Origin of the sequence: Acinetobacter sp. 161(2023) (assembly GCF_037027805.1) — a bacterium.
In the GTDB taxonomy this organism is placed as follows: domain Bacteria; phylum Pseudomonadota; class Gammaproteobacteria; order Pseudomonadales; family Moraxellaceae; genus Acinetobacter.
Genome location: NZ_JAZEYD010000006.1, coordinates 114,138 through 171,808, shown reverse-complemented (window position 1 = coordinate 171,808; position 57,671 = coordinate 114,138). Strand labels below are relative to the sequence as shown.

The 57,671-nt window shown below is 38.2% G+C and carries 52 protein-coding genes and 1 pseudogene (2 of these 53 cut by a window edge); 30 read left to right on the top strand and 23 right to left on the bottom strand.

What is annotated here, in order from left to right:
• Nucleotides 1–775, bottom strand: partial view of a glycerate kinase gene (locus WA249_RS07675; RefSeq protein ID WP_336167584.1) — the 5' portion only. 368 nt of this gene lie to the left of the window's left edge; the window shows 775 of its 1,143 coding nt (coding positions 1–775); the start codon lies at nt 773–775; its stop codon lies beyond the left edge, outside the window.
• 396 nt (nt 776–1,171) lie between these two features.
• On the opposite strand from WA249_RS07675, the gene WA249_RS07670 reads away from it, so the two are divergent.
• From WA249_RS07670 to epmA, 5 genes are all read left to right on the top strand, one after another.
• Nucleotides 1,172–3,580, top strand: a complete 2,409-nt coding sequence (locus WA249_RS07670; RefSeq protein ID WP_336167582.1) for an FdhF/YdeP family oxidoreductase — start codon at nt 1,172–1,174, stop codon at nt 3,578–3,580.
• Between the two features lie 78 nt (nt 3,581–3,658).
• Entirely contained in the window at nt 3,659–4,444 is a 786-nt protein-coding gene (gene fdhD, locus WA249_RS07665; protein WP_336167580.1) for a formate dehydrogenase accessory sulfurtransferase FdhD, read from the top strand.
• 148 nt (nt 4,445–4,592) lie between these two features.
• Nucleotides 4,593–4,985 carry a YkvA family protein gene (locus WA249_RS07660; RefSeq protein WP_336167578.1) on the top strand — a complete coding sequence of 131 codons (393 nt, stop codon included), beginning with the start codon at nt 4,593–4,595 and terminating at the stop codon, nt 4,983–4,985.
• 104 nt (nt 4,986–5,089) lie between these two features.
• A complete protein-coding gene (locus WA249_RS07655; RefSeq protein WP_336167576.1) occupies nt 5,090–6,157 on the top strand; it encodes a 4-phosphoerythronate dehydrogenase in 1,068 nt (355 codons plus the stop codon).
• Nucleotides 6,154–7,128 (top strand): EF-P lysine aminoacylase EpmA, encoded by a 975-nt coding sequence (gene epmA, locus WA249_RS07650; protein ID WP_336167574.1) that lies wholly within the window; start codon nt 6,154–6,156, stop codon nt 7,126–7,128. The genes WA249_RS07655 and epmA overlap by 4 nt, the downstream gene beginning before the upstream one ends.
• 58 nt (nt 7,129–7,186) lie before the next feature.
• Here epmA and WA249_RS07645 read toward each other — a convergent pair whose 3' ends face one another.
• A complete protein-coding gene (locus WA249_RS07645; protein ID WP_336167572.1) occupies nt 7,187–8,188 on the bottom strand; it encodes a Tim44 domain-containing protein in 1,002 nt (333 codons plus the stop codon).
• Between the two features lie 82 nt (nt 8,189–8,270).
• Nucleotides 8,271–9,659: a DNA repair protein RadA gene (gene radA, locus WA249_RS07640; protein ID WP_336167570.1), complete on the bottom strand. Its 1,389-nt coding sequence runs from the start codon at nt 9,657–9,659 to the stop codon at nt 8,271–8,273.
• Nucleotides 9,660–9,836: 177 nt separating this feature from the next.
• Between radA and WA249_RS07635 the strand changes: the two genes are divergently transcribed.
• The 6 genes from WA249_RS07635 to WA249_RS07610 all read left to right on the top strand — a co-directional run bounded on the left by WA249_RS07635 (nt 9,837) and on the right by WA249_RS07610 (nt 16,151).
• A complete protein-coding gene (locus WA249_RS07635; protein ID WP_336167568.1) occupies nt 9,837–11,255 on the top strand; it encodes an amino acid permease in 1,419 nt (472 codons plus the stop codon).
• 296 nt (nt 11,256–11,551) lie between these two features.
• Nucleotides 11,552–12,958: an amino acid permease gene (locus WA249_RS07630; protein WP_336167566.1), complete on the top strand. Its 1,407-nt coding sequence runs from the start codon at nt 11,552–11,554 to the stop codon at nt 12,956–12,958.
• A 140-nt stretch (nt 12,959–13,098) separates the two neighbouring features.
• Complete coding sequence (gene lptM, locus WA249_RS07625; RefSeq protein ID WP_002118887.1) at nt 13,099–13,320, top strand: LPS translocon maturation chaperone LptM; 222 nt, start codon at nt 13,099–13,101, stop codon at nt 13,318–13,320.
• Nucleotides 13,321–13,342: 22 nt separating this feature from the next.
• Complete coding sequence (gene lysA / locus WA249_RS07620; protein WP_336167564.1) at nt 13,343–14,593, top strand: diaminopimelate decarboxylase; 1,251 nt, start codon at nt 13,343–13,345, stop codon at nt 14,591–14,593.
• 5 nt (nt 14,594–14,598) lie between these two features.
• Nucleotides 14,599–15,444 (top strand): diaminopimelate epimerase, encoded by an 846-nt coding sequence (gene dapF / locus WA249_RS07615; protein WP_003650169.1) that lies wholly within the window; start codon nt 14,599–14,601, stop codon nt 15,442–15,444.
• Nucleotides 15,445–15,545: 101 nt separating this feature from the next.
• Nucleotides 15,546–16,151: an alpha/beta fold hydrolase gene (locus WA249_RS07610; RefSeq protein ID WP_336167675.1), complete on the top strand. Its 606-nt coding sequence runs from the start codon at nt 15,546–15,548 to the stop codon at nt 16,149–16,151.
• 48 nt (nt 16,152–16,199) lie between these two features.
• Here the strand turns inward: WA249_RS07610 and WA249_RS07605 are convergent, their stop codons facing one another.
• On the bottom strand, nt 16,200–16,823 hold the full coding sequence (locus WA249_RS07605) for a LysE family translocator (protein WP_336167562.1): 624 nt from the start codon (nt 16,821–16,823) through the stop codon (nt 16,200–16,202).
• 169 nt (nt 16,824–16,992) lie between these two features.
• Here WA249_RS07605 and xerA point away from each other — a divergent pair, with 169 nt between their 5' ends.
• From xerA to gyrA, 7 genes are all read left to right on the top strand, one after another.
• A complete protein-coding gene (xerA, locus tag WA249_RS07600) occupies nt 16,993–17,886 on the top strand; it encodes a site-specific tyrosine recombinase/integron integrase (protein WP_336167674.1) in 894 nt (297 codons plus the stop codon).
• The gene (locus WA249_RS07595; RefSeq protein WP_336167560.1) at nt 17,876–18,457 is read left to right on the top strand and encodes a phosphohydrolase; all 582 of its coding nucleotides are present in this window, start codon (nt 17,876–17,878) and stop codon (nt 18,455–18,457) included. Before xerA ends, WA249_RS07595 begins: the two co-directional genes overlap by 11 nt.
• Nucleotides 18,458–18,906: 449 nt before the next feature.
• Nucleotides 18,907–19,656, top strand: coding sequence for an electron transfer flavoprotein subunit beta/FixA family protein (locus WA249_RS07590; RefSeq protein WP_004643793.1), 750 nt, complete (start codon nt 18,907–18,909; stop codon nt 19,654–19,656).
• A 17-nt stretch (nt 19,657–19,673) separates the two neighbouring features.
• Nucleotides 19,674–20,606: an electron transfer flavoprotein subunit alpha/FixB family protein gene (locus WA249_RS07585; RefSeq protein WP_004790587.1), complete on the top strand. Its 933-nt coding sequence runs from the start codon at nt 19,674–19,676 to the stop codon at nt 20,604–20,606.
• A gap of 75 nt (nt 20,607–20,681) precedes the next feature.
• Nucleotides 20,682–21,524, top strand: a complete 843-nt coding sequence (locus WA249_RS07580) for an AraC family transcriptional regulator (protein ID WP_336167556.1) — start codon at nt 20,682–20,684, stop codon at nt 21,522–21,524.
• Nucleotides 21,525–21,614: 90 nt separating this feature from the next.
• Entirely contained in the window at nt 21,615–22,574 is a 960-nt protein-coding gene (locus WA249_RS07575; protein ID WP_336167554.1) for an MBL fold metallo-hydrolase, read from the top strand.
• Nucleotides 22,575–22,989: 415 nt separating this feature from the next.
• Nucleotides 22,990–25,704, top strand: coding sequence for a DNA gyrase subunit A (gene gyrA / locus WA249_RS07570; RefSeq protein WP_336167552.1), 2,715 nt, complete (start codon nt 22,990–22,992; stop codon nt 25,702–25,704).
• A gap of 55 nt (nt 25,705–25,759) precedes the next feature.
• Here gyrA and WA249_RS07565 read toward each other — a convergent pair whose 3' ends face one another.
• From WA249_RS07565 to WA249_RS07530, 8 genes are all read right to left on the bottom strand, one after another.
• Nucleotides 25,760–27,406, bottom strand: a complete 1,647-nt coding sequence (locus WA249_RS07565; RefSeq protein ID WP_336167550.1) for an ArnT family glycosyltransferase — start codon at nt 27,404–27,406, stop codon at nt 25,760–25,762.
• A gap of 9 nt (nt 27,407–27,415) precedes the next feature.
• Entirely contained in the window at nt 27,416–27,796 is a 381-nt protein-coding gene (locus WA249_RS07560) for a GtrA family protein (protein WP_336167548.1), read from the bottom strand.
• A gap of 1 nt (nt 27,797) precedes the next feature.
• Nucleotides 27,798–28,778 (bottom strand): glycosyltransferase family 2 protein, encoded by a 981-nt coding sequence (locus WA249_RS07555; RefSeq protein WP_336167546.1) that lies wholly within the window; start codon nt 28,776–28,778, stop codon nt 27,798–27,800.
• Nucleotides 28,775–29,569: a ChbG/HpnK family deacetylase gene (locus WA249_RS07550; protein ID WP_336167544.1), complete on the bottom strand. Its 795-nt coding sequence runs from the start codon at nt 29,567–29,569 to the stop codon at nt 28,775–28,777. The genes WA249_RS07555 and WA249_RS07550 overlap by 4 nt, the downstream gene beginning before the upstream one ends.
• Nucleotides 29,570–29,828: 259 nt before the next feature.
• A complete protein-coding gene (locus WA249_RS07545) occupies nt 29,829–30,920 on the bottom strand; it encodes an A1S_2622 family ABC transporter permease subunit (RefSeq protein ID WP_336167542.1) in 1,092 nt (363 codons plus the stop codon).
• Nucleotides 30,920–32,047 (bottom strand): ABC transporter permease, encoded by a 1,128-nt coding sequence (locus tag WA249_RS07540; RefSeq protein ID WP_336167541.1) that lies wholly within the window; start codon nt 32,045–32,047, stop codon nt 30,920–30,922. Before WA249_RS07540 ends, WA249_RS07545 begins: the two co-directional genes overlap by 1 nt.
• Nucleotides 32,048–32,050: 3 nt before the next feature.
• Complete coding sequence (locus WA249_RS07535; RefSeq protein ID WP_336167539.1) at nt 32,051–33,172, bottom strand: HlyD family secretion protein; 1,122 nt, start codon at nt 33,170–33,172, stop codon at nt 32,051–32,053.
• 12 nt (nt 33,173–33,184) lie between these two features.
• On the bottom strand, nt 33,185–34,672 hold the full coding sequence (locus tag WA249_RS07530; RefSeq protein ID WP_336167537.1) for a TolC family protein: 1,488 nt from the start codon (nt 34,670–34,672) through the stop codon (nt 33,185–33,187).
• 386 nt (nt 34,673–35,058) lie between these two features.
• Between WA249_RS07530 and serC the strand changes: the two genes are divergently transcribed.
• Entirely contained in the window at nt 35,059–36,138 is a 1,080-nt protein-coding gene (gene serC, locus WA249_RS07525; protein WP_336167535.1) for a 3-phosphoserine/phosphohydroxythreonine transaminase, read from the top strand.
• A gap of 57 nt (nt 36,139–36,195) precedes the next feature.
• Here the strand turns inward: serC and WA249_RS07520 are convergent, their stop codons facing one another.
• Entirely contained in the window at nt 36,196–36,342 is a 147-nt protein-coding gene (locus tag WA249_RS07520; RefSeq protein WP_171061988.1) for a hypothetical protein, read from the bottom strand.
• A gap of 33 nt (nt 36,343–36,375) precedes the next feature.
• Nucleotides 36,376–37,317, bottom strand: coding sequence for a hypothetical protein (locus tag WA249_RS07515; protein ID WP_336167533.1), 942 nt, complete (start codon nt 37,315–37,317; stop codon nt 36,376–36,378).
• 247 nt (nt 37,318–37,564) lie between these two features.
• On the opposite strand from WA249_RS07515, the gene WA249_RS07510 reads away from it, so the two are divergent.
• Nucleotides 37,565–38,053, top strand: coding sequence for a YaiI/YqxD family protein (locus WA249_RS07510; RefSeq protein ID WP_080645660.1), 489 nt, complete (start codon nt 37,565–37,567; stop codon nt 38,051–38,053).
• A gap of 7 nt (nt 38,054–38,060) precedes the next feature.
• Complete coding sequence (locus WA249_RS07505) at nt 38,061–38,969, top strand: DMT family transporter (protein WP_336167530.1); 909 nt, start codon at nt 38,061–38,063, stop codon at nt 38,967–38,969.
• Nucleotides 38,970–38,998: 29 nt separating this feature from the next.
• Here WA249_RS07505 and WA249_RS07500 read toward each other — a convergent pair.
• Nucleotides 38,999–39,079: pseudogene (locus tag WA249_RS07500) on the bottom strand (PilZ domain-containing protein); the annotation flags it as partial.
• Between the two features lie 149 nt (nt 39,080–39,228).
• Here WA249_RS07500 and WA249_RS07495 point away from each other — a divergent pair.
• The 3 genes from WA249_RS07495 (at nt 39,229) to WA249_RS07485 (ending at nt 43,659) form a co-directional block, all read left to right on the top strand.
• Nucleotides 39,229–40,464 carry a lipoprotein-releasing ABC transporter permease subunit gene (locus WA249_RS07495; RefSeq protein ID WP_199964763.1) on the top strand — a complete coding sequence of 412 codons (1,236 nt, stop codon included), beginning with the start codon at nt 39,229–39,231 and terminating at the stop codon, nt 40,462–40,464.
• Nucleotides 40,457–41,143, top strand: a complete 687-nt coding sequence (gene lolD / locus WA249_RS07490) for a lipoprotein-releasing ABC transporter ATP-binding protein LolD (RefSeq protein WP_336167527.1) — start codon at nt 40,457–40,459, stop codon at nt 41,141–41,143. Before WA249_RS07495 ends, lolD begins: the two co-directional genes overlap by 8 nt.
• A gap of 83 nt (nt 41,144–41,226) precedes the next feature.
• Entirely contained in the window at nt 41,227–43,659 is a 2,433-nt protein-coding gene (locus WA249_RS07485; protein WP_336167525.1) for a DNA internalization-related competence protein ComEC/Rec2, read from the top strand.
• Here WA249_RS07485 and WA249_RS07480 read toward each other — a convergent pair.
• A complete protein-coding gene (locus WA249_RS07480; protein ID WP_336167523.1) occupies nt 43,612–44,595 on the bottom strand; it encodes a lysophospholipid acyltransferase family protein in 984 nt (327 codons plus the stop codon). The two genes, WA249_RS07485 and WA249_RS07480, sit on opposite strands and share 48 nt — an antisense overlap.
• Before the next feature lie 133 nt (nt 44,596–44,728).
• On the opposite strand from WA249_RS07480, the gene sppA reads away from it, so the two are divergent.
• A complete protein-coding gene (gene sppA, locus WA249_RS07475; protein ID WP_336167521.1) occupies nt 44,729–45,745 on the top strand; it encodes a signal peptide peptidase SppA in 1,017 nt (338 codons plus the stop codon).
• 21 nt (nt 45,746–45,766) lie between these two features.
• Nucleotides 45,767–46,576, top strand: coding sequence for an alpha/beta fold hydrolase (locus WA249_RS07470; RefSeq protein WP_336167520.1), 810 nt, complete (start codon nt 45,767–45,769; stop codon nt 46,574–46,576).
• Nucleotides 46,577–46,643: 67 nt separating this feature from the next.
• On the opposite strand, the gene purN is transcribed toward WA249_RS07470, so the two are convergent.
• A complete protein-coding gene (gene purN, locus WA249_RS07465) occupies nt 46,644–47,273 on the bottom strand; it encodes a phosphoribosylglycinamide formyltransferase (RefSeq protein ID WP_336167519.1) in 630 nt (209 codons plus the stop codon).
• Nucleotides 47,270–48,340 carry a phosphoribosylformylglycinamidine cyclo-ligase gene (purM, locus tag WA249_RS07460; protein WP_336167517.1) on the bottom strand — a complete coding sequence of 357 codons (1,071 nt, stop codon included), beginning with the start codon at nt 48,338–48,340 and terminating at the stop codon, nt 47,270–47,272. Before purM ends, purN begins: the two co-directional genes overlap by 4 nt.
• Nucleotides 48,341–48,475: 135 nt before the next feature.
• Between purM and cxpE the strand changes: the two genes are divergently transcribed.
• The 4 genes from cxpE (at nt 48,476) to WA249_RS07440 (ending at nt 55,035) form a co-directional block, all read left to right on the top strand.
• Nucleotides 48,476–49,672 carry a chloramphenicol efflux transporter CxpE gene (cxpE, locus tag WA249_RS07455; RefSeq protein ID WP_336167515.1) on the top strand — a complete coding sequence of 399 codons (1,197 nt, stop codon included), beginning with the start codon at nt 48,476–48,478 and terminating at the stop codon, nt 49,670–49,672.
• A gap of 20 nt (nt 49,673–49,692) precedes the next feature.
• Nucleotides 49,693–50,391, top strand: a complete 699-nt coding sequence (hda, locus tag WA249_RS07450; protein WP_336167514.1) for a DnaA regulatory inactivator Hda — start codon at nt 49,693–49,695, stop codon at nt 50,389–50,391.
• 327 nt (nt 50,392–50,718) lie between these two features.
• A complete protein-coding gene (gene rbtA, locus WA249_RS07445) occupies nt 50,719–52,575 on the top strand; it encodes a rhombotarget A (protein WP_336167513.1) in 1,857 nt (618 codons plus the stop codon).
• Nucleotides 52,576–52,593: 18 nt separating this feature from the next.
• The gene (locus WA249_RS07440; protein ID WP_336167512.1) at nt 52,594–55,035 is read left to right on the top strand and encodes a CSLREA domain-containing protein; all 2,442 of its coding nucleotides are present in this window, start codon (nt 52,594–52,596) and stop codon (nt 55,033–55,035) included.
• Between the two features lie 93 nt (nt 55,036–55,128).
• Here WA249_RS07440 and WA249_RS07435 read toward each other — a convergent pair whose 3' ends face one another.
• From WA249_RS07435 to WA249_RS07415, 5 genes are all read right to left on the bottom strand, one after another.
• Entirely contained in the window at nt 55,129–55,518 is a 390-nt protein-coding gene (locus WA249_RS07435) for a DUF3106 domain-containing protein (RefSeq protein WP_199964752.1), read from the bottom strand.
• The gene (locus WA249_RS07430; RefSeq protein WP_336167511.1) at nt 55,508–55,828 is read right to left on the bottom strand and encodes a hypothetical protein; all 321 of its coding nucleotides are present in this window, start codon (nt 55,826–55,828) and stop codon (nt 55,508–55,510) included. The genes WA249_RS07435 and WA249_RS07430 overlap by 11 nt, the downstream gene beginning before the upstream one ends.
• Complete coding sequence (locus WA249_RS07425) at nt 55,818–56,432, bottom strand: RNA polymerase sigma factor (protein ID WP_336167510.1); 615 nt, start codon at nt 56,430–56,432, stop codon at nt 55,818–55,820. The genes WA249_RS07430 and WA249_RS07425 overlap by 11 nt, the downstream gene beginning before the upstream one ends.
• Before the next feature lie 159 nt (nt 56,433–56,591).
• Nucleotides 56,592–57,368, bottom strand: a complete 777-nt coding sequence (locus tag WA249_RS07420; protein ID WP_336167509.1) for a TrmH family RNA methyltransferase — start codon at nt 57,366–57,368, stop codon at nt 56,592–56,594.
• A gap of 59 nt (nt 57,369–57,427) precedes the next feature.
• A protein-coding gene (locus tag WA249_RS07415) for a class 1 fructose-bisphosphatase (RefSeq protein WP_336167508.1) crosses the window boundary here: on the bottom strand, nt 57,428–57,671 show its 3' end. Its footprint extends 728 nt past the window's final position; only the last 244 of its 972 coding nucleotides appear in the window; its start codon lies beyond the right edge, outside the window; it ends in the stop codon at nt 57,428–57,430.

Below are 57,671 nucleotides of genomic sequence, written 5' to 3'. Positions count from 1 at the left end.
TTTTTGCTGCAAAACCTAAACCGCCCGCAGCACCTGAGCCTGCTTCATCTCGTTTGTCGAAACCTAAAAGCTCCGCAGAGACATCGGCAAAATGGGTAAGAGCTTGGTCAAGTAACTCTACTTGAGCAGGTGAGGCACCTTTTTGTGGACCGAAAATATAAGATGCCCCGTTTGGGCCACAGAGTGGATTGGTCACATCGGCAGCTAGTAAAAACTGTGTGTGCTGAATACGTGAGTCAAAATGTGTTAAATCAATTTTTGATAGGTTTTTGAGAGCAAGTCCGCCTGTGGGTAAAACCTGTTGGTTGGCGTCGAGCAAAACAGCACCCAAAGCACTGAGTAGTCCTGTGCCGCCATCATTGGTTGCACTACCGCCCACAGTTAAAATAATATCTTTTGCACCTGCATCTAAAGCATCTAAAATGAGTTGGCCTGTTCCAAACGTTGTGCTCTGGCAGGCATCACGCTCAGACGTTGGAACTAACTGTATGCCACTCGCTTGAGCCATTTCAATGATGGCTATTTTTTGTTTTTCTAACCAGCCCCATCTTGCTTGAACTGGTTTACCTAATGGTCCCATTACGGTTTTTTCACGCCATTCACCTTCACAGACCTCTAACACAGCTTCTATGGTTCCTTCGCCGCCATCTGCCATTGGACATATCAGCGTTTCAGCATCTGGAAAAACTTTTTGCCATCCTTTGGCAATGGTTTGAGCGACGCCCAAAGCCGATAGGCTGTCTTTAAAAGAGTCTGGCGCAATCACAACCTTCATAAGTTCTCTGATTCTGTTTTTCCAATTAATTTATACTGCTTAAAGCCATAAAAACTTACTTAAAATGATGTAAATTTCAGCTCATTACATCATTTCTATTTTTTTAAAATATAAAGTGAATTATGTTTTTATCTGTAAAAAATAGGTTATTATGTTTTTAAGATATTGTTATTATTTAATTTAAATGATTTTTTAGATTTGGCTAAATGATTGTAATTATAAAAAATATGGCACATATTATAAGAACGATTGAGCCAGCTTTTAAAATATTGGGAATAGCATAAAAAGCGGACTCTACCCATAAGCTAGACAGCAGATAGCGTAGATATAACCATAATTAAGTTGTGAATTTATCGCACCTATAGAATGTGTAAAAAGAAATAAGAGGATGACAAAGTGGATAATTCAGAAGAACAAAAGCATATACAAGAAAATAACGGCTTTGCACGAATTGAACCCTATACTCATCCTGCGGGCGGATGGGGGGCACTACTCAGTGTCGCTCGAAACTTAAAGCGGCAAGATATTTTAAAAAAAGGTTCGATTACCTTACTCAATATTAACCAGCCTACGGGCTTTGACTGTCCCGGTTGTGCATGGCCAGAAAAGAAAAATGCTCATGCCTTTAACTTCTGTGAAAACGGTGCAAAAGCAGTTGCATTTGAAGCAACCAGTAAAACTGTGACTCCCGAATATTTTGCAGGCCATACCGTCAGTTGGTTATCAGAACAAAGTGATTTCTTTCTAGAAGACTTAGGTCGCTTAACTGACCCAGTCCGCTACGATGCTGCAACAGATAAATATGTCGCAATTTCATGGGATGAAGCATTTCAGATTATTGCTAAGCATCTTCATGCGTTAGATCACCCAGACCAAGCTGCGTTTTATACCTCTGGCCGTGCCAGTAATGAAGCAGCATTTTTATATCAATTGTTTGTGCGAAGCTTTGGAACAAATAACTTCCCAGATTGTTCGAACATGTGCCATGAAACCACAAGCGTTGGGTTACTTGATTCGATTGGTTTAGGAAAAGGCACAGTCACCCTAGAAGACTTCGATATAGCCGATGCAATTTTTAGTTTTGGGCATAACCCCGGAACTAACCATCCACGTATGTTAGGTACTTTACGTGAAGTGTCTAAACGTGGCGGTAACATTATTGCGATTAACCCGATTAAAGAGCGAGGGCTAGAGCGCTTCCAAGACCCACAAGCACCACTTGAAATGATGACTAACGGTAGTACCCCAATTAGTCGTTATTATTTCCAACCTAAAATTGGTGGTGACTATGCACTCATGTTAGGAATTTTAAAGCACCTAAATGAATGGGACAAAAAGGCACTCGCCTCAGGTAAACCAAGTGTTTTTGACCGAAACTTTATTGCGGTGAATACAATCGGTTTCGACGAGATGATTGCTGAGGTTGAAAAAACTGAATGGGCAGATGTCTACAAACACTCAGGCCTATCACCAGAACATTTAGAAAAATTAGCCAAGCTCTTTTTAGAGTCTGAGCGCTCAATTTTCTGTTGGGGGATGGGCATCACTCAACACCGCCACGGAACTGCTAATGTCCATATGTTAGCGAATTTACTGTTGGCACGTGGTCAAATTGGCAGGCCGGGTGCAGGGCTTTGTCCAGTTCGTGGACATAGTAATGTGCAAGGTGACCGAACCATGGGCATTAATGAGTTACCTAGCCCTAAATTACTCGACAACATTGACCGCGTGTTTGGAATTAAATCCCCTAGAAAAAATGGACATGGTGTGGTTGAAACTATTAAAGCTATGGCTGAAGGCGAGGTCAAAGTCTTTATTGGTCTAGGCGGAAACTTTGCAGTTGCAACCCCTGATACACCGTATACCCAAGAAGCACTTAGAAAGTGTAATTTAACCGTTCATGTCGCAACTAAGTTAAACCGTAGCCATTTGGTGTGTGGTAAAGAGGCACTCATTTTGCCATGTTTGGGCCGTACCGAAATTGATGAGCAGCTTCATGGCCCACAAGCCATTTCAGTCGAAGATTCGATGAGTAATATTCATTTGTCGGCGGGGCGTAATACCCCAATTTCTGAAAATATTTTATCTGAACCTGACATCGTGGCAAGAATGGCTGAAGCGGTGCTACCAGACAGCCAGATCAAATGGAAATGGTACATTGAAAGTTATGACCGTATTCGTGACTCAATTGCTGAGGTCTTTGATGAGTTCCATGACTTTAATTTGCGTGTCTATAATCCAGGTGGCTTCCATCTAGAGCATCCGGCAAATCAGCACATCTGGAACACAAAAAGTGGTAAAGCGCAGTTTATGATTACACCACTTAATGAAGTCTACGGTGATAAAGAAAATCAATATGCTGCTGCCTATACCGAGAGTAAAGTTTATACCTTAATGACCACTCGTTCTCATGATCAATACAACACGACGCTATATGGTCTCGATGACCGTTACCGTGGGGTCTTTGGTCAACGCCGTGTGTTGTTTATGAATCAAGCGGATATTGATGAAGCTGGCTTTGAAGCAAACCAGTGGGTTGATATTGAAAGTGTTTTCTCAGATGGCGTTAAACGTGTTGTGCATAGTTTCCGTATTGTGCCGTACAACATTCCGCGTGGCAGTTTAGCTGCGTACTATCCAGAGACTAATCCTTTGGTGGCGTTAAGCAGTCATGATAAATACGCCAAGATTCCAGCTTCAAAAAGTGTTCCTGTGATTTTGCATGCTGGTGATGCACCTGCACACTTTAATTTGGCAACAGCAGTTGACCCTGAAGATGCCGATAAGAAAGTAAGCAACCTTTAAATCAACAGCGACATTAAAAATGTAATTCAAACAAATGGCGCTCTAAATAAGCGCCATTTCAAGATAAAGGAAATTATTTTGACACCACATTCTTATGGGGTTGAAACATTACAAGTAAAGCGGTTTAAGAAAACCGAATCTGAAAGTGTTTTAGATAATATTGTTCAAGAGCATCCGATTGCTTTGGTATATAACGGCATTTCTCATGCAGTGATGATGGCAACACCTACTGATGTGAGTGTGTTCGCTAAAGGTTTTAGTTTGTCCGAAGGAATTTTGACGAGCTTAAAAGAGTTGTACGCCATTGAGGTTCATGAAAGTGAATTGGGAATTGAAGTGAATATGACCATTTCATCTAGAGCATTTGCTGCATTAAAAGAAAGACGGCGTATGTTGGTCGGGCGTACAGGCTGTGGTTTGTGTGGCATTGAAAGTTTAGAGCAGCTTCAGCTCGATATTCCTAAAATTACCATCGAACCTTCCAAAGAGTGGCTCGAACAAATTCCAGTCGCGATTTCTCAATTAAAAGATCAACAAAAAATTACTGCCTTAACGGGTGGCGCTCATGCCGCTGCTTGGGTGGTTCAAGGCAAAATCATGGCTTTGTTTGAAGATGTTGGTCGTCACAATGCCTTAGATAAATTGTTAGGTTATTTAGCTCAAGAAAACTACGACACCAGTTTGGGTTTTGTGGTGATGACCAGTCGTGCAAGCTACGAATTAATTCGTAAATGTGCGCAGCTTAATATTGGTTTATTGGCTTCAATTTCTGCCCCAACCAGTATGGCAATTCGACTCGCAAAGACTTCTGGCTTAACTTTGGCAAGTTTTTGTCGTGGAGATGACTTTGTTTTATATACCTAAACATGATGCGTAGAAATATTGAACAGATCAGCTCAAATTAAATAACTTTCAAAATAATCGGAATATACATTTTTATTTTGCCTAATTTTAAGTTAAGCATGAGCTTTATACTTTATGATCAGATTTTTGTAGGTCAGAGTGCGCCCCAATGGCTTGGTTACAGTCTTTAAAAGATTGGGCAAAACGTCTAAAAAAACAAATTATTATGCTTTGGTTTGCATCAAAGCATCCTCAAATGCCATGGTTTCCCAAAGTTATTGCAGTGGTAGCGGTAGCTTATGCTTTTAGTCCCATCGACTTAATTCCAGATTTTATTCCTATTATAGGCTTGGTTGATGATGCCATTATTGTACCGATACTGATTTGGCTAGCACTTCGTTTTACACCTCAACAAGTAATTTTAGATGCTGAACAACAAGCCAAAGAGTGGCTAGATGAACATGAAAAAGGGCCAAAAAATTACTTGGTTGCTGTGCTTATTATTTTAATGTGGCTAACACTTGCGGTGATGGCTTATTTTTATGTTGGTGGTGGTTTTTAAGTAAACTGAGTCTTGAAGCCCTGTACTAATTTAATGCTCTTAACATTGTGCTTTGCTACAACTCAAAGGATAATAACGTTTTTATAAGCTATGGGTTGCAGACAATGAAAATCGTCGCAGATGAAAACTTGGCATTTACCGATTACTTTTTTTCAGAATTTGGCGATATTCAACACCATGCAGGACGCACCTTAACGCACGCAGATGTAAAAGATGCAGAAGCTTTATTGGTTCGTTCAGTCACCGCAGTGAACGAAAGTTTAATTCAAAATACCGCTTTAAAATATGTGGGTAGTGCCACAATCGGAACCGATCATTTAGATATTCAAGCCCTAGAAAAACATGACATTACATGGGCAAATGCAGCAGGTTGCAATGCTCAGGCCGTTGCTGAATATGTCATTACTACTTTACTTCATTTAGATGCCAACCTTTTAGAACAACAAGAAAAATTTACTCTAGGCATTGTGGGGCTTGGAAACGTTGGTAAACGCTTGGCCTATATGGCAGGCTTACTCGGTTGGAAAGTGATTGGCTTTGACCCATTTGTGCAGTTAAATTCAATTAAAAATGTGAGTTTAGAAACGCTTCTGCAACAAGCCAATGCAATTTCAATTCATGTGCCTCTCACCCAAAATGGTGAACATGCGACATATCATCTTTTCAATGAAGAAGCTTTTGCAGCACTTCAACCGAACACGATTTTAATTAATAGTGCGCGTGGTCCAGTCGTTAAAGAAGCTGCTTTAATCGAAGATATTCAGCGTACCCAGCGTAAAGTTGTGCTTGATGTATTTGAGCATGAACCCGTCATATCTGAAGAGCTTATAGACATGTTGGCTTTGGCAACACCGCACATTGCAGGTTATAGCCTTGAAGGGAAGGCCCGCGGTACGCAAATGATTTATGAAGCGTTTTGTGAAAAGTTTGGATTCGATATAAATAAACGTTTCGAGACCCAGTTGCCTGCGGGTGATGACTATTTCTCAGGAAATGATTTAAAAGCGGTGTTAAAGCAAAAAATAACTCAAATTTATGATATTGCTCAAGACGATGCCAACATACGTGCCTGCATTAAAGAGGGCAAAGTAGAGCAAAAAGCATTTGATTTATTACGTAAGAATTATCCGCTGCGCCGTGAATGGGCAGCACATGGAGGGCCGAAGGCATGAGTTTAAGTTATCAACCTACTTGTTCAATTGATGCCTTAAAAGCACGTGCCAAACTCTATAACCAGATTCGTCAGTTTTTTGGTGAACGTGATGTCATGGAAGTGGAAACACCGATTGTTTCACAAGCAGGTGTCACAGATGTGCATTTAGCGTCTGTGCAGGCTTTACGTCATATTAATGGCAAGTTGCAGACTCAGTATTTACAGACCTCGCCTGAGTTTGCCATGAAGCGTTTGTTAGCAAGTGGTAGTGGAGCGATTTATCAGATTTGTAAGGTTTTTCGAGACGATGAACACGGGCGTAAACACAACAGTGAATTTACCATGCTCGAATGGTACCGCCCGGGTCTAGACTTAAAAGCATTAATGCATGAAACTGCCGATTTATTGCAGACCTGTTTGCAGCATCGTTTTGGGGAAGTTCGTCCGTTTATTTTAAGTTATAAACATGCTTTTCAAGACCGCCTCGACATTAATCCATTACAAGCAACGTTGAAGCAACTCAAAGATACGGCAAATCGTGTGGGGTTAAATCTTGATTTGGGCGATGACCGTTTAGCTTATATCGATTTATTATTTTCGCATTTTGTTGAACCAAGTTTAGGGTTTGATGCACCTGTCTTTTTAACCGACTTTCCACCAGAAATGGCATCTTTGGCTAAAGTAAAAGTAGACGAAGATGGTGAAGAAGTTGCCGCTCGTTTTGAGGTTTATATTGAAGGTTTAGAGCTGGCAAATGCCTATGATGAATTGCTTGATGCAGAGGTGTTACGCTCACGCTTTGAAGCAGATAATGCAGAACGGGCTAAGCAAGGCCTTCATGTCATGCCTTTAGATGAACATCTATTAGCAGCTTTGCCTCATATGCCAGAATGCTCAGGAATTGCTTTAGGCGTAGACCGTCTATTAATGGTTGCAATGGATCAGGTCAAAATTGAAAAAGTCATTACATTTCCAGCGGAAATTGCTTAAAAACTGACAAATAAAAAAGCCACAATATTGTGGCTTTTTTATTGAGGATTTATTTAGCTTAAGCTTGTTGAATGCCTGCAACAACCCAGTCTTGCTGAGAGCCAGCAGGCTTAACAAAGTGCCAGATTTCAGTAAATGGTTGTGGCAAACTGTTTAAATCTTCACTAACGTTACCAGTGAAGCGTACGCTTACCACGTATTGACCATTTTCAGTCGCACTGTCTACAACCATTGCATTAAGATTGCTAAATTCAGCAACGTCTTGATCTTGGTTTTCCATGATGTCGTTATACATAGAACTATAAAGTTCTGGTGTTAAGTAACGGCGAATTTCTTCGATATTACTCGCAGTATTCATCGACTGGATGTGATTAAAACGTTGACGTGCAATACGTAAGAAAGAAGCTGGTTCGCTACCATCTGGAAGTTGACTACCACTGTTCATTGTTGCACTACCAAAAGGCGCTTGAGTTGCTGTACCGCCACCCACAGACTGACCAAAGATATTGGTATCTCCACCAGTATTTGTTGGAGCAGCTGAGCGACTAGTCATGTTTTGTCCATTATTGTTTGGAGCATAAGGATTATTCGCTGCTAATTTTTTTTTTGCACCAAATTTGCGGAACAGAAAAAAGGCAAGAGCAGCTGCAAGTAATACCCAAATCCAACCAGGGATACCACCTTTTTTCTCTTGTTGATGTTGAGCTTGAACCGCTTGTTGCTGATCATCTGACTGGTTTGCACCTGCCTGAGTTGCATGTTGTTCAGTTGATGTTGGTTTATCATCAGCTAAAGCGTGTGCTGCAACAGCACCTACGGCAGCACCAGCTACACCAGCAGCAACCATTGAACCAACACCCGGGCCAGATCTCTGAGGTGCTGTAGCAGGTTGTTGAGCGGGAGCCACTTGACGAGGTTGTTGATAAGACTGGCTTGAAGTGGTAGAGCGTGCCATGCCGTGGCTTTTACCACCACCTGCACGTTTTGCTTCAGCAAGCGGAGAAATTGCCAAAGCAGCCATTAAAATACCGGTTATCAAGCCGCGCTGGTGTACTTCCATAGGAAATTCCTGTTTAACATTAATTTGTAATAGTATTTATGCAGTCATTTACACTAAATTTCAACCATAAAAATATGTTTTTTTATGTCAACTCATCACTCAGTTGCATTGCTTCGGTCAATGCTTCATGTAAGCGTGCAACAGCAATGACTTGTACTCCCGGAATTGCTTTTTGCGGGGCATTGCCTCTTGGTAAAATGACATATTTAAAGCCATGTTTTGCAGCTTCTTTTAAACGTTCTTGACCATTCGGCACAGGACGAATTTCACCAGAAAGACCAACTTCTCCAAAAACTGCAAGTTGTTGGGGCAAGGCTTTAGTCCGTAGACTTGAAGCACATGCTAACAAAACTGCTAAATCGGAACCTGTTTCGGTAATTTTTAAACCACCTACAATATTGACATAGACGTCTTGTCCTGTGGTTTGGACACCGCCATGACGATGCATGACAGCAAGAAGCATGTTTAAACGGTTTTGTTCAAGACCTAATGCGACGCGACGTGGTTGCCCTTGAGCATCATCAACTAAGGCTTGGACTTCGACCAAAAGAGGGCGAGTTCCTTCACGGCTAATCATGACAATTGAACCAGGGATTGCTTCATCATAACGACTCAAGAAAATGGCAGAAGGGTTAGCAACTTCACGTAACCCTTTATCTGTCATAGCAAATACACCCAGTTCATTGACAGCACCAAAGCGGTTTTTAACAGCACGAATCATTCGGTAGCGAGAGTCAGATTGACCTTCAAAATAAAGTACACAATCCACCATGTGCTCTAAAACACGAGGACCAGCAAGTGCACCTTCTTTGGTCACATGACCAACAAGAAATAGCGCCGTGCCACTATTTTTTGCATAACGTGTAAGTAGTGCAGCAGATTCACGAATTTGTGAAACACCGCCTGGTGCAGATTGGAGCGTTTCCGTATAAAGCGTTTGGATCGAGTCTAAAATAGCCACTACGGGCTTTTCTTGCTCTAAGACTTCGCAAATTCGTTCCACACAGGTTTCAGCCATGACTTTTAACTGGTCAGTAGGCAAGTCCAGACGTTGAGCACGAAGCGCCACCTGAGATAACGATTCTTCACCTGTAATATAAAGTGCAGAGCTTTTTGCACTTGCCATGTGGGTTGCTGTTTGTAAAAGAATGGTTGATTTACCAATTCCGGGGTCACCACCAATTAATACCACTGAACCCGTAACTAAGCCTCCACCAAGTACGCGGTCAAATTCGCTGATACCTGTCTGTAAGCGGGTTTCATGCGAAAAAGTGACTTTATTTAGCGTTGTAATATTGGCTGCTTGGCCTGCATAGCCTCCAACTTTTGGACGTGCGCGATGTGCAGTAGTCGGCTCAAGTTTGACTTCAGTCAAAGAATTCCATTCACCACACTCTGAACATTGACCTGCCCATTTAAGGTGGTCAGCACCACATTGTTCGCAACGGTAAACAGTTTTGACTTTGCTCATATTCGACTTCAGTTAAAAACTTCTTAATCAATAGTGGAAACAGAGTATAGCAAAACGACAAGGTGAACGTAGGCAGAACCCTATCATTTTTCAAGGGCCTATTTTTTGTGCATTGTTAAAAAACATTGGAATGCATTTTGCTTTAGTAAAGATAGGGAATTTTTAGGATATTTACCTATGTCTAATCTTCAGCATCATGATCATGTTGGCGACTTACAGCGTAAGCTGACCAATCGCCATTTACAATTGATTGCTATCGGAGGGGCCATTGGAACGGGCCTGTTTATGGGGTCAGGAAAAACTATTTCTTTGGCGGGGCCATCAATTTTATTTATCTATTTAATTATTGGCACCATGATTTTTTTTCTTATGCGTGCTTTGGGAGAGGTTCTACTTTCAAATCTAAATTATAAGTCGTTTGTCGATATGGCTTATGATCTGATCGGTCCTTGGGCTGGCTTTTATGTCGGGTGGACCTACTGGGTAAGCTGGGTTCTGGTTGGAATGGCAGATTTAACTGCGGTGACGAGCTATTTAAGTTTTTGGTTACCCAATGGCGTCAGTTTTAGTCCAATTGAACAAGCCATGATTAGTGCTGGCTGTGTTCTTTTTTTATTAATTCTAAATTTATTAACAGTTCGTCTGTTTGGCGAAGTTGAATTTTGGTTTGCAATTATCAAAATTGTTGCGATTGTTGCTTTAGTTCTTGCCGGTATCTATATGGTCGTGGCTAAGTTCCAATCACCATCGGGTTCTGTGGCTGCTATAACTAACATTTGGAATCATGGTGGCATGTTCCCTCATGGGGTAAATGGTTTCCTTGCTGGCTTCCAGATAGCTATCTTTGCTTTTATTGGGGTGGAGTTAGTGGGAACAACAGCCGCTGAAACCAAAGACCCGCATAAACATCTACCTAAAGCAATTAATGCAATTCCGATTCGTGTCATTTTATTTTATGTGTTGGCATTAATGGTAGTGATGTCTGTAACACCTTGGGATCAAGTAAAAGCAGATCGTAGTCCATTTGTTGAATTATTCTTAATGGCAGGTATTCCAACTGCTGCAATTATTATGAATCTAGTAGTGCTATCATCGGTTATGTCTTCTATGAATAGTGGTATTTTTTCGACTAGCCGAATGATGTATGGCTTATCGCGTGATGGCCAGGCGCCTGAAACTTTAGGTCAGTTGACCAAAAGTGCGGTTCCGGCAAATGGTTTAATTTTTTCCTGTGCCTGTATTATGGGTGGTGCTTTATTACAATATTTTGTGCCAAATACGATTGAAGCATTTACCTTGGCAACGACGTTATGCACTATTTTATTTTTGACGGTATGGATTTTGATTTTGGTGTGTTATATCCGCTACCGTAAGTTATCTCCTGAACTGCATGAAAAATCTAATTTTAAAATGCCGGGTGGGGTAGTGATGAGTTATGTCGTTATTATTTTCTTCTTGTTTACCATTGCGATTTTAAGCCTTGAAGCAGACACAGCCAAGTCGCTTATGGTCAGCCCAATATGGTTCATTGTTCTTGCAATTAGTTACTTTGGTTTTTATAAGTCAAAAATAAAACGTAATTTTATCGAAGAATAAATAACTTAAACACGAAATATAAAAAGGCAATCGATCAGATTGCCTTTTTTAATTGAAAAATCAAAGTGGTTCAAGTCTTAATTGTAGACTGGAAGGTGCGTTGTATTGCTATGGGCTTGTGCGTATTATCGGATTTAATTGTATGTAGCTTGAAATCATCAGCAATACAGACAAAAATTGGTTAGCTGAAAAGTTGTCAAAAAATATACATTTAAAAGATACCTGCAAATGGTGCGATATCGTCTTTTTGATTTTAGCTAACGGACTAAAAAAAATTACTGGAGTGTATTGATAAGATGTCGAATCAAAATCTGAATGAGCCTCATGAACAAGGTGAGCTCCATCGTAGCCTTTCAAATCGGCATTTACAGCTGATCGCGATTGGCGGTGCAATTGGTACGGGATTGTTTATGGGATCAGGCAAAACAATTAGTCTTGCTGGCCCATCAATCTTATTCATTTACCTGATCATTGGTGTGATGGTGTTTTTTGTCATGCGTGCGCTTGGCGAATTACTTCTTTCAAATCTTGCCTATAAATCATTTATTGATTTCACAACAGATTTAATTGGCCCATGGGCAGGTTATTTTGTAGGTTGGACCTATTGGCTGTGTTGGATCACCATTGGTATTGCCGATCTGTCTGCAATTATCTATTACTTACAATTCTTTAATAATGGTCTACCTTTTTCGCCTGTTGAAGGTGCCATGATCAGTGTTGCGGCCATCGTATTCATTATGGGCTTGAACTTGTTAACAGTTCGCCTGTTTGGTGAATTGGAGTTTTGGTTTGCGCTCATTAAAATCCTAGCAATCATTATTTTAATTGCTGTGGGTCTATGGATGATTTTTACTGGCTTTACTTCTAGTACAGGTGAAGTCGCATCCTTTACTCATTTGTGGGCAAATGGTGGTTTCTTCCCGACAGGTGTGCACGGTTTCTTGGCTGGCTTCCAGATTGCGATTTTTGCTTTCGTTGGTGTTGAGCTTGTCGGAACAACGGCTGCGGAAACTAAAGATCCAGAACGTAATTTGCCTAAAGCAATTAACTCAATTCCAATTCGTATCATTATTTTCTATGTGCTCGCATTAGTTATTGTAATGTCAGTAACACCATGGAATCGAATTGATCCAGCGATTAGCCCATTTGTAAACTTGTTTAGTCAAGCAGGTGTTGCAGCAGCAGCAATCTTGATGAACTTGGTTGTGTTGTCATCTGTCATGTCATCAATGAACAGTGGCGTGTTTTCAACAAGTCGTATGTTGTTTGGTCTGTCTCGTGAAGATCAGGGACCAAAAGCTTTTGGTAAACTGAACAGACGTGCAGTACCAGCAAATGCATTGTATTTCTCTGCTGCGTGTTTATTGTTAGGTGCTGCTTTACAGTATTTTGTGCCAAATACCGTTGAAGCGTTTACGCTTGCAACAACACTTTCAACGATTCTATTCATTTGTGTGTGGTTACTGATTATCTGGAGTTATATCCGTTATTACACTACACGCCCTGAGCTGCATGCAAAATCAACATTTAAATTGCCGGGTGGGTTATTTACATGTTGGATCACGATCATTTTCTTTATTGGTATGATTTACGTGTTGTCTTTAGAGCCAGATACGTTCAAAGCACTTAAAGTCAGCCCAATCTGGTTTGTTATCTTGATCATTGGCTATTTCTTCTTCTATAAACCACGTCATAAAAAGTAATTAAATTTATTTGATTATGATCAAACGCTGGCTGAAAAGCTGGCGTTTTTTATGCATATTGTTTTTCTCTTTAAGTTTACTCTTTAGCCGCCTGCATGATCACGGTATACTGCACCGAATTGTTTAAATCAGGTGCTCAGATGCGTCGTGTCATTTGCCTCATCAGTTTATTGAGCAGCAGTATTTTGCTAAGCGCTTGTGGTCAGTCAGGAGCATTACAGCTACCTTCTGATCCGAATTATGACAAACGTGCGAAATACTTGCTCTATCGTAATAAAGAACAGAAACAAGTTGTGCAACAGGATGAACAAGCTGAACAGCCAGTTGAATCATCAGCCCCAACCCAAACAACATCACCTTAAGCTTTGAAATAAGGACATATTCATGAGTTTCACTCGCATTAATGGAGTATTGCACGCAGAGCAATGTTCTATGGAGCAGCTTGCGCAGCAATTTGGCACACCTTTGTATGTTTATTCAAAAGCAGCTTTTGAAAAACATTACTTAGATATGGATCGTGCTTTTGATTTTATTGATCATCAAATCTGTTTTGCGGTGAAATCTAACTCAAATTTAGCTGTTCTTAATGTATTGGCAAAACTGGGTGCTGGTTTTGATATCGTATCAGGTGGTGAGCTTGCACGTGTTTTAAAAGCGGGTGGAGATGCATCTAAAGTCGTTTTTTCGGGTTTAGGTAAAACCGAAGTCGATATCGAAACATCGTTAAATGTAGGCATTGCTTGCTTTAACGTAGAGTCTTATGCAGAACTAGATCGACTTCAAAAAGTTGCAGCTCGTCTAAGCAAAAAAGCTCCGATTTCTTTACGTGTAAATCCAGATGTAGATGCAAAAACGCATCCTTATATTTCGACAGGCCTTAAAGAAAATAAATTTGGTATTCCAAGTGATACCGTTTATGAAACCTATCAATATGCTGCATCTTTACCAAACCTTGAGATTATTGGAATTGACTGCCACATTGGTTCGCAATTAACCGAGACTAAACCATTCGTTGATGCTTTAGATCGTGTCATGTTGATGATCGAAGAATTAAAAAAACTTGGTATCAATCTTAAACATATTGATATCGGTGGTGGTTTAGGTGTTTGTTATAAAGATGAAACACCGCCAAGTGTTGAAGAATATGCAAACTCAATGAAACCTGCTTTAGAAAAGTTAGGTCTTAAAGTTTATATGGAACCGGGTCGTAGCATTAGTGCAAATGCAGGTGTGCTTTTAACCAAAGTTGATTTGCTCAAGCCAACGGCCCACCGCAACTTTGCCATTATTGATGCTGCAATGAATGATTTGATCCGCCCTGCATTATATGAAGCTTGGATGGATATCCAACCTGTGGTACCAAGTTCAGATACTGAAGAAAAAACTTGGGATCTTGTTGGTGCAATCTGTGAGACAGGTGATTTCATTGGTAAAGATCGCTCATTGGCTTTAAAAGAAAATGACTTGTTAGCTGTTCTCGGTGCTGGTGCTTATGGTTTTGTAATGAGTTCAAATTACAACACACGTGGACGTGCTGCTGAAGTGATGGTGTCTGGTGATAAAGCCCATTTGATTCGTGAGCGTGAAACAGTTGAATCCCTTTGGGAAAAAGAAAGTTTATTGCCTGAGGAGTAAATGAAATGTTGTTAGAATTTACTAAAATGCATGGCCTGGGCAATGACTTTATGGTGGTTGATCTGATCAGCCAACGTGCCTATTTGGATACAGAAACAATCCAACGCTTAGCCGATCGCCATTTTGGTATTGGCTTTGATCAGCTTTTGATTGTTGAACCACCAGATTTACCAGAAGCAGATTTTAAATATCGTATTTTTAATGCTGATGGCTCTGAAGTTGAACAATGTGGTAATGGTGTGCGCTGTTTTGCTCGTTTTGTACATGAGCGTCATTTAACCAGTAAAACGAATATTACTGTTCAAACCAAAGCCGGTATTGTAAAGCCTGAACTTGGGCAAAATGGTTGGGTACGCGTGAATATGGGTTACCCGAAATTTTTACCAAATGAAATTCCATTTGTTGCTGAACAACCAGAAGCTTTATATACACTTGAGTTAGCCAACGACCAAAACATTAGTATTGATGTGGTCAATATGGGGAATCCTCACGCTGTAACTATTGTTCCAGATGTACTCACAGCAGATGTTGCTGGTATTGGTCCACAAGTTGAGTCACATAAACGTTTTCCTGAGCGTGTTAATGCTGGTTTTATGCAAGTAATTGATGAAAACCATGTGCGCCTTCGTGTATTTGAACGTGGTGTAGGTGAAACACTTGCATGTGGTACAGGTGCTTGTGCTGCTGCGGTAAGTGGTATGCGTCGTGGTTTACTTGCCAACTCAGTTGAAGTTGAATTGGCTGGTGGTAAGCTACAAATCGAATGGCAAGAAGGCGATGTGGTCTGGATGACGGGTCCAACAACTCATGTTTATGATGGACGTTTGGATTTACGTTATTTCCAAGGCTAATCGCGTGACCTAAATAGAAGTCTCTTTTATTAGCTAAAATGATAAAAGAGGCCTTCTTTTATATGTACAATAATTTTTTAATTTTATTACTTTATAAAAATATGAATAATTTAATTTTCTTACCCGGCGCATCAGGCAGTACGACATTTTGGCATCCCTTAATTGAAAAATTACCTCAGCATTACCAGACAAAAATTATTGGTTATCCCGGTTTTGGAGATACACCTGAATCCTTTGAGGTCAAAAGCTTTGAAGACCTAACAAATTATGTGGTCAATCAAATTAATAAAGAATCTGTAATTATTGCTCAATCTATGGGTGGGATTTTTGCTGTTGCCGCAGCGTTGCAAAAACCTCAACTGGTGAAAGGGCTGATCTTGATTGCAACTTCTGGTGGAATAGATCTGAGCCCATTTAATGTGCAAGATTGGCGTGAAGCATACCGCCAAACATTTTTAAAATATCCAGATTGGTTTATTACTACCAATGCTAACTACGAAGAGTTTTTATCAGATATAAACATTGAAACTTTATTAATCTGGGGTGATAACGATCCAGTGAGCCCCGTTCAGGTGGGTCGATATTTAAATCAAAAGTTTGAAAATTCGACGTTATATGTTGTGAAAGGTGGGGACCATCAATTAGCAGAAAAACATGCCGATGAAGTTTCAGTTCAAATAGAAACCTACTTAGAAAAACTAATGTAAGTTTTTAAGTCTTATTTAGCGTGCTATCTATCAGCACGCTTTTTAGATTTACCTTTTACTCAAAGCCAATTTCAAAGCAAACAACACAAAAATACTGCCTGTAATTCGGTCCATATATTTCACAAATTTAGGTTGCTTTAGATAACGTGAAACTGGCTGCATGGCTAAAATTAATAAAATTGACCATAAGGTTCCAATCACCACATGAATCGTCACAAGCCCCATAATCCAAGTGACAGCCGACGCTTGTGGTGGAATAAATTGTGGAAGAAATGAAATATAAAAAATACCGACTTTTGGATTAAGTAAGTTACCTAAAAAACCTTTAATAAACCAATTTTGTGAAGAAGAGACATTTGAGTTACTTTCTTGCATGTCTGAAAGTTGGCTACGCGGTTTTAAAATCATATTCAAACCCAGCCATGCAAGATAAGCAGCTCCCATCCATTTCAGAATATTAAAAGCTAAATCAGAAGCCATGAGCAAAGCCCCTAGACCACAAGCAACCACAATTCCCCATGCAATACAGCCAAGGCTAATACCTACTGCTGCTTGAAATGCTTTCGATTTACCTTCAAGAGTAGCGGTACGAATAATTAAAGTCGTATCCAGACCTGGTGTAAGCGTAAGTAAAGTAATCGCAATTAAGTAGGGAATGAGTATGGTAGTCATGACAACAGGGTTCCGACGAATACTTAAAATGGAGTGTAATATATAAGGTAGTGAGTTGTTAGGCTGTACGATCTTAAATTTCCTGAACACCTACTTTTTGATACACTGAAAAAATAAAATGAGCGAATAAATGGAGAGCAATTTGGATTTTGCATTACAGCTGCTCTCAATGTGGTTAAAAGAAAGAAAAATTCAGAACCAGTCTGAGCACACGATTACAGCTTATGAACGAGATGTTAAAAGCTTTCTTGAGTTCTGTGAACACAAACAACTAGATTTAAGAAATATTGAAGCTTCAGATTTACGTGAATATTTGGCCCAGCGTGTTGAGCAAGACCAGTTAAGCTCAAGCAGTATGCAACGTCATCTCACCTCCATTCGCCAGTTTATGAAATGGGCTGAACAAGGGAAATATTTAGAAATTAATCCTATAGATGATTTTAAGCTCAAACGTCAGCCTAGACCTTTGCCGGGTATGATCGACATAGAAACGGTTAATCAGATTTTAGATCAGCCTATGCCTGAAAAACCAATTGATCAGCAATTATGGTTACGTGATAAAGCCATGCTCGAGTTACTTTACTCAAGTGGTTTGCGTCTGGCTGAACTGCAAGGCTTAACGATTAAAGATATCGATTTTAACCGTCAACTGTTACGTATTACGGGTAAAGGAAATAAAACCCGTATTGTACCGTTTGGAAAAAAGGCGAAAGAAAGCCTATTGAATTGGCTGAAAATTTACAAAATCTGGAAAGGCCATTTTGATCAAAATGCTTTTGTTTTTATTTCTCAAAGAGGCGGTGTGTTAACTCCACGGCAAATCGAAAAGCGTGTAAAGCTTCAAGCACAAAGAGCAGGTGTGAATGTAGATTTGCATCCTCATTTATTACGGCATTGTTTTGCTAGCCATATGTTATCAAGCAGTGGTGATTTACGATCAGTACAAGAAATGTTAGGCCACAGTAATTTGTCTACCACACAAATTTATACACATGTTGATTTTGATCATTTGGCGCAAGTCTATGATCGAGCTCATCCGAGAGCACAAAAGAATGAACACTAAACAAGGTTTGATTTTATCACTTGATCAAGATGCATTTAGGCAATGTAGTATCTTGATTGAGAAAATTTTACAGGAATATCAAACTACTATTGAGGCTGATTATCAAGGATACTTAAATCATTGTAAGCGGGTGGCAGGATGCTGTTTAATATTGAGCCAAGATAGTAATGAAGAAACTATACATAAAATAGCGATTGCGGTTGCCTTTCACGATATTGGGATATGGACAAATAAAACGATTGATTATTTAGAGCCATCTGTCAAAGTGATGTTAAGTTATTTGACTTTGAATCGATTATTAGATTGGCAAAGAGAAATAACATTGATGATTACAGAACATCATAAATTAATAACGACAAAGTGTTCAGAATATCCATTGATTGAATATTTTAGACAAGCTGACTATGCAGATTTTTCTTTAGGCTTATTACGTTCAAATATTCCCAAAAGTGAGTTCAAAAAGTTAACGCGCCAATATCCAAATGCTGGATTCCATAAAACGCTAGTTTATTTAGGATTAAAGCGTTTTTTACAAAAGCCTTGGAGTCCTTTACCTATGTTTAAATGGTAACTTAATATTTTGTTTTTAATAGAAATATATGCTGATAAATTAAGTAATTAGCAGTAAGAAGCTTTTTATTTTGTTCAACATTTATTTATGGATGTTCTTACCTAATTGCCAATTTTTTAGAGTACCTTAAGTGCTCTCATGCGGGGAGGGAATGATGTTTTTGTTGTTTTTCTCCTCTCTAAAATTAAAGGATTTTAAGCCACTATATTTTTTAAAATATTAAGAAATTCAAGGTTTAAAATTTGTTTGGCTTATTTGCTAAATTCATTGAGCGAATAAGCAATTTGAATTAGTGAACTGGGCATTTCATCTTTTTTATAGCAGTAGCGAAAATTGTGACTTGACCGAAATGCCAAACACATTGCAAGATAGGGTACCTAAAAAATTTTAATTGAAGAGTTAATATACTTTTCTCAACATTTACTTTTGCTAGAACAGCCGAGGATTACATGAAGGCTCTTGTTGCTGTAAAACGCGTGGTTGATGCCAACGTCAAAGTTCGTGTTAAGCCGGACAATAGTGGGGTTGACCTAACTAACGTTAAAATGTCAATTAACCCATTTTGTGAAATCGCAGTGGAAGAAGCGGTTCGCTTAAAAGAAAAAGGAACAGTATCAGAAATCGTTGTTGTTTCTGTGGGTCCTAAAGAAGCTCAAGAACAAATCCGTTCTGCAATGGCTTTGGGTGCAGACCGCGGTATTTTAGTTGAAACTACTGATGAAATTGGCGCTTTAGAAGTTGCTAAAATTTTAAAAGGTATTGTTGACGCTGAAAAACCAGAACTTATCCTTCTTGGTAAACAAGCAATTGATGATGACTCTAACCAAGTAGGTCAAATGCTTGGCGCATTACTAGGTGCGGGCCAAGGTACATTTGCTTCTGAAGTGAAAGTTGATGGCGGCAAAGTACAAGTAACTCGTGAAGTTGACGGTGGTTTACAAACTGTTGAACTGGCACTTCCAGCAATCATTACAACTGACTTGCGTTTGAATGAGCCACGTTATGCAGCATTGCCTAACATCATGAAAGCTCGTAAGAAGCCACTTGATACTAAATCTCCTGCTGATTATGGCGTTACAGCTGGTACTAAGCTTAAAACTGTTAAAGTTGAAGCTCCAGCAGAACGTAAAGCTGGCGTACAAGTGAAATCTGTAGATGAGCTTGTTGAAAAATTGAAAAATGAAGCGAAAGTGATCTAATACGGAAGGATAAAATCATGAGTATTTTAGTTATCGCTGATCACAACAACCAAGTACTTAACGGTGCTACTTTAAACGTTGTTGCTGCAGCACAAAAAATCGGTGGTGATATTACTGTATTAGTTGCTGGTTCTGGTGCTCAGGCAGTTGCTGATGCTGCTGCTAAAGTTGCTGGTGTAAGCAAGGTTTTACTTGCTGACAATGCTGCTTATGCAAACCAGTTAGCTGAAAACGTAGCTGCTTTAGTTGCTGATTTAGCTAAAGGTTACAAATACGTATTAGCTGCTTCTACAACAACTGGTAAGAACATTCTTCCACGTGTTGCTGCGCTTCTTGATGTAAGCATGATCACAGACATTATTTCTGTTGAATCTGCGAATACATTCAAGCGTCCGATTTATGCAGGTAACGCGATTGCGACTGTTCAATCTGACGAAGCAATCATTGTGGGTACAGTTCGTGGTACAGCATTTGATCCAGTAGCTGCTGAAGGTGGTTCTGCTGCGGTTGAAGCAGTAAGTGAAGCGAAAGATGCAGGTATTTCTCATTTTGTATCTGAAGAAATCGTTAAGCTTGACCGTCCAGAATTAACGGCGGCTCGCATCGTCGTTTCTGGTGGTCGTGGTGTAGGTTCTGGTGAGAACTACCATAAAGTACTTGATCCATTAGCTGACAAGCTTGGTGCAGCACAAGGTGCTTCACGTGCGGCAGTTGATGCGGGCTTTGTACCTAACGACTTCCAAGTGGGTCAAACTGGTAAAATCGTTGCGCCTGACCTTTACGTTGCTGTAGGTATTTCTGGTGCGATCCAGCATTTAGCTGGTATGAAAGATTCTAAAGTTATTGTTGCAATCAACAAAGACGAAGAAGCGCCAATCAACAGTGTTGCTGACTACTGGTTAGTTGGTGATTTGAACACTGTAGTACCAGAATTGGTAAGCAAGTTGTAATTTACAGCTTGTCACTTATTCAAAAACGCCCTTGTGCTATAAATAGCCAAGGGCGTTTTTATTTAGAACATCATTATGAATATCAATTTTTCTGCTTCCATAGAGGCTCATCAATTGCATCAATCACTTGTGAGATTGGCAAGAGCGGGTATGGCACGAGATTATTTGTGTATTCGGTCGAAAAGTCAGCATGGCCTGTCAAATATTAAAGTGAACCAGTTGCACATGGGATTTATTTTATATGGGCAACAACAATTAAATCTTCAAACAAAACAAATCAATTTTAATGCCGGCGATCTCTATATTATAAAACCCGATACGATTATTGATGCAGTTAATCAGCCAGATCCCGTGACGGGTGAATACTTAACTATTCTTGTGCCCATGTGTGAAGAAGTGATTCAGGCTGCACAGATGATTTGGGCTAAGCCGGTTGTAGACAAAACTGAGGCCATATTAAAATTTTCCATGGATGATTTTGCTAGTCCTCTTGCTGAATGGCAGTCAGCTTTGTTTGATAATGATCTTGTGAAAGCACGTTTAAGTATTGCTTCTATACTTGTGCAGTTATGCCAACAGCATTGTTCAGATGTGTTAATTGTACCGCCACCTAAACTGACAAAAATCATTCATGATTGGGTAATAGAGAATCCGCAGCATCATTGGCAATCTAATGAGTTTGAAATGAGACTAGGTTTGAGCAGTGCTACACTGCGCCGTAAACTTAAGCATGAAGAAACATCCTTAAGAGAAACGATTACTCATGCACGTCTTACTTATGCACTTGAGTTGTTGTATTCAAAAAAATTACCTATGAAAACCATTGCAGCGAAATCGGGATACCAGTCTGTTGCTATTTTTCGTGAACGATTTATGCAGCGTTATAGTGTAGATCCTGCTGTGCTAGCTGTTGAGTGATTCAATTTGAGCGATTCGTGTAGCTTATTGAGCGATTTAAAGAAATAAAAGCCGATAGAGTTGAAGTAGTAAAATATTAAGGACTCTATTGTGAAATCATTAAAATCAATTACAGCACTATTGCTATTCACTGCTAGTGCGTTCACATATGCTGAAAAGAATACAAGTGCACATCAGGTTGATGGCTACTTTTTACAACCTGTGGGAAACCTTAAAGTAACGGCATTGTTTGATGGCGAGTTGGGATTACCTCGTAGTGATTTATTGGGTATTTCAGCTGAAAAAGCCAATCGACTATTTGCAGAAAACTTTGTTCCTGTAGATGAGCATAATCAGATTGTCACAGATTTCTCTGCCTATCTTGTTCAAACACCCACACAAAATATTTTAATTGATGCTGGTACTGCAAAATGTTTTGGTCCAACCTTGGGCCATGTGCGTGAAAATTTAAAGAAAGCAGGCGTACAGCCTGAACAAATAGATACCATCTTGATTACACATGCCCATCCTGATCATTTATGCGGTATTACACTCGATGGCAAAATGGCTTATCCGAATGCGAAAGTTTATCTGGCTAAAGAAGATGTAGATTTTTGGACATCGCCAGCGAATGAAGCAAAAGCTACCGATTTTTTTAAGCCCATATTTAAAATGACGCGTGATGCATTGAAGCCATATCAAAAGGCTGGGCAACTCGTCGCTTTTACCAAAACCTCTTTTAACGTACCAAATGTTCAACTCATTATTACTCATGGTCATACTGAAGGTCATTCTTCATATTTAGTAGATGGACAAAACGGTCAAAAGTTTTTAGGTCTTGGTGATGTTGTACATTATGGTGCAGTACAGTTTCCTTATCCTGAAGCAAGCTATAAGCCCGATACTGACTCGAACCGTGCTATAGCTGTTCGTAAAAGTGTTTTTGAGCAAGCCTATAAAAACCAATGGTGGGTGGGGGCTGCACATGTTGCTTTTCCTGGCATTGGACACATTGGTAAGGATTCAAAAGGATATCAGTGGGTTCCTGCTCAATATCGGCCTATAAAATGACATTTCAAACCTACTATTTAGTGAAGTTAAAAGAATAATAGATTTGCAACAAGACAAGCATGTTCAAGCTAAATATTATTTATTTTATCTAATAAACTAAGTTTTGTTTTTAAGAATAGATGAAAAGTGCTCTAAAGAGAGCACTTTTGTATTGTCTATATTTTGGTCGAACTGTTGAGTTTTAAGAAATACATTTAAAACGAGAATTCTCTAATTTTAACTTATTAATTCTAATGAAATTTTTATTGTAAAAAAATGCTATTTTAAGATTGCTAAACTCCCAGTTAACGAGCAGTTTGTGCTATACTATACAGCTATATTTTTTTCGATTTTAGTTCAGTTTTCGGAACTAAATTTTTTGCAAGATCAAGACATATAAGCAGATGGAAATTTCTATCTGTAAGAAGGAGTATGCATGAGCGTATCGGAAATCCGACCGATTGCCATTGAGGATGAACTCAAGCATTCATATTTAGATTACGCGATGAGTGTAATCGTATCTCGTGCATTGCCGGATGTAAGAGACGGTCTGAAACCTGTTCACCGTCGTGTGCTATTTGCCATGCACGAATTGGGCAATGACTATAACAAAGCCTACAAGAAATCTGCACGTGTTGTTGGGGACGTAATCGGTAAATATCACCCTCATGGTGACTCAGCTGTTTATGAAACCATTGTACGTATGGCTCAGGACTTTAGCTTACGTTATTTATTGGTAGATGGTCAGGGTAACTTCGGTTCGATTGATGGTGATAGCGCAGCTGCAATGCGTTATACCGAAGTCCGCATGACTAAGTTAGCGCACGAACTTCTTGCAGATCTAGAAAAAGACACTGTTGACTGGGAAGATAACTACGACGGATCTGAGCGTATTCCTCAGGTGGTTCCGACACGTGTTCCAAACTTGTTAATTAATGGTGCTGCTGGTATTGCTGTTGGTATGGCAACCAACATGGCACCACACAACATGACAGAAGTTGTGAATGCATGTTTAGCCTATGCCGACAATCCGAATATCTCGATTGAAGGATTGATGGAATATATTACTGGTCCTGATTTCCCTACAGGCGGTATTATTTATGGTAAATCAGGTATTGTTGATGCTTACCGTACGGGTAAAGGTCGACTACACATTCGTGGTAAGTACCATTTCGAAGAAGATGCAAAGACAGGTCGTATAACCATCGTCTTTACTGAAATTCCATATCAAGTCAACAAGGCAAGAGTTATTGAGCGTATTGCCGAGTTAGTTAAAGAGAAAAAACTTGAAGGGATTTCAGAGCTTCGTGATGAGTCTGACAAAGACGGTATGCGTATTGCGATTGACTTGAAACGCGGTGAAAACGCAGAAGTCATCGTAAATAACTTATTCTTAAATACACAGCTTGAAAACTCATTCAGCATCAACATGGTTTGTCTTGACAACGGACAACCAAAATTGATGAATCTGAAAGATATTATTGCGGCATTTATTCGTCACCGCCAAGAAGTCGTGACACGCCGTACCATGTTTGAATTGCGTAAAGCACGTGAACGTGGCCATATCTTGGAAGGCTTAACCGTTGCCTTAGCCAATATTGACGAAATTATTGAAACCATTAAAACCTCTGCTAACCCAAGTGAAGCGCGTGAGCGTTTGCTTGTAGGTGAGTGGGCTGGCGGTGGTGTCGTTTCTCTACTCGAAAAAGCTGGTGCTATTTCTGTACGCCCAGATGAAATCGAAGGTGAAAACCCAGATCGTCCATTTGGCTTAACTGAAGCAATTTACCGTTTATCCCCAACGCAAGTGGGTGCAATTTTAGAATTGCGTTTACATCGTTTAACGGGTCTTGAACAAGATAAGTTACATGCAGAATATACTGAAATTTTAGGTCAAATTGCTGAACTTACGGCAATTCTTAATGATTTCAATTTATTGATGGCTGTGATTCGTGAAGAGTTAGCACAAGTACTGCAACAGTATGGTGATGGACGTCGTACAGAAATTATTGAATCGCGTATTGATTTCAGTCGTGAAGATTTAATTCCTGAAGAACAAGTTGTATTAACGGTTTCACAAACAGGTTACGCAAAAACTCAACCACTTTCAGACTATCAGGCTCAGCGCCGTGGTGGACGTGGTAAGTCTGCAACTTCAATGAAGAGTGATGACTTTATTCAACATCTCATTGTAGCTTCAAACCACGCGACTGTGCTGTGCTTTACTAACGTAGGTAAAGTGTATCGTCTTCGCGTATTTGAAGTGCCTCAAGCATCACGTGGTGCAAAAGGCCGCCCGATTATAAACTTGTTACCTTTAGATGCGAATGAAACTGTAACTGCTATCTTGCCGTTAACAGAGTTCCTAGAAAATCATTACGTATTTATGGCGACAGCTTCAGGTACGGTTAAACGTGTTGATTTGGAGCAGTTCGCCAACATTCGTTCAAATGGCTTACGTGCAATTGAACTTAATGAAGAAGATACCTTAATTGGTGTTGCGATTACTGATGGTAATCAGCAAATCATGTTGTTCTCGAATGAAGGTAAGGCAATTCGTTTTGCAGAAACCGACGTGCGTTCAATGGGTCGTACTGCTAAAGGCGTCCGTGGTATGCGTGTTAGCATTGCAAGCAACACTTTAAGTGAAGAAGATGCAGAAGTTGAAAATGATGAATCTGATGATAACGACGATTCAGCTGATTTAGCTGTAGTAAGTCGCATCGTATCGCTTGTTGTTGTGCCTGAAACGGGTGAAGTGTTGTGTGCGAGTGCCAATGGTTATGGTAAACGTACTCCTGTAAATGACTTCCCAACCAAAAAACGTGGCGGTAAGGGTGTTATTGCAATTAAAACAAGTGAACGTAATGGTGAGCTTGTAGGTGCAGTATCTATTGATGAAAGCAAAGAACTGTTGCTTATTTCTGACGGTGGTACATTAGTTCGTACTCGTGCCGCAGAAGTTGCAATGACAGGCCGTAATGCTCAAGGGGTCCGTCTGATTCGTTTAAGTGAAGAAGAAAAGCTGGTGGGTGTAGTTTCAATTGAAGCTGTAGAAGATGATGAAGAGCTTCTTGAAGGCGAAGTAGATACTACAGAAACAGATAGCGAAGAAGCTGTATCAAATAATGAAGATACTTCTGAAGAGTAAAACGTTTTAAAATAAAAAAGGAAGCTGAGGCTTCCTTTTTTTATTTCTGATGTATTTATTTTGCTGAATGGAAAATAAATACATCATAATTGCGGTAATGCAAAGTCTTTACTGATGGGGCTTTAGTTGCAAAATTATTAGGTTGGCTTACAACAATCAAATCTTGCTTTTGAGATAAAGCATCTTGAAGTTGGTGTTCGCTCCACAAATACTTTTTAAGTTGAGGTTCAAATAACAATCCATCTTTAATTTCTAAAGAAGCGCTATCTGAATGAACAGAATCCCATTCATTCACAATATATACAGGCTGTTTAAGCTGTAAAAGGAATGGCACATCATAGAAATAGTAATTGTAGAAAACTATTTTTGTAGATGGGGTTATGTACTCGGCAAAATCTGTTTGGCCCACATTATTTTTGGTATCTAAAATACGAACAGCAAAAGGAACAGCGCTACATAGAACAATTAAACTCATAAAAATATAGTTTAAATAGCTCACTTTCTGCTTTTTATATAACCATAACAAAACCAGTGGGAGCACAATTAACAGGGTGCCAATGGTATAAATGAATACAGCTTCATGTTGGAAAAAAGGCTGATTTGCGCGAATAAAATGTGGCGTAGCAACAATGCCAATCCCAAGAAGCATAATAAATACAGGCGTACCCCAAACTTGTAATTTGGTTCTATGGTTACTTTCAAGAACCTTGTTAATCACAAGTGCCAAGAAAATAGCAAGGGGTGGTACAGCAGGTAAAATATAGCCGGCTAGTTTAGAAGGTGGAATAGAGAAGAAAACCGTGACAGAAATAAACCACCATACAAGCAGGGCAAATACACCAGATTGCTTATAATCTTTAAAGATGGTCTTAATAGACTCAAATCTACTCGCAAAAAACCAGGGTAAAAAACTGACAAATAAAATAAGCAGATAGAAGCACCACGGCTGCTTATTATTAAATTCTTTTGAACTAAATCGACTAAATTGTTGGTCGATAAAGAAGTAATGTAAAAATTGAGGATATTTACTTTGTACTGCGTACAGCCATGGACTAACAATGAGTAAAAATAGCAAAATAGCCAATGGATTAAGAAGTGAAGGTATTTTCTTCCACTGTTTAGTGTAGAGTAACCACGGCAACAGGATCATGCCTGGAATGAGAACACCGATTAGACCTTTACTTAGAAAGGCAGCTGCACCAGCGACATAACCTAAAAATAAAATAGGTTTACGACCAGAAATGGTGAAATCAGCAAAACATAAAACACTAATTGTAATCCAAGATGCTAGTAGTAAATCATGGTTAATATATTGGCTACTACCAAAAAAAAGCAGGTTAGTGGCTAAAATAATAACAGTAAGCTGGGCTACACCTTCTGAAATATGCTTTTTTACAAATAAGAATAGGCTGACGAGCATAAGTGTGCCAGCGAGTACAGGAACTAATCTCAACACCCATACATGTACACCAAAAAGCTCCATAAAAATAGAACTTAACCAATGTAATAAAGGGGGTTTATGCATAAATGGCAAACTATCGATTCGTGGAGTTAACCAATCTCCAGATTCGACCATAGCCCGACTAATATCGCCATACCGGCCTTCATCAGGTACAGATAGCGGTCTTATCCAGGAAAGAAGAAGTAACCAACACGGTAAAAAAAATAATAAAAATTTGGAATTACGAAGCCATTGCTGCATACACAATCCTTAATGTTGAAATGCAAAAAAACGGTTAAGCAAAAAAGTCACAATTGAAGTCAGGACAATAGCCACACAAACCAATGTTGATACAGGTACATTGAAATAGAGGTTTGAAAGTAAGAGAAAACTCTCATTGAATAAAAAACCTATTCCAGCGACTAAAGTAAATTTTGGTAATGTTTGTCGATGAGCAAGATGTTGTGCTTTAAAAGTAAAAATGCGATGCCCGAAATAGCTCACCCAATAGGCGAGTAGAAATGCGAGTAAATTGGCATATTGAAGTGCGACATGCTTCTGAAAAAGAAGCATGACTACACTATAGTGAGTAAGTGCTGCTGCGGCCCCAGTAGTGGTAAACCGCGCAAGCTGAAGAATATGAGCAAACATGTTATAAATTAGAGAAAGTATTTTCCGGTTTTGTGATAGTTTTTTCTTGTTTAATACGAGAATGTTCGGTTGCAACAATATATTTTGGTCTATTTTTTACTTCCGCATAAATTCGACCTACATATTCACCAACAATACCAAGGAATAACAACTGTATACCACCAAGTAATGTCATGCCCGCTGCAAGTGTTGCCCACCCAGGAACCGAAACTCCCTCAATCAACGTCTTAAGGATGATCCATATACCATAACCCATAGCACCTAAGGCTAGGAAGGCACCAAAATAAATACAGAGGCGTAAAGGTAAATCTGAAAAACCTGTTAAACCAGACATTGCCAAGCTAGAAAGAGATTTGATGTTAAAGCTAGAACGGCCATGTTGACGCTCTTGTTCAGAAAAATTAACACCTATACTTTTAAAACCAACCCAAGCATATAGACCTTTCATATAGCGATTTTTTTCTGGCAATTGTTTAATTGCTTCAACAACTTTCGCATCTAATAGACGAAAATCACCAGCACTTTCTGGAATATCGATAGGTGAGCTTAAGTTTAATATACGATAGTAACCTTGGGTTAAAACACGTTTGAGCCAAGATTCAGTGGTACGATTACGAATGCCATATACCATGTCATAACCATTTTTCCAAAGGTTAATCATGGTTGGAATTGCTTCAAATGGATGTTGAAAGTCAGCATCAATCAGTAGTGCAACTTCACCTGTCACATGATCTAAACCAGCACTTAAAGCTGCTTCTTTACCAAAGTTCCGCGAAAGTTCAAGCACAACTAAGGGATAATCATCAATCATTGTTTGTAAAATTGGAATGGTATCGTCTTTACTACCATCATCTACTACAATAATTTCATAGCTAAGATTTTGTTGTTTTAGACTATTTGCCAAAGCAGGAATAAATGTTTTTAAATTTTCTGCTTCGTTATAGGCTGGAACAACGCAGGATAAAAAAGGTTTTGTAGTCATTGCATTGCCCCTAGTCTGGTGAGCTGGATGCCATAGTGCTGGCAATCAATTTGGAACTGATCCGAACTGAAGTATTCATATTCTTGTATTCGGGCATGCTGAATCGGATCTTGATCATTTGATTCTGCACGTGCTGGATGGCACATAATCAGTAAATGGTCTTTTGCATTTGCAAGCCAATATTGATTGAGTTCGCTATAATCAGTCTGCTTAAAATCATAGATGCCAGCAAATTGATCATTTTGATTAAAGTGATATGTCTGGCATGCTTTTGCTAAAGAATTAGACCCAAGTGCAGAGAGCACACGAGTTTTAAAACGATAATGGGGGAGATCGATAGGGCGTTGTAAATTTCGAATCCAACCCGTGAAATTTTTCTCTTTTAGCAATTGCAGCAAAATATCACGTATAAATGGAAATTGATGAATATGTTGATGTCCATCAATAAAGTCTGGTTGTTTTCCCATGACGGAAACAAATAAGTCCCATTGCTCTTCAATACATTGAGTGATTAAGTCGCGGTTGAGGCTTGAAGACCATGCTCTTAAAATAAGCATGGGTAAAGAAAAAACAGTGTTATCTGAACTGAAAGCGTGGGTAAGATTTAAATGTAAACCAATATCAATTTGATCGCTAAAAGGTTTTAATTTGGCAGCAGCAGTTTCCCATAAATCAGATTGGGTCATACATGAGGTTGCTTGAAGTGCACCTTGTTCAATTAATTGAATAATTGCATCAGATATTTCTGCATTCATTGCAAAGTCATCTGCGCAATAACACACCTTTGCCATATCCAGATTCCGTCATAGGGCAGAATTGCAGAATACTCTGCGTAGCTGCTGAAAAACTATACTATTTACTATGGAGAAATTTTCTTAATTTCAACTTAAAGTTTTCTTAATGTTTTATGACAATTGATACAAATTAATATATTGAATTTATTTATTTTTTTTAAAAAAATAGGTCAATTATTTAAAAAAGATAAGCTTTAACTATCAGATTCTATAGTAAATAAAAATATAATTTATGCACTTTAGTAAGTACATCACTTTATTTTGTTACTTTTAAGCGTGAATACGCCATCATTAAAAAAATAACTCCAATTGTTGCAAGAAAAATTAATTTTGGAACAACTGTAGTTAATGGAACGCCCATCTGATTCAGTTGTACGAACATTTGCACACCATGTGTAGACGGTAAACACCAAGCAAACCATTGTAGCCACTCGGGCATTGCTTGATGAGGCCAGGCAGCTCCAGTTAATAAAAATAAAGGTACTGAGCTAAACACAATAATATGTCCGGCACGTTCTGGTATATCTAAAAGTGAACCGATCAACATGCCCAATCCAATCACACAACTAATAAAAATAGGAGCAGCAATGAGTAAACCAATAAAATTACCACCATGTGGATAGTCATTGAACCACAAGGTAAAACCAAAGAGATAAAAACATCCTAAACAGCCAATGGTAAATATACTTGCAAAAATTCCAGCAAAGCGAACACCTGTAATTTTTTGGTGTTGTTCACGGTAGCTTGCTATTAGCATCGCTAAACCTAACACAATGGTTTGATGGATAATTAAAGAGGCAACAGCTGGAAAAATATAACTTCCATAGCCTGAAAGGGGGTTAAACAAAGGGACTTGATGAATAGAAAGGGCTGGTTGAAAGTGTGTTCGCTCTCCAAATTTTTTGATATATTCTTTTAAGGTAGCTTCAATGGATGTAGCTAAGCCTAAACCAATTTCTTTAGTTTTTAAAAAGTTGGTTGTACTTAAGTATAAGCCAATTCCGCCTGTTTCTCCTCGGCGTAGGCTCTGCGTTAAGTTGCTTGGTAATAGTAAAATACCATCGGCTTTTTGTTCACGAACCATTTGTTCCGCTTGTAAGAAATTACTTGTAACAGTAATAATATGAACATGCGGACTATTTGCACTTTGACCGATTAATTGAGACGTTAAGAGGCTTTGCTCTTCATCAACTATTATAATAGGAATTGATTCGGCACGTTCGGCTTTATAGGCAGTTGGATAAAAAAAACTATAAAGAATGACTGATAAAATGAGAGTTGTGAAAACTGAACTGTTACTTACTATATCTTTAAATGTTTGCCCATAAGCCTTAAAAAAATCTTTCATTAAATTGCTCCCCGAATTAATTTTTTAAGCAGTAGAGAACTTAAAAAGAAGTAAATAAGGCAGTAGCCAATCAGTATTAAAAAAGGAGTCATTGAAATGAAAAGTGGACTTCCAATGACCCATTGTTCAGTTTGTAGTTTGGCATAAGGTGTATAGGGAATAATAAGTGACCAAAATTTGGTAAAAATAGGAGCATTATTCAAAGGTAGTGTAACGCCTGCAAAACTTAAAGAAGACCCACCATAAACGGCAATAAAGCCAAAAGTTTTGCTTAAGTTTTTAGTGGCAAGAATGACCGTACTACTAATTAATGCATAGGCAAAATAAAGTAGAAACTGTGCGCATAGTAATAAACTAAGAGAACCTGCTACGAACCAACCGCGTATTTCAACGAGCCAAAACATCCAGAGCCATGTCCAAAAACAAAAAATAAGGCTATAGAGCAAATTTTTAGCCAATAAGCCTTGAATAAAACTTTCTCGGTTTACCCAAGTGGTTAATGTGCCACGTTTAAGTTCTTGTCCAATAGCAAAGGCAACACAGCAACATAACAATAGATGCAAAACGGCTGGAACCATGAAGGGTTCTAAATAAAACTCATAGCTCATGCTGGGGTTATAGAGTGTTGAGATTTTGACATGCGCAGTAGGTACATCTAAATAGGGGATATTATTTGCAAGATAACTTTGGCCTGCATAGTCTGCTAAAGCATTGAGGGTACTTACCAGCATTGCTGAAGAAATCGTATTTCCCACGCTAAAGAAAGACTGGTTAAAAGCAATGCTGATTTGAGCATCTTGCGCTTTCACAAAGCGCTTTTCAGCGCCGTCCGGAATGAAAACATAACCCCAGATTTTGGTTTCATTCAGTAACTGTTCAGCTTCAGTAGGGCTTGCCGTAATTGTTTTAATATCTACCGTATGATTCAACGAAAGATACTTTTCAATATTGCGGCTGAGTTCACTTTGGTCCTGGTCAATAATGGCAATGGGTAAATGTTCAGCTTTACCTGCGTAAAACATGCTGCTAAACAAAAAAATGATAAAAGCAGGGATAAGTGTCACCATGCACAAATCCCATTTATTGCTTTTTAGATAGTTTAGTTCGCGTAATATACTGGCAAACATAAGTTATTTTTCTTCTTTAATTTTAAATAGAACACTCATACCCACTTTTAAATCTTGCACTGGTTTTTCAGGTACAAGATGAAGTTTAAAGCTACGAATATCATAGCCTCCAGTTTGGCGAGTAGTTTTTATAGTGGCAAATTCACCTTCAGCATCAATATTCTTAATTTTAAAATTCACATTTTGATTAAGTGCTGGAATGAATCCTTTAAGGGTTTTATTTTTATAAACAGAGGCATATTGATTTTCACCTACGTTTAAACTTACCCATAAATCATCATCTTCTAAAATGCTGACAACAGGTACACCCATAGCGACTAATTCAGAAGGTTTACCATAAGTTTTTGAAACCGTACCTGAAATAGGGGATAGTAAACGTGTTTCTTCCTCTAACGCTTTTGCTTCACCTACAGCTGCTTTTGCAATTTCAACCTGTGCATCTGCTGTAGATTTTTGCTGACTCGTACTACCTCGTTTTGCACGTGCATATTGTTGATAAGAGGCTTCACTTAATTCTTGGGCAGAAGTTTGTGCTGCGAGCATTTCATCTCGTCTTTGACGCGAAATGACACCTTGTTTATATAAATTTTCACCGCGTTGATAAGTAGTTTTTGCAAGGTTTGCTTGCGCTTTCGTGCTTTGCCAGTTGGCATAAAGAGTATCGATATTTTCTTGTTGAGAACCGCGGTCTACCGTAGATTGAAATGCTAAAGCTGATTGTAAAGCTGCCAAGGCTTGTTGCTTCTTAGCTTCTATTTCCGGGCTAACCAAACGAACCAATGGCTGACCTTTTGAAATTTTCTGGCCTTCTTGTACATAAACTTCTTCAATACGACTCGGAACTTTTGTACTTACGTGAATAGTTTCGGCTTCAACCCGACCTTGTAGTTCAATAGGTTTAGGCTGATAACTTTTCCACAAACCAAAAATAATTAAACCTAATAGTGCAATAATGATTACACCAATAATCAGTTTAATTTTTGAATTTTTAGGTGGTTTGGAGTCACTTTTATTTGTACTTGATTCTTGCTTATCACTAGCTTGATCATCTTTTTGAACTTGGCTAGTTTCTGCCGTATTCGCAACAGGAGTATCTTGTTCTGAATGAGCTGAGTCTTGATTCATTTTGTACTCCCCTTAACGAATATAGTCAGTATGTGGTTGATTAACGTAAGCTTTAAACTGGTCAATTGAGCCGTGACTTTGTAGTAAAGTTGCGAGTGACATGACATATTTATAAGCATTTAAAGCCATTTCAGTTTTTAACGCACTTAATGCATTTTGTGCATCAATCACTTGAGTTGCTGTACCCATTCCTTCACGAAAAGAAAGTTCTTGAATACGTAAGTTTTCTTGAGCGGCATTTACGTTTCTTTGTAAGAGTTGGTGGCTTTGCTGAGCAGAGTTGAGTTCGTTATATGACTTATTTAAAAGACCTTCAATCTCTTGTTTAGTGCGTTCAGTCAGGAGTTCAGAGGCATAGCGCTTTAATTCGGCAGCGTGAATATTCTTATTTTTATCTACACCTGAAAAGAGGTTGTATTTTGCCATTACACCGACAATCCAGTTTTCATTTTTATCAAGAGCATACTCACCAAAGGCAAAAAGACTTGGTTTTTTTGCAGCTTCCTGAGCTTGAATATTTACATTAGCCAGTTGAGTATCCATCTGCATTTTTTGTACAAGGCTAGATTTTTGCGAATAACTGGTTAAAAGTGATTCTAGAGTTTGGCTTGGCGTGTTGTTTACAAATAATGGTGTACTTAAATCTATATTATTTTGTTCATGTAAAAGATTATTCAGACTAAAGCGACTGGCATTTAAGTTGGCTTGAGTGTTTTGTAAAGTACGTTCTGCATTATTACGCGCAACTTCAAACTGCATGCGTTGCCCTTTACTAATAAATCCTTGTTGTTCGAGCTTGAGGGCATTGCTGTAATGTTTTTGCATTGCATTAAAGTTAAATAAGCTGCTCGCTACCAACTGCTGCTGTAATTGAACATTAAAATAGCTTTGTACCACTTCAAATCGCTGTATATCTTGTTGTTGTTGACTTGAAAGCTCCGAGCGCTGTGCTTGAATATTTGCTAGTTTTTTTGCACTGCTGGTTAAGCCACCTGTATAGAGTGGCATAACGACCGAAATAGAAGGGCGTACAACCTGATCTTCAATAGTCAGATTCGCATAATCTGGAAATCGGTTTATACCGTCATGGATAGTTTGATTTGCGCCTTCTTGAACTTGTCCCAGCACATCCGATGGAATGACATTGTTCCACTGCGAAAGTTTATCGTTGAATCCTTGGCTTAAATCATTCTCAAGTTTTTGTTTAAAAGAACCAAGAGGTACATCGGTTTCACTATGAAAAGCATAGGCTCTGACATTTAAATCAACTCGAGGTAATCCGAGTCCTTTGACTGCTTCAGCTTCTAATTGAGATGCTTGCTGTAATGCTTGATTAGCTTGAGTACTATATGAAATTTTTAAAGCTTGTTGTTCTGCTTCTGCATAACTTAAACTTTGAGCATATAAATGATCAGTAAAAAAAAGGCCTAAAGCCAAAGCAAGATGTTTTGGTTTAAATGAAAATGGAAAAATAGACTGTTTGTATCGATGTACTGGCATTTTAAATAACAATTTTTGGGCATCCCTTATAGTTTAAATTTCTTGTTATTAAATTCAATTATCATATTGTTTATTATACATTTGTATAAAAACATTTTGATTTTAGCTCCTTTAATTATTGAATATTACTAAGCCAATATTTTTGTAATACCTCTCAAGGTATGTGAAATTATAATCACAAGTCAAGTTGATCTTTTTGCTTAAAAATCTTTTTAAATTTGAAAGACGGTCATTAAAAGTGAGGAAATAACAACAACAGTAATTGAAAAAATAAACCTAAATACAGTCCAGCATTGAAATATTTACTTGAGAAGCTGCTGCAAGCTTAAGCAATCTGTGGTTAAATGCCATTTTTATTGTGTTTGACTTTATACAAGGGAAAAATCATGCGCGCGTACAATTTCTGTGCTGGTCCTGCTGCATTACCTACTGCCGTTTTAGAAAAAGCTCAACAAGAATTGTTGGATTGGCAAGGTAAAGGTCTATCCATCATGGAAATGAGTCACCGTAGTGCTGACTATGTTGCTGTGGCTGAAAAAGCTGAAGCAGATTTACGCAAGTTAATGAATATTCCAGAAAACTATAAAGTACTGTTTTTACAAGGCGGTGCGTCATTACAATTTTCTGCGATTCCTTTAAACCTTTTGGGTAAGAACAGTAAAGCTGATTATATTGATACTGGCATCTGGTCTGAAAAAGCGTTAAAAGAAGCAAAGCGTTATGGCGACATTAATGTTGTAAATGCTGGCATTAAAATCGATGGCAAGTTCGCAATTTCTGAGCAAAGCGAATGGAATTTGTCTGCCGACGCAGCCTATGTACATTATGCAGATAATGAAACAATTGGTGGCTTACAGTTCGCAGGAATTCCTGATGTAAAAGCTCCACTCGTTTGTGACTATTCATCAAGTATTTTATCTGCTCCATTAGATGTGACCAAGTTTGGTTTGATCTATGCTGGCGCACAAAAAAATATTGGTCCTGCTGGTTTAACAATTGTCATTATTCGTGATGACTTACTTGATCAAGCTAAACCAGAAATTCCAAGCATTTTAAAATATGGTGACCAAGCCAAAAATGGTTCTATGGTTAATACACCATCGACTTACGCTTGGTATTTGTCTGGTTTGGTATTTGAGTGGTTGTTAGAGCAGGGTGGGGTAGATGCTATCCATAAGGTTAACCTTGAAAAAGCTCAATCATTATATGGTTATATCGACTCAAGCGATTTCTATAATAACCCGATTGCAATTCCGAACCGTTCAATTATGAATGTACCGTTTACCTTGGCAGATGAAGCTTTAGACAAGCAATTCTTAAAAGAAGCGGAAGCAAACCATTTGTTGAATTTAGCTGGGCATCGTTCTGTAGGTGGTATGCGTGCAAGTATTTATAATGCTGTTCCATTAGAAGGCGTACAGGCTTTAATTAGCTTTATGGATGATTTTGCAAAACGTAATGGTTAAGCAAATCAAATAAATAAAGCCCTCAAATGAGGGCTTTATTTTTGAATAAATTATGAATTAAAAAGGCACTAAACCAAATTGGTGCATGAATATGGCCGCTAAGAACATACCCAATACAAAAAAGCAAAACGCACCAGTATCGACCTTTATGCGCAGGCTACTAGATTGAATGAGGCTGGTGGTTTGTTCGGGTATAATCTTCATTCAATAACCTAATTATTAAAATATTAGTGAAATTCAATTAGTTTCACCCTTTTTAGCACAAATAGTCGCCTGAATCCAGATATTACCGCGAATATATTCGCCAATATTAAAGTTTTTATACAAATCGTTTTTGGTTGCAATGCGCACTAATATGGCAGGAAGATCATCTTCTAAAACCAAAGTAACATCATAAAGGGTATATTCTACCCCCATAAATGTCATAGAAGTTTTGCCAACAATATTACCTTGGAACCATGCTTCATCTTCTTGACCAAGGTTTTCGCCATATAAATAAGCGACCATTTTAGAAAAATCAACGGTTACAGGTTCTTGATCTTCTGGAGTTTTTGGTTGCCACTCATTAATGAGTTCCTGTAAATTTTCAGGAGCAATACCATTATGTTCAGTTAAAATCGCATTTAATGCACGGTGATGTTTAATTGAAGCTGGGTCATCAACAACAATTTTTTCGCCCGCTGGAACTGGTTCTAATTCATAAGCCCATGCATTAAATTGAACTTGATAGTCTTTAGTTTTGTCATATTGACAAGCGTTAACACTAAATAAATTATCAAATGCATAAACCGTTGTATCTTTATTTAGTTTTAAACTTAAAACAGCTTGTGTCGCAGAGTCACAAGTAATGATACGTTCAATTTTCGCATTATATTGATATGGACTTTCAAAACTTGGAAAGGCTGTTTTGAGTGCGCGAGGTTTCTGATTTTCAACTGCAATAATCTGGTTGATTGTAACTTTTTGGTTTTGTGGGCCTTGGATCAACCAAAAAGATTGATCCATATCTTCTTCATGTTCGCATAAGCCCATTGGCATTACGGGTGCATCAAGTGCTAGTCCTAACCATTTTGGTACATCTGTTTCAGGATGGGACGTCAATAGATTCCAATGTTCGCCATGACTACCAAAATTTTGGTCATTTACTTTAATTACTTCTGGACTGTTTTGATTTTTCATAAGCACGATGCTGTTGGGTTCACATTACTTGTTATATTAAATCGAGGGTGTTTACTATTTTTCAAGTCACCATGTGTAAATTCTCTTGTAAAAGCACATATTTAGTCATTTAAAGATAGATATTGCTTCTATTTACAAAAGAAAAGGTAGATCTGACTCTTAAGAAAACTTAAATACCAAATTAAAAATAAGTTTAATGTTTATTACTATTCACCTTAGAAAAGCATCTGTTAGACTTATATTTTTAGTGGAAATAGAGAATAACGTGCTGCCATTTAAACTATGGGTAGACGCAGACGCCTTACCAAGAATATTACGTGAAGTGATTTTGCGCGCATCAGATCGTTATCAGTTAGAAGTTATTTTTGTTGCTAATCAAAATGTTGGTATTACGCCTTCTGTTCGCATCAAATCAATACAGGTTTTAAGTGGTGCAGATCAGGCCGACAAAGAAATAGTCGATCGCATGATTGAAAATGACATTGTTATTACGCAAGATATTCCACTAGCGGCTCAAGTCATTGAAAAGGGTGGCGTGGCTATTCATCCCCGAGGTGAGGTTTATACAACTGCTAATGTTAAAGCGCGGTTACATCTACGTGATTTCATGGATACGCTTCGTGGCGCGGGTGTGCAAACGGGTGGACCGCCACCTATTTCAGAGCGGGATAAGCGTGAATTTTCGAGTGCATTAGATCAAACAATTTTAAAGCAAAAACGTAAAGCAGCTAAGTGAGCATCGCATGCCATCGCAAACCAATTTGGCTTTAACCTATGCCTTGTTAGTGTTCATTTGGGCAACCACTCCATTGGCCATTGTTTGGAGTGTGTCTGATTTACATCTTATGTGGGCATTGTTGTTACGCTTTTTTATTGCATTGCCTTTGGCCGTGACCATATTACTGATTTTAAGAACACCTTTTCCGACTCATCGACAAGCAATTCATAGCTATGTTGCCGGATCTTTTAGTTTAATTGGCTCTCAAATTTTTACCTATGCGGCTACTCAATATTTAAGTTCAGGCATGATCGCGCTTATGTTTGGTTTAGCGCCTATTATGGCCGGACTAATTGGTCGGTTCGCATTTGGTCAGCAACTCTATAAGTTGCAATGGCTAGGTATGGCGATTGCAGTTAGCGGTTTAGCTATTATTTGTTTTAATGGCGCAAATCAGCATGTGCATCCGTTTGGTATAGTCCTTATGCTGATCAGTGTGTTTGTTTATTCTTTTTCAATTTTCTGGGTTAAGAAAGTTAATGCACAGATTCAGCCTATGGCTCAAGCAACCGGCTCTATTTTAGTCTCTTCAATTTTGGCGAGTTGTCTTATTCCATTTATTTGGCAGTATGCACCGACACATTTTCCAGAAGCTAAATCTTTATTTGCCTTAATTTATACGGTACTTATGGCTTCATTAGTCGCCATGTTTTGTTATTTCAAACTTATACAAAATATTCAGGCAACGACTTTATCTTTAACGACTGTAATTACGCCAATGTTAGCGATGATGATTGGAGCTGCTTTAAACCACGAACAGCTTTCGATTATGGTTTTTGTGGGGGCTTTAATTATCTTGTTTGGACTATTTTTATATTTCTATAAAGACATTCAGGCAAATCGAAATTTTGTCCGACATATTAAGTCTAAATAGGAGAAGATTTGGGTAATTTGTTGAGCTTATTCATTAAATTGTTCTAATTCGTAGCGAAATGCATGATCAAATTGATCTCCCAACTTAAGTAGTAGAAAATAGCGCAGCAATATAATATTAGGATTGTTAAGGAAAGGTCAGAACTTACTGATTTTTAAACCTTAATACAGCATCTAACGATATGGCCAAATAGTAGATGTCGATGTAATTTGACTTTAGCATCTGCTATTTCCCATCAATCACCTTGGATTTAGAAGGTATGTTTAAACCAATCTCACTGTATATAGGGTTGAGATATACTCGCGCAAGACGCAGTAATCATTTTATTTCTTTTATTGCATTGGTTTCGATGATCGGTTTGACACTAGGTGTCGCTGTACTGATTACGGTACTTTCTGTGATGAACGGTTTCGATCGCGAATTGAAAAACCGTGTTTTGGGAATGGTGCCGCAAGCGACAGTTTCATCTACACAAATCCTTACGGATTGGCCTGAACTGGTAAAACGAGTTGAACATCATCCACATGTAACTGGGGTTGCACCTTTTACCCAATTGCAAGGTATGTTAACCGCGCAAGGGCAAGTCGCTGGTATTATGGTGACGGGTATTGACCCAAAATATGAAAAGAATGTGTCTATTATTCAAAATCATATTGTTGCTGGTAGCTTAGACTCACTTAAAAAGGGTGAGTTTGGTATTGTTCTTGGTAAAGATATGGCCGATTCATTAGGCTTGCGTCTAAATGACAGTGTGACATTGGTTTTACCTGAAGCAACGCCATCTCCAGCGGGTGTAGTACCTCGTTTCAAGCGTTTTAAAGTAGTGGGGATTTTTAGTGTAGGTGCCGAAGTTGACTCTATGGTGGGCTATATCGCTCTCTATGATGCGTCAACACTATTACGCTTACCAGATGGTGCTCAAGGTGTCCGTTTAAAACTAGATGATATTTTTGCCGCTCCAAAAGTTGCAGATGACTTAGTAAAAAGTTTACCAAGCAATTTCTACGCAACGAACTGGACCTATACGCATGGCAATCTGTTTAATGCCATTCAAATGGAAAAAACACTCGTTGGTTTGTTACTTGTACTTATCATTGTTGTTGCAGCATTTAATATCGTTTCGTCATTGGTTATGGTTGTAACAGATAAAAAATCAGATATTGCTATTTTGCGTACATTAGGCGCTTCACCATCGATGATCACTAAAATCTTTATGGTGCAAGGTACTGTCATTGGTGTGATTGGGACAGTTGCAGGTACGGTTTTAGGTGTAATTTTGGCTTTAACCATTAGTGATATCATTTCATGGTTTAACAATGTGTTAGGTTTAAATTTATTTGATGCTTACTTTGTGCATTACCTACCTTCTTATTTAAGATGGCAAGATGTGACGATTATTGTGACTGTGTCTTTACTTCTCAGCTTCTTGGCAACTATTTATCCGGCACTTCGTGCGGCCAAAGTTCAACCTGCCGAGGCACTGCGTTATGAGTAAAATTGTTTTAGAAGCAAAAGATATCTACAAACATTTTGATGATGGTAAATCTAAGGTTGAAGTCATTAAAGGTCTTTCTTTACAAGTTGAAGCTGGGCAGTTTGTTTCGATTGTTGGTGCGAGTGGTTCAGGTAAAAGTACTTTACTTCATGCGCTAGGTGGCCTAGAGCAACCAACGCAAGGGCAAGTATTTTTAAATGGTCAGCGTTTTGATAATTTAGGTGAATCCGAGCGTGGTTTTCAACGTAACAAATACCTTGGTTTTGTTTATCAATTTCACCATTTGTTACCTGAGTTTACTGCGCTTGAAAATGTTGCAATGCCACTTATGCTTCGACCAGATAGCCAATACAAATCGGTAAAAGCACAAGCTGAATATTTACTAGACCGAGTGGGATTATCTCATCGTATGGATCACCAGCCAGGTGAGCTTTCAGGCGGTGAGCGCCAACGTGTTGCTTTGGCTCGTGCTTTGGTCACTCAACCTGCGGTTGTTTTGGCCGATGAACCTACAGGAAACCTCGATCGTAAAACAGCTCTAGGTATTTTTGAATTACTGACTGATCTTAAGAAAGAACTCAACATGGCTATGCTGATAGTGACTCATGATGAACAGTTGGCTCAGGCAGCAGATTCAATCTTACATATGGAAGATGGTCTTTGGGTCAGCGGTTCTTAAAAAATTGTCATTAAATCACATTGTTAAAGCCCACTCAGTTGGGCTTTAATTTTGCCCCTAAAAAGATAACGATATGATTTTAAATGTTAAAGCTTATTTTAGTGGGGTGGGTTAGTGGTATTGCATTCATGGGAATAGATCTTCCGCTAATAATGCAATATGGTTGGATTGGTAAAGTTCTGCTCTTTATCAGCTTTATTTTTTATATTTTTAAGCAGCATATCGTTGTAAATCGTCCCATATTAAAAGCAGTTTATTGTTTAATCTGTGGTCTAAGTCTTTTTATTATAGGTCATCAATATGCTCAGCATGCCTTAAATGAAAGATTACAACTACGGGAGATGCAACCTGAGTCTTTAGACATTGTTGTTTATATAGATCGAATAAGTGAAGAAAAAGATAATAAGACACAGCAAGTCGCTCAGGTTCTAGGGCGGTCATCCCATGTTGTGAATTGGTTGTTATATTTAAAAAATGAAAATGAGAACGCATTAATAGATGGTCCAAAATTACAATTAGGCCACTACTATCGAATTTCCGGTAAAACCAGACCTGCCCATAGTTACGCAGTATCAGGAGCTTTTGATCAGGAACAATGGTTCATTCAACGAAATATAATGTCAGGTTTCAGTGTTCAGCATATTGAGCCTTTAAGCTCTGATGAAATTTATCGGTTGGGTTATCAAAATCATTTACAACAGCAACAAAAGTTTTTTACTAGGCAACAATTAAATATAGAAAAGCTCCGTCTAGAGTTTAGATTAATGCTAAAAAAATCTCCCTTTCAAAATAAAGGATTGTTATTAGCACTTCTGACTGGGGACGAAAGTCTTTTAAATGAAGACACTAAAAATCAATTTAAACAGTTAGGAATCTCTCATTTGTTGGCCATTTCAGGGCCTCATGTCCTCATTTTTGCCATCATGTTGTCTTGGGGTTTACATCAATTAGTACGACGTTATTATCCTCGGATTTATTTGTGGCAACCCAAGCAAATATTGGCAATGATTCCATTATGTTTTGGGGTTTTGATTTATACAGCTTTTGTAGGCTTTGAAATTCCAGCTTTAAGAACTTTACTTTCAGTATTCTTATTTGCCTTTTTATTGTTAGTCAAACTGCCTGTTAAGCCATTTTCACTCTTGGTTTACAGCGCAAGTCTACTTTTACTTTTCGACCCATTTAGTGTTTTATCGGCAGGTTTTTGGCTCTCTTATGGTTCTTGCTTTATTTTATTACGCATTTATCAAACCATAGTACAGACTCAAAATCTTGCCTCATTGAGTCTGCTATCTAGAATAATTCTTTTAAGCAAAACCCTAATTGAATCTCAGGGCAAAATATTTATCGCCCTATGTCCTTTAATGTTGATTTTCTTTCAACAAATTTCATGGATTGCACCGCTCACAAATATTATTGCAGTTCCTTTGCTAGGAGGAATTATTGTTCCTTTGAATATTTTTGCTGCTTGTATGTGGCTTATTTTTAATTCACTTGGAAATGCACTCTTTCAGATTAATGATATTTTGCTCAGCATAGTGCTGACATGTTTTAGTTTTTTAGAGAAGTTATCTCTACCGTTGCAAGGTTTTAGCCTGACACCACTGGCTTTGTTAGGTTTAAGCTGTGCAATTATTATTTTATTTTTACCACGTGGATTTTTACCGAAATTTTGGGGACTTATCTGTTGTTTACCCTTAGTTATTCCGAATAAAACCTCTCAGCAAATCCAATTAAATATTATAGATGTAGGCCAAGGACAAGCGATTTTTCTACAACACCCAGAGCAGACGTGGTTAATTGATACGGGTGGTTCTTATGACGAGAAAGCCTTTAGTATTGGGCAAAATGTAGTAATTCCATATTTACGTCAGAAAGGTATTAAACAACTAGATCACGTGGTGTTATCTCATCTTGACCAAGATCATAGTGGGGCATTTCCTTTTATCGCTCAGACTTTTCCTATTAAACAAGTCATATCAAATCAGCTATGGACACAGCAGGTGAAAGAACCATTTACCTATTGTCATCAAGGGCAAAAATGGCAATATCCACAGTTAGATATTGAGATACTTTGGCCCAAAGAAAATGATTTAAATTTAGTTTCTTTTAACCAAAATGAATATTCTTGTGTCGTTTATATTCATTTAAAACAGGTAAAGGGTTATCAAAATTATTTAATTATGGGGGATGCGGGATGGGAAGCAGAATATCAACTGATAAAAGAATATCCTGATTTAAAAGTAGATGTTTTGGTATTAGGTCATCATGGTAGTAAACATAGTTCAGCCTATGATTTTTTAGTGACTTTAAATCCGAAGCTGGTTGTTGCCTCTGCGGGATTTAATAACCGATATGGTCATCCAAGCAAAGAAGTCTTAGCGAGAATACAAGAACTTAATATTCCATTTAAAAGCACCGTTGAGCAAGGAACATTAAGTTTTGTATCTCAGCATCATCAAATGATTTTATACACTCGACGTTTCGAGCGTACTTGGCTTCACAGAGCTTTGTGAAGCTTCTGCTTTCAGCTTAGTCACAATTTGAAGAGCTTCAGCTGGATCAATATTATAAATGTTATCTAAAGCAGGGTTGGCTTTAAAACGTTTATAACTCCAGTGGTAATGCTCTGGATAGCGCTGGATAAGTTGTTCAATAGCTTGGTGAATGACAAATGTTCCATCATCTGCACTACCTTCGTAGATCTTCTCATCCATAGGTTCAATGTGCATCGTAAAGCCATCATTTTCGTTACGAATTGCATACATGAATAAAGCTTTTGCTTTAGTTTTTTGGATGAGCTTGGCGCTCAAATTGCTTGAGGCAAGTGGAACACCAAAATAATTGATCATACTGCCGCCGACGTTGGGCGTATGGTCAGGTAAAATTGCGGTAGTTTGACCTTGTTTTAAAGCTTTAAAAATTTGTCTTACGCCACTTTCATCAGTAGGAACCAAGTTGGCTTGTTCACGACTGCGTGCATCTCGAACAAAACAGTTCGCATCTTCATTTTTTACAGGCTTGTATAAAATTGTCATTGAAGTGAACTGTGAACACCAAGCATTCAAGATTTCCCATGTACCAAAATGGGGGATAATCATGACAAGCCCTTTTTTTGCTGCAAGCGCTTCGTGATAGTAATGTTCACCTTCAATATGGTGAATTCTTTCGATATTCTTACTATTTGATGATCCCCAAATACTTAAAAATTCAAAGTATGAGGTTAGTTCGTTACGAATAGCTTTTTGCATAAGCTCTATTCGCTGCTGCGGCGTTAAATGCGGAAGGGCAATTCGTAAGTTTAGTTCTATACTTTTTGATGTTTTAGTAATTTTTAAAGTATTGATTAATCCTGCCAACATACGAGCAATACAACGTCCAAATTTAATTGGGTAGCGGCTAAACGTTTTGAGTAGATAATAGGTCATACTTTTTGCATCTAATTTGGTCATCTATCGCGGGGAAAAGGGAGCAATAATAAAAAAAAGATAAAATTATTATAAATGAAATCATATTATTTAGACAGTTTTTATCAAATCAACGTATATAATGACATCATTTTAGATTAATTTGGATTGGAATTTTATGTCCGATTGGCCGCCAAAACCACAAAATGAACCTATAATCCCTAAACAGAATGGACAAGAATGGCAAATTCTCGAGAAGGCAGTGCTTGCCTCTGTAGAGGAACAACGCCGTAGTCGTCGCTGGGGTATATTCTTTAAAACATTAACTTTTATTTATTTGTTATTCATTATTGTACTCATGGGTAAAGGTTGTTCAACGACTAAGGATGGCTCGGCAGCAAGTAGTAGCAGTGCTCATCTCGCAGTTGTAGATATTGTGGGCACTATTGATGCTTCAAGTAATCAAGCTGTAAATAGTGAAGATACGAATAAAGCACTTAAACGTGCTTTTGAAGCATCAAATAGTAAAGCTATTGCACTTAATATTAACTCACCAGGCGGTTCTCCTGTTCAGTCAGATGAAATTTGGCAAGAAATTCGCTATTTGAAAAAAGAACATCCTGACAAAAAAGTCTATGCAGTGATTGGTGATATGGGAGCTTCAGGTGCGTATTATATTGCGTCTGCTGCTGATGAAATTATTGTGAATCCATCGAGTTTAGTCGGTTCAATTGGTGTCATTATGCCAAACTACGGCATTACTGGTTTAGCTCAAAAACTCGGAATTGAAGACCGTACTTTAACAGCGGGCACCAATAAAGATATTTTAAGTATGACAAAACCGATTAATCCTGTACAAAGACAGCATATTCAATCTGTACTCGATAATGTCCACACACACTTTATCACTGCAGTTAAAGAAGGACGTGGTAAACGCTTGAAATCAAATGACCCTGCTATTTTCTCTGGTCTTTTCTGGACTGGTGAACAAGCAATCCAGTTAGGTATTGCTGACCGTTCAGGTAACATTACGAGCTTGATGCGTGAACTAAAGCTTGATAATAAAGTTGACTACACAATTGAGCGTAACCCATTACAATCAATTTTAGGTCGTATGGGTGCACAAATAGGGCAAGGGGTAAGTGAATCAATTGCTCAAGAAGTGCAGACTCGTCAAAGCGCAAAATTACAATAAAATCTGTTTTAGGATAGCGGTATGTCAATGAAACCAGTTATACACTTTGCTCATGCGAATGGCGTACCATCAAAAGTGTATCAAAAACTGTTTGACCAGTTGAAAGGGGAATATGACATTATTTATGTTCCCCTGATTGGTCCTGATAAACGTTATCCTGTGACTAATCATTGGCCTTCTTTGGTTGATCAAGTGATTGATAGTATTGTGCGGCAGGCGAAAGGACGTAAAGTCATTGGACTTGGGCATTCTCTGGGTTCAGTTTTAACCTTAATGGCATCTTTTCAGCGTCCTGAACTGTTTTCTCAAGTGATTATGTTAGACCCGCCTCTTATTTTAGGGCGATATTCATTTGCTTTTCATATGGCAAAATTATTTCGTCCTAAATTGGTTGATGCGATGACACCAGCAGGCTTATCTGCACGTCGTCGTGAACATTGGGACTCAAGAGAGCAGGCTGCTGAGTTACTGCGTCCTAAAGGTTTCTATAAAGATTTTGATGAAGATTGTTTTCAAGCTTACATTGACTATGCTTTGAAAGAAGACTCGGTCCGCGGTGGTGTCACTTTAACGATTTCTCGTGAAGATGAAGTTGCAATTTTCCGGAAAAACCCTTCTTGGTGGTGGCTACCTATGCCAAAACCTAAGATGCCTGTGCATTTAGTTGTAGGGAAAGAAAGTGCTTTCTTAAAAAGAGGCTTTCCTCAAATGGCAAAGCGAAAAATGGGAATTCCGTTTACTGTGGTTGAAGGAGGGCATATGTTCCCTCTAGAACATCCGATTGATACAGTGAACACTATAAAGAAATTGATTCATCATCAGCCAAATTAAGTTTTAAGCTTATAAAAAAGGACATGCCAGCATGTCCTTTTTTATTTTTGCTTTTAAGTAAAATGCTTTACCAATTTGCAAAACGAATAGGGTGTTTAAGAACTTGATCACGGAAATAAGCTTGGCCATTTTTCCATGTAAGCTGACCGTTACATATCCACTCTGCTACTTGAGGGTAGATAAAGTGCTCAAGTGTATGCACTCGATTTGCTAATGAAGCGGCAGTATCATGTTCTTTAACTGAAATAGCGGATTGGGCAATTGATTGACCAGAATCCAGTTCAGCAGTTACAAAGTGTACGGTACAACCATGTAAACGATCACCTGTGTTTAAAACACGTTGATGAGTGTTCACACCTTTATAAGCTGGAAGAAGTGAGGGATGTATGTTCAGCATTTTCCCTTGCCATTTGTTGACAAAGGTGGGAGTTAAAATGCGCATGAAACCGGCTAAAATAACCACATCCACTTGCCAAGCCAAAAGTTTTTGATGCATTGCTTCATCAAAAACTTCACGAGTTGGAAAGTCTTTATGGGAAATAACAGCCGTAGCAATATTGGCTTTTTGAGCACGCTCTAGGGCATAAGCATCTGCTTTATTAGACAGTACACCTACAATTTGCCCTGATAGATTTGCATCTATCAAGGCTTGTAAATTACTGCCGTTCCCAGAGACTAGAACAGCAATTTTTATCATGCAAAGATCACACGAATTTTTTCGTCTGCACCTTCCACTGATTCAGCATTTTCTTGGATGTGCCCAATTTTCCAAGCTTTTTCACCTTGAGTAGTAAGCACTTCAATTGTTTTTTCTGCATCATTTGCATCAACAGCAATGACCATACCTACGCCACAGTTAAACGTACGGTACATTTCAAAGCGCTCTACATTGCCTTCGCGTCGTAGAAGTTGGAATAATTCAGACCATTCCCAAGAAGCTTCATCAATAACTGCTTGTGCGCCATTTGGTAATACACGAGGTAAGTTACCTGGTAAACCGCCACCAGTGATGTGTGCCATAGCATGTACATCAACTTGTTTGCATAGCTCAAGAACTGGTTTTACATAAATACGTGTTGGTTCCATTGCAACGTCTGCAAGAGGACGACCATCAATTGTTTGAGTTAAATCAACATTTTTAACGTCTAAAATTTTACGTAATAATGAATAACCATTTGAGTGAGCACCACTTGATGCAACACCAATAAGTACATCACCAGCCTTTACTTTAGAGCCATCAATAATTTTGCTTTGCTCAACAACACCAACGGCAAAACCAGCAAGATCGTAATCTTCGCCTTCATACATGCCTGGCATTTCTGCGGTTTCCCCACCTACAAGTGCGCAACCTGCAAGCTCACAACCTTTACCAATACCAGTAACAACATTTGCAGCAACGTCAACATTTAAGTGACCTGTTGCATAATAATCAAGGAAGAATAATGGTTCTGCACCACAAACTAAAAGGTCGTTTACACACATAGCGACCAGATCTTGGCCGATTGTGTCATGACGATTAAGATTAAGTGCCAAACGTAATTTAGTTCCTACACCATCGGTACCAGAAACTAAAACAGGCTCTTCATAACCTTTAGGAATTTTGCATAGTGCACCAAAGCCACCAAGACCGCCCATTACTTCAGGACGACTTGTACGTTTAGCGACTGACTTGATACGATCGACCAGTGCGTCGCCCGCTTCAATGTCGACACCCGCATCTTTATAGCTTAAACCGGTATTTGGGGTAGAAGTTGAGTTGCTCATAAATGAAGTCTCCGCATTGGCGGCAGATTATAACCTGAATATACGAAACTCTTATGTTATTTATGCTCGAAAATGCTATCTTTAATAAAAATATTTTTTCATTTATAACGATTAAATCAAAAAAGGCTAGATTTTATGCAAGATCGTATACTGCGCCGTATTCTTTTACTCGCAGGTATTGTATTGCTGGTATGGGTATTGTACTTACTCAAGCCTGTAGTCATTCCTTTTGTCGGTGCTTTTTTCCTGGCTTATTTATTCAGTCCACTTGTTGATGTTCTGGTAAAAATAAAATTGCCCCGCTGGTTAGCAATTAGCATCGTTTTTATCGGTATCGGTGTAACTTTAACTGTCGCATTATGGTATTTGGTTCCGCTTATCTGGAAACAATTGGTTTATGCTCGAGATAGTATCCCAGGTGGAATTCATTGGGTTAATGCAGAGCTATTACCATGGATTTCTTCGACATTCCATGTCCAACAAATGGAAATTGATACCGATCAAATATCTAAAGCTGTCATGGACTATGTCCAGACAAATTACAGTGCCGATAGTATTCAAGCTGTCTTATTAAAGCTTGCGCAATCAGGTCTCAATTTTATTCAGATTGGTGGAACAATAGTTTTAATTCCAATTATTGCTTTTTATTTTTTATTAGACTGGGACCGTATGTTGCAGCACTTACGTCGTCTCATTCCACGACCATATGAAGCTACTACCTTACAGATCGTTAGTGAATGCCATAGCGTTTTAGGAGCATTCGTTAAAGGTCAGTTCCTCGTTATGTTTTTACTCGGCGTAGTCTATGCCGTAGGTTTACAATTAATTGGATTAGAGGTCGGACTCATTATTGGTATGGTGGCTGGCCTTGCCAGTATTATTCCTTATTTAGGATTTGCAGTCGGAATTATTGCAGCGGTTGTTGCCAGTTTATTCCAGTTTGGATTGGACTGGACGCACTTACTACTTGTTGGTGTGGTTTTTATGATTGGTCAAGCAGTAGAAGGGTATATTCTACAGCCATTTCTATTGGGTGATAAAATTGGTTTATCTCCTGTAGCAGTTGTCTTTGCAGTATTAGCTGGTGCTCAGCTTGCAGGTTTCTTGGGAATGTTAATTGCATTGCCTGTTGCGGCTGTTATTGTAGTATTGTTGAAACACTTAAGAGATAACTATGAGCGCAGTTCATTATATGCTCCACCTTCTACTTTGTTGATACAAGAAGACGGCAATATTGAGCAAATTCATGTAGAAACTGAAAGCACTAAGCTTGATCTTGAGGTTAAAACACAGCAAGATACAGATAAACTGGAACCATCTGACCAGAAATAATTTCAAGGTTAATTCAATATATGCGTCAACTCCAACTGGATATAGAACCTCAACTAGATGCCCGAATCAGTGATTTTTCGGGACCAAGTTGGGGGAATGTAGTTGATGCTGTGCGTCAACTACATGCTGGTCTGGTCAGTAGGTTTTACATCTACGGTGGAGCAGGGACAGGTAAGAGTCATTTACTTTCCGCAATTTGTGACTCTTATTTAGAAATAGGCAAATCTGCAATTAAAGTTTCTTTGCTTGAACTCCTTGATGCTCCTATTGAAGCAATTACGTCTTTAGAGCATTATGACCTTGTTGCTTTAGATGATATTGAATCGATTAGTGGTGTGCCTCATTGGCAAAAAGCTGTCTTTCATTTAATGAATAATCACGAAGGACAGTTGGTATTTTCTTCGCGTGTAGCGCCTATCGAATTAAAGTTAGAATTACCAGACTTACAGTCACGACTTACGCAAGCTGTTAGTGTTAAAGTGCCGAGTGGAAGTTTATATGCAGACCGCTATGCCTTGGTCACATCTGTAATGTCTAGACGTGGTATTCATTTTGATCAGCAAATTGTTGACTATTTATTGTTACATGGTCCTCATCAAGCTTCTCTCTTGCTACAGACAGTTGCCCAATTAGAAAAATTACTCAAAGGTGAAAAAACAAAACTTTCGAATGCAACTTTAAGACAAATTTATGCTTTGATTGATGAATATCGACACTAGATATTCTTTTATTTAGGCTTATTGCTTGCCTAAGTTCATAACAACTTATTAAAAATAGAGTTTCTGACACAACTGCCTCTCATTTCATACTACTTATTTTATATCTTTTAAATCTGCTTCTAATTTTTAAATAAGTCACATTTTTGTATTTAAAAAAGTTTTTTAAATGTATGAAGCTTTTTGTAATCTGGTTCAAAAATGACTCTATAGACCGACCAAAATATCTTGAGAAATTCTACTTGCTGTGACAAAGTACGCACAAAGGATGCGATTGCAAAAGCGGAAATTTTGCAATATTGACAAAAAAAATGAAAAAGGTTTAAGGAGATGGGTATGCTCAAACGGAGCATTGCTTTTGCTTTATTGGCTGTTGCTGGACACACTTATTCTGCCGATATTCAAGTCACAAGCTTAACTGATGAAGATAAAGACGATACGATCTGTACATTGCGTGAGGCCGTACAATTTCTTAATTATCGTAGTTCTTCTAATGCTGCTGATGTTGAAAAATATGCGGCGGGTTATCATGGATGTGGAAATAAAGATGCTTCTTCAAATATTATTTTGCAGCGCGATAAAGAATATGCACTAAATCAAAGTATAACGATTTCTGCGCCTATGACTATTAGTACAGCAAAGAATGATTCTACATTGATTGAAGAAGGGCAGCCCAATTCCCATAATGCAACAATTAAAATGGCAGGCACGGATCAACTTTTTCGTATTGATGATGGCAGTGTTGAAAAAGCATCTTTCATTGTTTCATTTATTGATGTCAATCTAAAAGGCGCCGGATTAAAGACTACTGCACCAAATGGTGATGGTGGTTTAATCTATAACCACGAACAATTAAATATTCAAAACTCACGTTTAATGGATGGGTATGCAACACGTGGTGGTGCAATTTATAATGCAGGTATTCTGTCAGATACTATAAAAACAGCAGGTTCGGTAACGATTACGAATAGCCTCATACAGAATAATAAAGCAAGTCAAGGTGGGGTTTTATATAGTGATATGCCACTTTACTATATCAGTCGCTCTGTAGTGCGTGATAATGAAGTGACTGCCACAGATGGCGCATTGTTTCATGCTCAAACTAAATTTGCAGATGAAACTACGGGAGGTTATTTAACTTCACGTATCATTGGTTTGATTAATAGTACAATTTTTCATAATAAAGGTAGTTTTATTGCCAATGTCCGTGATGGAATGGTCCTTAATAATATTACTATGATTAAAAATGTGGGAGGCTTGTATCTTGATGCTCCACTGGGGAAAGCTTCTATTTCTAATAGTATTTTAGTGGGTAATACAACTAATTGTCAGGCTAGTGCAATGGATAAAACCGCTGTACAAAGTAATTTAGTCACATCAGAGTGTAATCTTAATGCTTCTGTAGCATTACCAAATATTATATATCCAGCTAATGAAAAATTAATTGCAGGGAATGCAGATGAAGGAACTTGTGATGTGCCACCTGCAGATGGATTGCTTTGCCCTTATTCAACACCAAGTGATAGTTTCTTAGGTTTCTTTAAACCACGAATTCTCGATAAATATACGGCTCTTTCACAGTCATTGTTAATTAACAAAGGCCGTTTATATAGCGATGGAACTTCTGTCGGTTTAGCAAGTTGTGAAAAACAAGATCAACGTGGAAAAAATCGTAGTGGTTATGATGAATTATGTGATTTAGGCGCAATTGAATTAATAATTAACCGCAATGATATTAGTACACATGGTCAAGATATTAAATATGGAGAAATTGCTAAATTTAATATTGCTGATGTGGTAGGGGACGGTGAATTAGTTTCTCCACAAACATGCGAAGCAATGTTTGGAAAAAGAACAGATGGTAATCCATGGCAACCAGGCTGTATGAAAGTGGTTCAGACAAGTACCATCTCTAAAGGAACTTTATCGATTGATACACAAGGAAATTTAACTTACGTTCCAAATGGTAATTGGCATGGAGCAGATGTTTTTAATCTCTTAGTTGTCACAACAACAACACGTTTTAATAACGCTGCCGATGTTTATTTAACAGTTCCAGTGCAAATCGTACAAGATCCACCTTCAGGAATAGAGGATAAATCAGTGAGTACGGGTGGCGGAAGCGTTGGAGGCGGTTTAATTTTAGGTTTATTTGGCTTAATTGCTTTGCGACGTTTTAAGTCATAATCAAGGATGATAAAGGCTATGAAAAATTATAAAAAAGCTTTTTTAGCATTAGCTGTGATTGCTGCAATGCCATTATTTGCAGATACGACTAATGGAAGGATTGATGTTACGACCTTCGCGGATGAAGATGGCGAAAATACAGATGCTTGTTCATTACGTGAAGCAATAAAGACTGCTGAATTACGTAAGTCTTATGGCGGGTGTACCGTTATTGATACACGTGAAAGTACACAAAAATCTATTCAGCTCAAAGCTGGCACTTATACTTTAACTAAGGAATTAGTTCCTAACGTAAATATTGCTATTTTTGGGGCTGATCCAGTGGATTGGCAGAACAAAAGTGTTCTAACTAATGATTACCCTGCACAGATTGCCTTACAAACACATATTAATGCACAAGGTAAATCACGTATTTTTAATACAACCACTTATAAGCAACCCTTAAGCTTAAATAATACCTCTCTTGAAAATGGGGTAACAACTGGTCAAGGTGGTGCAATTTATGCGGGTGCTGATCTTTCTTTACAAAATAGTCAGATTTTATCATCTCAAGCAGTCAGCGGCGGAGCGATTTATTTGGCTTCCCCAGATATTACGCTGTCATTAAACCATTCATTACTGCAATATAATAATGCAACACAAGGCAGTGTTTTATCAATGGGGTGTTTTAGTGATACTGTTTATGCACCACGAACGATCACCCTTCTTTCCAATAGTATTATACGTAATGGTGATATTAATTCAGCTAGTACATTTGAGTTTTGTGGTAAACCTCAGGCAGCATTAACAAATAATACTATTGCAAAAAATATAGCGAATAGTGCCAATGGTAGTATTATTAAATTTACGGGTGATACTAATAACCCAGCTAATACTTCAAGTATTTTAAGTTCAAGCAGTAGCCTTACACTATTAAATAATACAATTGTTGAAAATAATGCGAATAGTACTTTTCTCTATGATAAATTAGGGACAAAAAAGCTTAGTTTTAACCTGTTAGCTTATAATGCTGGAAGTTATGCTTGTAAATATCTTTTAGGTGCGGCAGCAGAAGAAAAGAGTGTAGGTTTAATACTCGGCTTCAATGCTCTTGATTGGAGTTCCGCAACAGGAAAATGTGATCTACCAAAAGAATCCTTACCTGATGGCCATACGAATATTGATATTAGTATACAAGCCTTTAGTACTCTATTAAACCCTTTAGTAGAGCCAGCAACAGCTTATACCGGCTTTTTACCTATTTATTATCCAAAGGATATCGCTTCTGACAAAGATTTAATTGATGTTGATAAAGATGGAAAGGGAAGCTGTGCTACAACTGACCAGCGTGGTTTAAATCGTTTAGCAGATGGGGCTTCTTATTATCAGTCAGCGAGTCGTAATAGCTGCGATATTGGTGTTGTTGAGTTAATGAAATTAACTTCAGGTGATTTAAAGGATGTTAGTAATATTTCATTAATGACATTAATTAGTACCTATCAACAAAATTATGATTTATTTGATAAATATATTAAAGATCCTAAAACACCGGCTAATTTTATTACTTATTACAAAGCACGTTTAGCTGAGTTTAAGAACTTGTTAGATAATTTTACTAATAATACGGATAATACAAAATATCGTGCTATTTATATTGATTTGAAAAACTATAATTTGCCATTACCAGATGAAGATGCTAACCATGTGTTGAAATTCTTTAATACAACTGATTATAATATTACAACGGAACCATTAGGTATTGGTTCACTTGATGATACATATAATAAACAAGAAGTTGATGGTTTAACTGATAAAGAGAATTTATTTTGTGAATGGAAACCTGCTATTCAGCAAATTGTTTTCTATCGCAAGGATGATGTCGTTACTCAAGCGGGTAGCTATGCTTATTGTAAATACACGATTACAACAGCCGATAATAAATCAACCTCAAGCGGTTTGATAAAAGCACGTTTTAATAACATTGAACCTATTTCTGGAGATGGGACAGTTACCTTTAAGTATCTTGCAAATGAAACTATTCCACTGAACCTTCTTAAATATGCTAATGATGATGGAGATGGGCCAGTAAGTACGCTTTCAAAACCTAAATCACAATTTTGGGTAGATGAAAAAGGCGTAGAGTTACCTATCTATTTACCAAGCAAAACTTCAAAAGATGGGATCTTTAAGGTTGTTAAAGCAGATCGAGAAGGGCCTTGTCCTGAGGATGACAAAGATAAGACTTGTTATGGTGGGAATATTTATATTCAAGCAAATAACGTCTTTAACGTTTTCAACGATTCATTAACCTATAACGTTTATGATGCAGATGGTAAAATCTCATCTAAAGCTGGCACAATTAATTTAGTAAGTACAGCAACTACCACCGATGATTCTCGAAGTGGGGGCGGTGGTAGCTTAGGAATCCTATCTATAGCATCTTTACTTGGTTTAATGGCCTATAGACGCTATCGTAAATAAACAATCTAAAATAAAAAGCCCCCAGTTGGAGGCTTTTTTATAGAAAGTTATGTAAGACATTAAACTCATTGCATACGAATTTTGCAGTGTGATTTAATGTTCTAAATACTTATTCATATATTCTTCACGAATAGCTGTTCTTTCTTCACCATTCGCTTTAAGCATACGCTGACGCAAGTCATTACGCTCTTGTGTGCTCATTTTTTGCCATGCTTCACGCATTTTTTCTTTTTCAGCTTCAGGGAGCTGAGTAAACCAGTCCATACGTTGCTGGAGGTTTGTACTTTGATTCGCTGGTAGATCTTTTAAGCTCTGGTAACGTTTAATAACTGCACGTTGTTCTTCTTCAGAAAGAGCATTCCATGTATCATCAACTTGTGTATTGGCATCCTTAGAAAAAACCCAAAATCGTTCAAAACCTGCAAAACTGGTTTGCAAGAAACTTAATGAACAAAGGATAAGTGCTAATTTTTTAGCTGCCATGTTGTACTTTATCCTCACCCAACACCATTAGCATTTCTAAATCTTCCACCATTTGTGGGGATAATTTAGGATTTACAACTACTTGATTTTGTGGCTTATCAACAATATCTGCTGAATTAGGTAAAATTACAAAACCTGTGATCGCAGCTGCAAGTGCAAAACCAGACATTTTCCAGACACTATAAAAAGAGGCTGGTTTTGGTTGAATATGGTCAAGTACATGATTCATGACCACTGTTTTATTTTTATGGTGATGAGCCAAACTATCAAGTTTAGATGTCACCTTTTTAGTGAAATCATCATGATTCATCAGAACCTCCCAAGGGATTTAAATGGGCCAAATACTCTCTAAGTCCCTGAATTGCTCGGTGATAATGGGTTTTTACACTACCTTCAGTACAGTTCATGATCTGAGCTGTTGTGTGTGTGTCAAAACCTTCCCACGCACGTAACATAAATGCCTGTTGTTGACGAACAGGTAGCTTTGAAATCGCTTCTCGAATTTCTTCGATAGTCACTGCTTGATCAAGAAAATCCGCAGGATTGATGGCTTTTTCATCAACTACATCAATAACTTCGTCGTCGTCATTGTCCAGACTAACTTTTTTGAAGAATGAAAATGGGTTTGCTCTACGAGATTCTTTGCGGCGCCAATCCTGAAGTTTGTTGTTTAAAATAGTATAAAACAGGGGATACCATTCTTCAGTACTTTTCTCGGCATAAGATTTGTGCAAAGCAATAAATGCTTCTTGAACCAAATCCATTGCAATACCTTGTTGACCTTGGGTAGCGCTCTCCATCATCACCAAAGCACGACCAGTTACATCTTGCATGAAAACTTTCAGGCGTTGCTCAGCCTTGCTTGCATGAGCACTAGATGTTTCCGATCCAGACTTTTTCGGTGCTAAATCCATGGAGATGGAAAATCCTGTCATTGGACATACCCACCTTATCTTCAATATATCTCTTATATAACGTTGAAAAGAGGTGGGAGGTTGACAACAATTGGCTATTTTTTAATAGTGTAATTGATTTTTTTCACAAATATGTGCGATGTAAAATAAATTAACGTTTTATTGGCGTTGACGAACCATCTCAAAGAAACAAATAGATCCTGCAATTGCTACGTTTAATGACTCTTGTCCACCTGGCTGTGGAATAGTTACTGATTGTGCATTCTCTAAGGCGTAATCACTAGCACCTTGACCTTCATTTCCTAAAATCCATACACAGGGTTGAGAAAGATCTTGTGAATAGAGGCTTGTTGAGTGATGAGAACTTGTAACGAAAACTGGGATTTGAAATTTTGGAAGAATATCTGTGAGCTGGAAGTTTTCAAAACAATGTAAGCTAAAATGAGCTCCCATACCTGCTCTTAAAACTCGTGGAGACCAAAGTGATGCAGAGCCTTGTGTGCAAATGATTTGCTTAATATTTGCTGCTGCTGCTGAACGTAGCAATGTGCCTACGTTACCTGGATCTTGTATATTTTCCAGAATTAAAGTATCTATTTCATAATCAATTGTTGAGGCAGTTTTAGGCAAGTCAATAATAGCTAAACACGGTAAGCTTGTACCTAATGTGCTCAAATCTCTATATAAGACTTCGCTAATAACAAAGATGTGACCTTGATGTAGTTCAATTATTTTTTTAAAATCAGCATGTTCTAATGCTTGTTCTGTCGTAAATAAAGAAAAAATCTTCTTTTGCTGTTGTAACCACGTTAAACAGAGATGGGTACCTTCAAGGACTGTTTGTTGGTGCTTTTTTCGAGCGCTATTAAGTTCGATTAACCCACGCAAATGTTTAATTTTTGCATTGTCTTTTGATTCTAAAAAGATAACCGCCATAAGAAAATATCCAACAAAAGGGCACCATCATACTATGATGCCCTAAATAATTAAAATTATTAATGGTAGCTTGTTACGCGTTCAACTTCGTTTTTAGAACCAATAATTACAGGAACACGTTGATGAAGTTCTGTAGGTTCAATATCTAAGATACGAACACGACCTGTAGTTGATGTACCACCTGCTTGTTCAATGAGCATACTCATTGGATTCGCTTCATACATTAAACGCAAGCGACCTGCTTTTTTCGGATCTTTTAAGTCGTATGGATAAAGGAAAATACCACCACGGCATAAAATACGG

Excerpts from the sequence above, each read along its gene's own strand:
- WA249_RS07660 (WP_336167578.1), top strand. The coding sequence starts at position 4,593 with ATGGCTTGGTTACAGTCTTTAAAAGATTGGGCAAAACGTCTAAAAAAA.
- WA249_RS07655 (WP_336167576.1), top strand. The coding sequence starts at position 5,090 with ATGAAAATCGTCGCAGATGAAAACTTGGCATTTACCGATTACTTTTTT.
- epmA (WP_336167574.1), top strand. The coding sequence starts at position 6,154 with ATGAGTTTAAGTTATCAACCTACTTGTTCAATTGATGCCTTAAAAGCA.
- WA249_RS07645 (WP_336167572.1), bottom strand. The coding sequence starts at position 8,188 with ATGGAAGTACACCAGCGCGGCTTGATAACCGGTATTTTAATGGCTGCT.
- radA (WP_336167570.1), bottom strand. The coding sequence starts at position 9,659 with ATGAGCAAAGTCAAAACTGTTTACCGTTGCGAACAATGTGGTGCTGAC.
- WA249_RS07635 (WP_336167568.1), top strand. The coding sequence starts at position 9,837 with ATGTCTAATCTTCAGCATCATGATCATGTTGGCGACTTACAGCGTAAG.
- WA249_RS07630 (WP_336167566.1), top strand. The coding sequence starts at position 11,552 with ATGTCGAATCAAAATCTGAATGAGCCTCATGAACAAGGTGAGCTCCAT.
- lptM (WP_002118887.1), top strand. The coding sequence starts at position 13,099 with ATGCGTCGTGTCATTTGCCTCATCAGTTTATTGAGCAGCAGTATTTTG.
- lysA (WP_336167564.1), top strand. The coding sequence starts at position 13,343 with ATGAGTTTCACTCGCATTAATGGAGTATTGCACGCAGAGCAATGTTCT.
- dapF (WP_003650169.1), top strand. The coding sequence starts at position 14,599 with ATGTTGTTAGAATTTACTAAAATGCATGGCCTGGGCAATGACTTTATG.
- WA249_RS07610 (WP_336167675.1), top strand. The coding sequence starts at position 15,546 with ATGAATAATTTAATTTTCTTACCCGGCGCATCAGGCAGTACGACATTT.
- WA249_RS07605 (WP_336167562.1), bottom strand. The coding sequence starts at position 16,823 with ATGACTACCATACTCATTCCCTACTTAATTGCGATTACTTTACTTACG.
- xerA (WP_336167674.1), top strand. The coding sequence starts at position 16,993 with ATGTGGTTAAAAGAAAGAAAAATTCAGAACCAGTCTGAGCACACGATT.
- WA249_RS07595 (WP_336167560.1), top strand. The coding sequence starts at position 17,876 with ATGAACACTAAACAAGGTTTGATTTTATCACTTGATCAAGATGCATTT.
- WA249_RS07590 (WP_004643793.1), top strand. The coding sequence starts at position 18,907 with ATGAAGGCTCTTGTTGCTGTAAAACGCGTGGTTGATGCCAACGTCAAA.
- WA249_RS07585 (WP_004790587.1), top strand. The coding sequence starts at position 19,674 with ATGAGTATTTTAGTTATCGCTGATCACAACAACCAAGTACTTAACGGT.
- WA249_RS07580 (WP_336167556.1), top strand. The coding sequence starts at position 20,682 with ATGAATATCAATTTTTCTGCTTCCATAGAGGCTCATCAATTGCATCAA.
- gyrA (WP_336167552.1), top strand. The coding sequence starts at position 22,990 with ATGAGCGTATCGGAAATCCGACCGATTGCCATTGAGGATGAACTCAAG.
- WA249_RS07565 (WP_336167550.1), bottom strand. The coding sequence starts at position 27,406 with ATGCAGCAATGGCTTCGTAATTCCAAATTTTTATTATTTTTTTTACCG.
- WA249_RS07560 (WP_336167548.1), bottom strand. The coding sequence starts at position 27,796 with ATGTTTGCTCATATTCTTCAGCTTGCGCGGTTTACCACTACTGGGGCC.
- WA249_RS07555 (WP_336167546.1), bottom strand. The coding sequence starts at position 28,778 with ATGACTACAAAACCTTTTTTATCCTGCGTTGTTCCAGCCTATAACGAA.
- WA249_RS07550 (WP_336167544.1), bottom strand. The coding sequence starts at position 29,569 with ATGGCAAAGGTGTGTTATTGCGCAGATGACTTTGCAATGAATGCAGAA.
- WA249_RS07545 (WP_336167542.1), bottom strand. The coding sequence starts at position 30,920 with ATGAAAGATTTTTTTAAGGCTTATGGGCAAACATTTAAAGATATAGTA.
- WA249_RS07540 (WP_336167541.1), bottom strand. The coding sequence starts at position 32,047 with ATGTTTGCCAGTATATTACGCGAACTAAACTATCTAAAAAGCAATAAA.
- WA249_RS07535 (WP_336167539.1), bottom strand. The coding sequence starts at position 33,172 with ATGAATCAAGACTCAGCTCATTCAGAACAAGATACTCCTGTTGCGAAT.
- WA249_RS07530 (WP_336167537.1), bottom strand. The coding sequence starts at position 34,672 with ATGCCAGTACATCGATACAAACAGTCTATTTTTCCATTTTCATTTAAA.
- serC (WP_336167535.1), top strand. The coding sequence starts at position 35,059 with ATGCGCGCGTACAATTTCTGTGCTGGTCCTGCTGCATTACCTACTGCC.
- WA249_RS07520 (WP_171061988.1), bottom strand. The coding sequence starts at position 36,342 with ATGAAGATTATACCCGAACAAACCACCAGCCTCATTCAATCTAGTAGC.
- WA249_RS07515 (WP_336167533.1), bottom strand. The coding sequence starts at position 37,317 with ATGAAAAATCAAAACAGTCCAGAAGTAATTAAAGTAAATGACCAAAAT.
- WA249_RS07505 (WP_336167530.1), top strand. The coding sequence starts at position 38,061 with ATGCCATCGCAAACCAATTTGGCTTTAACCTATGCCTTGTTAGTGTTC.
- WA249_RS07495 (WP_199964763.1), top strand. The coding sequence starts at position 39,229 with ATGTTTAAACCAATCTCACTGTATATAGGGTTGAGATATACTCGCGCA.
- lolD (WP_336167527.1), top strand. The coding sequence starts at position 40,457 with ATGAGTAAAATTGTTTTAGAAGCAAAAGATATCTACAAACATTTTGAT.
- WA249_RS07485 (WP_336167525.1), top strand. The coding sequence starts at position 41,227 with ATGTTAAAGCTTATTTTAGTGGGGTGGGTTAGTGGTATTGCATTCATG.
- WA249_RS07480 (WP_336167523.1), bottom strand. The coding sequence starts at position 44,595 with ATGACCAAATTAGATGCAAAAAGTATGACCTATTATCTACTCAAAACG.
- sppA (WP_336167521.1), top strand. The coding sequence starts at position 44,729 with ATGTCCGATTGGCCGCCAAAACCACAAAATGAACCTATAATCCCTAAA.
- WA249_RS07470 (WP_336167520.1), top strand. The coding sequence starts at position 45,767 with ATGTCAATGAAACCAGTTATACACTTTGCTCATGCGAATGGCGTACCA.
- purN (WP_336167519.1), bottom strand. The coding sequence starts at position 47,273 with ATGATAAAAATTGCTGTTCTAGTCTCTGGGAACGGCAGTAATTTACAA.
- purM (WP_336167517.1), bottom strand. The coding sequence starts at position 48,340 with ATGAGCAACTCAACTTCTACCCCAAATACCGGTTTAAGCTATAAAGAT.
- cxpE (WP_336167515.1), top strand. The coding sequence starts at position 48,476 with ATGCAAGATCGTATACTGCGCCGTATTCTTTTACTCGCAGGTATTGTA.
- hda (WP_336167514.1), top strand. The coding sequence starts at position 49,693 with ATGCGTCAACTCCAACTGGATATAGAACCTCAACTAGATGCCCGAATC.
- rbtA (WP_336167513.1), top strand. The coding sequence starts at position 50,719 with ATGGGTATGCTCAAACGGAGCATTGCTTTTGCTTTATTGGCTGTTGCT.
- WA249_RS07440 (WP_336167512.1), top strand. The coding sequence starts at position 52,594 with ATGAAAAATTATAAAAAAGCTTTTTTAGCATTAGCTGTGATTGCTGCA.
- WA249_RS07435 (WP_199964752.1), bottom strand. The coding sequence starts at position 55,518 with ATGGCAGCTAAAAAATTAGCACTTATCCTTTGTTCATTAAGTTTCTTG.
- WA249_RS07430 (WP_336167511.1), bottom strand. The coding sequence starts at position 55,828 with ATGAATCATGATGATTTCACTAAAAAGGTGACATCTAAACTTGATAGT.
- WA249_RS07425 (WP_336167510.1), bottom strand. The coding sequence starts at position 56,432 with ATGGATTTAGCACCGAAAAAGTCTGGATCGGAAACATCTAGTGCTCAT.
- WA249_RS07420 (WP_336167509.1), bottom strand. The coding sequence starts at position 57,368 with ATGGCGGTTATCTTTTTAGAATCAAAAGACAATGCAAAAATTAAACAT.